The following is a 51,144-nucleotide window of genomic DNA, read 5'->3' on the forward strand; positions in this document are numbered from 1 at the left end:
AATATTATGGGCAACAACAAGTTCTTTGGCTCGGAGACGGTATTGTAGGAGATGATACGGATGGCCATATTGACGATATTACCCGTTTTGTTAACGAAGACACCGTATTGACTGTTGTAGAAGAAAATCAGGAAGATGAAAATTATGCCATTCTACAGGATAACCTCAAAACATTGAAAAATCTGAGACTATTGGATGGACGCCCTTTACAAATCATTGAACTACCTATGCCTCACCCCGTGGTCTACGACGAGACGAGACTTCCGGCATCTTATGCAAACTTCTATATCGCTAATGAGGTAGTAGTCGTTCCGACTTTTGCAGACAAAAATGATCAAAAAGCATTGGACATTATTCAACGCTGTTTCCCCGACAGAAAAGTTGTCGGGATCAATTCAATAGATATAATATGGGGATTAGGGAGTTTCCATTGCTTAAGCCAACAAGAACCGTTCATATAAACCTGAGGATTACTCACATCCAGTTATCAACCATTAAAAAGAAAATAAATGAGATTAATTAAAAAGGCATCAATAGCCTTATTTTCCATACTAAGTGTATGTAATTTTGCAAAAGCTCAGGAACGAGATGATCGTGCCACTATTTTAAATTTTAAAGGTATTCAATACACTTCTAAAGACTCACTGTTCTACACAAACTTTAGATTCCGTATGCAAAACCGTGTGGGGTTTTCAAATACGTTAGACGGAGCAGATAACGGAAAATTTGATGCGCGCATACGCCGCCTCAGAATGCGAATGGACGGCTATATCTATACCCCAAAGATTTCCTATTCCGTACAACTTGCCTTCACACGAGGAGATCAGGATTTCGATGACACGGGTATCCCGAATATTGTACGTGATGCTGTATTATTCTACAATTTCTCTAATGATTTCTACATATCTTTCGGTCAAAACAAACTGCCCGGCAATCGCCAACGGGTCAATTCCTCCGGACAGTTGCAGTTCGCTGACCGATCACTTGTAAACAGCAATTTTACCGTAGACCGAGATTTTGGTTTGAGTTTCAATTTAAGCAAGAAAATAGGCAATATGCCCATTAATGCCAAAGCTGCCATTTCAACGGGAGAAGGACGACCGGTAAATACAACAGACAAAGGTCTCGCTTACACGGGAAGAATCGAATTTCTGCCATTTGGAAAATTCAAAAATGACGGAGATTATTCTGAAGGAGACATCGAACGTGAAGAAACACCTAAACTATCAATCGGCACAGGATACAGCTATAATGACAACACCGTACGTGAGGGCGGACAGACCGGACGATTCGTTAAAAATCCTTTTACATTAAAGACAGCGTTTGCAGATGCTATTTTCAAATATCAGGGTTTTGCTTATCAAGCAGAATACATGCAACGTGACGTTGATAACCCACTTAACATAATTGATAACGATAAAGCAGAAGAAACCTGTGCGTATAAAGGCTGGGGGCTCAATCAACAGAGCTCATATCTATTAAACCATGGTTATGAAATCGCAGGACGGTACACCTATGTGAGACCTCATTCCGACATTGCCAACTTCAAAGATCAGATCGAAGTTCTTGAAATAGGTTTAACAAAATATATGAAAGCACACAGGCTCAAATTTCAGTTGAATACAAGCTATACCGTGAAAGACGGTATTTACAACAACAGCAACAACAAAAGTGCATGGGGAGCCATGTTCCAGGTAGAGCTGGGAATCTAAAAAGAATAATGGCTTGAAAATATTTTCAAGCCATTATTCTTTTTAGATCAATCCTCAAATTATTTTACCTTCCGTTATGGAATTCCGCTCTTTGCTGCATCATTTGGCAAAGTTTCCGTAATTTTAAAGTTATTTAATATTCATACCTTAATGAAATACTATATCATAGCAGGCGAAACATCAGGTGATTTACATGGTTCCAATCTGATAGAAGCATTGAAGATAGAAGATCCTTCGGCAGAATTCAAAATTGTCGGAGGTGACCTGATGGAAGCTGCGACAGGGCATAAACCTCTGATACACACTTCAAAAATGGCATTTATGGGATTTGTAGAGGTACTCAAGAACTTAAAAACCATTTCCCAAAACCTAAAGACCGTAAAACAGGATATCCTGGAATACGGTCCAGACACAGTGATATTGATTGATTTTCCAGGATTTAATTTAAAAATCGCCTCTTTTGCGAAAAAGAATAACCTTAAAGTTTGTTATTATATTTCTCCTAAAATATGGGCATGGAATCAGGGCAGGGTACACAAGATCAAAAAGGTTGTAGACCACATGTTCTGTATACTTCCTTTTGAAGTTGATTTTTATAAGCGCTTTGGGGTAAAAGTTGATTACGTAGGAAATCCACTTTTAGACGCAATTTCCAGCTACTCCTTTCGCCCTAACTTTATCACAGACAATGGTTTGGGATCAGAACCAATTATAGCGCTGTTGCCCGGTAGCCGCAAGATGGAAATCGATCACATCTTGCCCGATATGGCAGAACTTTATTATGCGTTTCCGGGGCATCAGTTGGTAATTGCCGGCGCACCTAATTTCGATGAGTCCTACTATAGAAAATACACAAATGATTTACCAATTCCCATCGTTTTTAATCAAACCTACGACTTATTAAAGCATGCGCAAGCAGCAGTCGTAACGAGTGGCACAGCGACATTAGAGACAGGGATATTGAGTGTGCCACAAGTGGTCGTTTACAAAGCCAATGCCATTAGCATTATGATCGCACGCAAATTGATTAAAGTACGCTTTATTTCTTTAGTAAACCTGATCAACGATTTTTTATCCGTAAGAGAGCTTATACAACAGGACTGTAATCCTGAGGATATTCGAGATGAGCTTAAGGAATTGATTATGAATCCAGAGCATCGGGCAAGTGTATTGGAAAATTATGACCTCCTGGCTAAAAAACTTGGCACCCCCGGAGCCTCGAAAAAAACAGCTCAGCTAATTGTAACATATTTAAAGAATGATTAAACCATTCGACTTAATCGAAGTTAAACTAATAATAGATATGAAAAGAAAAATAATATTAGGCGTATTTGTGGCTATACTTGGCTTTCTTAGTGCTCAAGCTCAGGTGAATGAGCAGCATTTTGATAAACTAGTACTCAACAAAAAAGAAAAGAAAGTCTTTTCTGAACGCGATTCCTCGGCTGTTATTTATATTGACACCCTAATTATGAAGGATAATTCTTCTTTGCAATTCTTTGGTAAAAAAGATGTAAAACTTATCGTAAAACATGCGGAGATAGGAAATAAAGCACTAATCAGCGGTCAAGCAGGTCAAAATAATGCGTCTGACTTTGACATCACGATAAATTTTCAAAAATTAGGATCCCTGTATATAGTAGCTCGCGGCATAGATGCCTTCAATGGCACCAAAACATTCCCTAATGGTGATGCCGGAAATGTAAACATCAGCTACAATAAGGACGGGGTTTCTCCACAGACTGCAAATAAAAAAGATAAAAATTATCTGTTCGTTGATGTGACACCCGGTGGTCTTCACGTAACGCCTAACTTGGAAATAACAAATATCTATAGGCGTATCGCATCTTCGCCACCCGGTTTAATCGGGCTTCCACAAGGACAAATCTATTCAGGATCTCCGGGAAAGGAAGGAAAAGTAACGATTACGGGTAATTAAAACCTGTTATAATAAGACACAAAAGGTGCTAAGAAAAATCTCAGCACCTTTTTGTATCTTACTTAGATATATTACCTGTTCAATAAGCTTTGTTACTTCATTAAAAAACCACCACCTATCAAATCATTGCCTTCATAGAAAACAGCAGATTGACCTGGTGCAATCCCTTTTACATTATGGGGGAAATCAACCCGCATAATATTTCCTTGCTGAGTGAGAACAGATTGTGCCCCCGCATCTTTATAACGAATTTTTGTGATCGCATTCATTGGTTCTTCCAAAGAAGCGTATTTAATTAGATTAATATCCCGTACCAAGGCCTCTGCTTTCTCCAATTCGTGCTCCTCGCCTACCACTACTGAGTTGCTTTCCGGTAAAATTTCGATAACATACATAGGCTTGCCAAATGCGACACCTAATCCCTTACGCTGTCCTATCGTAAAATAGGGATAGCCTATATGCTGCCCTACTACTGTGCCATCAGAAAGAATAAAATTGCCCGGCCCTATCTCTTGATCCAATGAGGGTTTCTTGTGTCTTAAAAAAGCTCTATAATCGTTCTCAGGCACAAAACAAATCTCATAGCTCTCCGATTTATTCGCGAGCTCTTGTTGTCCCATTTCCAATGCCATCTGGCGAATTTCCTTTTTCGTAAAGTTTCCCAATGGAAACTGCGTCCGTGCTAAGTTTTCCTGAGAAACTCCCCACAATACATAGGATTGATCCTTATTCTCGTCACGTCCTTTGGAAATTACATACCGTCCGTTATCATGTATGCGAATATTCGCATAATGTCCGGTGGCTATAAATTCACAATCCAACTTGTCGGCTCGTTTCATCAGCGCAGACCATTTGATGTGTGTATTACACAATACACAAGGGTTAGGAGTACGTCCGGCGATATATTCGTCCACAAAATTATCGATTACAAAATCACCAAACTCGTCTCTTATATCTAAAATATAATGTGGAAATCCATAGCCTACAGCTAAAGCTCTTGCATCATTAATACTATCCAGACTACAGCACCCCGTCTCCTTTGAAGAACCACCCGAACTTGCATAATCCCAAGTTTTCATGGTAATTCCGATGACTTCATATCCCTGCTCATGTAACATCACGGCCGCCACAGAACTATCCACCCCTCCACTCATTGCGACCAATACTCTACCCTTTTTACTCATAACAATTCAATAAAGTGCAAAGATACCCTAAATTCGTGGATTCGAGTGTTTATTTGATGTAATTTTATCTTAATCAGAATCAAGGCATTGGGTTTTCTCCCGAAAATATTTACCTTAAAAGTTTTAGAATTAAAAAAAAGAAACTACATTTGCATCGCAACAACGGTAAAAAGTTAAGCAAAAAGGTGCCATAGCTCAGTTGGTAGAGCAAAGGACTGAAAATCCTTGTGTCGCTGGTTCGAATCCAGCTGGCACCACCAAAAAATCTGAAAGTAACAGATTCAAATCAAAAACTTGAGGTGCCATAGCTCAGTTGGTAGAGCAAAGGACTGAAAATCCTTGTGTCGCTGGTTCGAATCCAGCTGGCACCACGCTAAAACCGCTTTAAATAGTGTTACGAAGGTAGAAATTGTATTTTACTGACGCACTTTTTGAAGCGGTTTATTTTTTTCTCGAATTTTATGATAAAAGCATCTAAATTTTAGCCATATTCCGAACAACGATCTTTCCTTCAAAATAGCTTTTTAGCATGGCCCCGTCTCCATGTACAGTCCATATCTCTCTCGGATCAGACGCTTCAATACATTGAAGCAAATCGTTCCAATCCACATGATCTGAGATGTAAAGAGACAAATCGTTATTGTGTTGTAACCTTTTCCAACCGGAAGCAAAAACCCGTATAACATTCTTCGCCCGGAAGTAACTGTTAAAAGTCAATGGCGGCACCAAATATATCTTGTTTACACCGTCCTTCATCACTTTACGGTTATAGATCTCATATTTTAGTGGCACGAAACCGAAGGTATCGTAGATGCGATGAATCGGAGCAATGTTGTGATGTACATATATTACCTTTTCAGGGCAATACACGTTTAAGAGGTAAGTTAGCCTTTGCGCCTTACCGAGAGAATAACATCCCAACATCATGTTATGATTTGTCGTAGCCAGCTTAGAGATTTCTTCTACCTGATCCGGATGCGAAATATCTGGGTTAGCAAAAGTTGTTTCTGTTATGAGTACATCAGCCTTTACAAAAACGAGGGGTTCACATGTAGCATCGTCCTGCAGCTTATAATCTCCCGTGTATAGATATCTTGTCCCCTTGTACTCCATGAGTATTTGCGCCGAACCCAAAATATGGCCGGCAGGAAAAAAAGTAATCTTCACATCAGCCAAAAAGAAAGGTTCGTTATACGCGATCACCTTATAAGAGCCCGGGTCTTGCCTTGTAAAACGGTGCTGCATAAAGATTGTGGTGGTATTCGTCGCTAGAATACGGCGATGTCCGGGTCTAGCATGATCGCCATGCGCATGTGAAATTAATGCAGTATCCACAGGCATTAGAGGGTCAATGTAGAAATCACCATACACGCAGTAATAACCTTTTGCCGTTTCCACCAAAAAATCAGTAATAATTTCAGCCATTATTTTCCCAATAACTTATGGTGAATAGCCAATACCTGTGGCAACAAAGGGGTAATTTCATCATTAACGACAATAAAATCTGCATACCCTTTCTTCTCTTCTTCAGACATCTGCCTGCTCATCCTGTCCAATACCTCTTCCTCCGATACCTGATCTCTTTTAATCACTCTTTCTATACGAAGTTCCAACGGAGCTTCGACTAATATCGTATAATCCAGCGATTGATAAGAACCGCTTTCATAAAGCAGAGCAGCTTCTTTAAGGCTATACGCTCCCCTTTGTTTTTCCGCCCAATCCACAGCGTTTTGGATGACAACAGGGTGAACAATCCCATTTAATACCTGAAGCTTCTCAGGGTCTTTAAATACCTTATCAGCTAACCACTTTCGATTTAATGCACCATCTTCACAATAGGTTTCAGATCCAAAGGCATCCATCAAGCCCCGACGCACAATATCACTGTTAGTCATAATGTCTTTCGCTTCCTTATCTGCATCATAAAACGGCACTCCCATACTTTTGAAAATTTTGCTGACAAAACTCTTTCCAGTACCTATTCCTCCTGTTATTCCTATCTTTAACATGTTATTATTTTCTGACGAAAAAATCTACATTTTGCGGTTCAATCTTAATAATCTTACAAAAATCAGGAACCTGGGTCAATATCACGGGCAGACTCGTCACGCCATCCTCAACCCAACTTTCTAAATCAACAACTGCTTCAAAGTCCCTGGCAGACCATTTGTTATAATCTTTTAATGACACCAAGGTAGTGATAGTGACCTTACTTGGAACAGTTCGTACAGATGTAAATTTCCTGGCATTTTCAATCTTTAAAGGTATCTCGATCACCTTTTCCGTAAGTTCTCCTACCGGAATCACGATTTCTGCTATCGTAGGATAAATTGTGATATTCGTACGTTGATTGCGATTGATATTAGCTACCGTTCGTACATCCGTTTGGATCTGTATCCCTCGAATCGTATCCGTCTCCAAAAATTCAATATTAGCCACATCCTCCAGAGGGCCTGTAATCGTGACATATTCCGGATTTGCTTTGGTCTCACCTGTGATACCGTACTGTTTTCGAAAGGTGATATTATAAGGCACTTTTACAGGTACTTTTCGCTGAGTTTGCTTCGAAAAATCGAAGTAAAGCGTATCCGGGGAAACGTGAGTTACTTGCTTATTTGCCGGAAATTGCCGATTGATAAATCCCAATTGATTGCTGAATACGATAAAGTTTCGATTCTTCAGATTACTGAGATCCACCTGAAGATTAGAACTGTCCGGATTAAATTTACTGAACAACATATCCCAACCACTCATTTTCACACGCACCTTAACCGTATCTGACTGCAGCGGATGAAAAGCTCTTTTTTCCGGAATATTAACATATTCTATACCGGTCTTCAACGTAACGGTGTATTTATTAGAAACAGCAATTAAGGTCCACGCAATAAACGAAATAATAATACAACGTACAAATATCGAAATCTTCCGACGCTGGTTCTTATTAAATCTTCTCCGCTTCATTACACAAAGTTAATAAATAGTCTGAGATCAATCTTAAAAAGTAGGAGGATAATAAAAATGAAGGATTTTCTTTTACAATTTTGTTAATACCACTCTCATTACCTTTCCGCCACTAGCCGTGGCAGGGCTCCTTCTTTCTCCTTGACGAGAAAGAAGCAAAGAGTCAAGGCTGATACCGTATTTGTCGTTCCGGCTATGCGATGATGCAGTGCGCAGCTCTTAGGCCTCCACCGCTCCGTCCCAAAGCAAAGGCTGAGACCTGCTTGGAAAGTACAAACTCGAACCTTTCTGCATGGCATCATCTGCTGCCTACTCGTCCAAATCCGCTAAGGCCGTTTTTTTTTATTCAGCTGAGGAATAAAGTAATATCTAAGAATAAAGCACTATCCTTACATGCCCGACAAATGTCGCCTTAGCGAGTCGACAATTGCAGGAATGGTGAACCGTCGTGTCGAGCCGGTACAGCGACGACTTTTGCTTCTTTTGAGAGAAAAGAAGGAGGCCGCCCGCCGATGAGGGCAAGAAAAAATTGATTAAGAAAATCCTTCCTTAAACATCACCAAAAACCATTTATTCGACCCACAGCCTGCTATAAAACAATAAAGCCATTCAGAGAACTGAACGGCTTTAAAATTATACCTTTTAAAAATGAATTACGCTTTTTTTGCGCCCTCTCCGTTTGCTAAGCGAGATGCCTCTAAAGAGATTGCAGATTTGTCAAAACGCATTTTCACACCTGAACCTACATCTACCAAAAAAGTAGTATCACTTACTTCAACGATTCTGCCGTGAATACCTGCCGTAGTTACGATCTTTGAATTCACACCTAACTCTTCAATATACTTTTTGTGATCCTTTTGTTTCTTCATTTGCGGTCTGATCATGAAGAAATAAAATACCACGACGATTAAAATCATTGGGAAGAAGCTCATTATACTACTTCCACCTGCTGCTTGTAATAAAACTGTTAACATTATTTTCTTTTTTTAATTGATTACTTATTTATTTTCTACTGTACCCTTAATTTGAATAGTAGTTACCCTATTGATTGCATTGGAACTCACCGTAACTATTTTTTGTTGGGTCCCGACTTGTCCTTGACTATTAAAGCTCACTTTGATCTCACCTTCTTTGCCAGGTAATATCGGATCTTTCGTATAATCCGGAGTTGTACATCCACAGGAAGCGCTTACGGCAGAAAGGATAACAGGTTCTTCACCTGTATTTTTAAATTTAAAAATATGATTCACCACTTCGCCTTCTTTAACAGTACCGAAATCAAAAACATCTGCTTCAAATTCGACCTTCCCTGTACCTGACAACGGCTCTGTATTCTCCGTAGGTGTATTCACTCCGGTCGGATCTACCTTACTTGCTTCCGCTGTTTTTGGTTGATTGTTACAAGCTGCAAAAAAAACGATTGAAGCCAAACCTATACCCAATTGTTTAAATTTCATCTCTGTGTATTATATTTATTATTGACATGAGCCCCTGATTATTATTAAACACAGGGATACATCTATACTTAATCTTTTAATCCTCGACCGACTTTACGGATACGGCCCTGCTTAGTCAAATCCGCTAAAATTTTATCAAGTATACCATTTATAAATGTATTACTTCTTAGCGTACTGAAAGATTTAGATAACTCAATATACTCATTTATCGTCACTTTCACAGGGATGCTTGGAAAATTCAACAGTTCACTAATAGCCATACGCATTAATAAAGTATCCATCAACGCGATACGATCTGCTTCCCAATTTTTCGTTTTGTCCGATATGAGCTGTTGATACTCCGGTGTATAACGAATAGTTGTCTTCAATAATTCTTCGATAAACTCACTATCTTCATCCCAATTAGGCGTCAAATCCGCCAATTTATTTTGTGATGGATTTTCCGAACTAAAGTTTTTGAATGTCTTAGCAACCATCGCTTGAAGAACTTCTTTGTCTACTGACCAATTGATGAATTTTTCTTCGAAAACCTGTTCGATTTCGACCGTTTTAAGGATGATCTTTTTAAAGATATACTTAATGATATCCTTCTCTCCTCCAATACTGCGATCATCTCCTGATAGATACTCCAAATAAGCTTCTGAATCTTTTAACTGGGCAAATACCGAACGCACAATCTCCGGATCAAACTCCCAAGACACCTTATATTTTTTGACAAGCTCCAGATATTCTCTATTCTGACGGAGCGACTCAATAAAAGTGTTCGTATTTAATTTGGTGGTAAGGATTTTATCCTTTTCTGTCGGCAAAAATTTTGCAGCACGGCTTTCTGCATCCAATACTACATATTCAGCCACTTCATCCAATAGATTTAGTGTCCAAATGTACATCTCATTTACCTCTTCCACACTTTTAAAAAGTGCCTTTTGAAAATCTTTAACTTGTTTATCTTCAGACAAGCTGTACGCATAAAGCGTCTGCATTACTTTAACCCTAAGGTGTCTTCTATTAAGCATATTTATTTAAAGAACGATTGTTTTAATATATAAGAACGATTTTGTATTTACTATCTTTTTAATTTCCCGATATCCTTAATACGCTTTTCCGCAATTTGCTGAGCAGCTTCAAACGTCGTGATCCCCTCTTCACGGGACTTTTGTATTACATGTCGGGTAGCACTATAAATGTTTCTAATCAAAGACTCGGTACGCTCAACACCATATCCTTCCAGTTCGGAAAAACAGCTAATCAATGCGCCTGAATTAATCAAGAAATCTGGAGCGTAGAGAATATTATGATCCTTTAATGCCTGAATAGTAGCTTCCTCATCTTTTAATTGATTATTTGCCGAGCCAGCTATAATTTTACAACGCATCTTCGGAATTGTTTCTGGATTGACAGTCCCGCCCAGCGCACATGGAGCATACACATCTACATCTAATTCATAACTTGTCGAATACTGAATAGGCTCAGCTTTATACTTAGCCGCAATTTTCATTTTACGCTCTTCGGTCATATCCGACACATAAACCCGCGCATTTTCTGCACGCAACATGGCCACCAATTGCTCACCTACACTTCCGACACCTTGCACCGCTACCTTGCGTCCCGCCAATGAATCATCACCATAAAGTTCTTTGATGGCAGCTTTGATACCATAAAAAACACCTTTCGCAGCGAAAACCGTTGTGTCCCCTCCTCCATTAAGAGCGGTAGGTAAACCCGCAACGTAATTAGTTTCTGCGTGAATATATTCCAGATCTTTTTGAGAAGTACCAACATCTATAGAAGCAATAAAACTTCCATTTAGACCTTCTATAAATTTTCCAAAACGACGCATCAATACTTCCGTTTTATCTGTTCTATTGTTACCGATAATAATAGCACAGCCACCTCCTAAATTTAATCCGGCTAAAGAAGCTTTGTAGGTAATCGCCTGCGACAGGCGCAGTGCGTCCTCAATAGCTTCCTCTTCTGAAGTATACGGCAACATCCGCACTCCACCTATAGCAGGCCCCAATGTGGTATCGTGAATAGCTACAATAGCTTTCAATCCAATATCCGGATCATTGCAAAAGAAAAGATTTTGGTGTCCTAAAGGACGCATTAATTCAAAAACAGAAGTATTTTGCATATCTAATAACAACAATTATGGTCGCTTTATGACTTTGCAAAAATACAAATAAAATCCTTCTCCATTGTAATTATTCGAACATAAAATATCCATGAATATTCCCTACCTGCAATAAGCAAGGATATCAACACTTAGTGTGTGCTCCATACAATTTATATGCACACTCGCACAAACTTAAGCGAAGCATTCTTGGGCACAAAAGGCAAACATTCCCATGAAAAAACAATTGCTTTTATATACAACGCAATTTATCTAAGTTTGTAGTCTTAAAGCATAAATGAAAGAACTCGCATACCTTAATAAATACTTTTACAAGTATCGCTGGCATTTGGTTCCTGGCGTTATATTCGTCATTATTTCCAATTATTTCGGCATTCTACCCGCAAAAGTAATACGAGAAGCGTTCGATTTAGTCAAAGAAAATATCGACTTATACAGACTGTACAATGGCTTTGAAAGACAAGATATCATTTACAATATCTTTGGAAGCAGTTTACTTTTCTTCGGAGCGGTAGTACTTTTGCTCTCTTTAGTTCGTGGAATTTTTCTTTTCTTAATGCGTCAAACGATTATCTTAACCTCAAGGCGTATAGAGTACGATTTGAAAAATGAGATTTATGCACACTATCAAGATTTAGATTTTTCTTTTTTCAGAAAAAACAATACCGGAGATTTAATGAATAGAGCTACAGAAGACGTGAACCAAGTGAGAAATTACCTCGGTCCGGCTATTATGTACGCCATTAACACCATTGTACTTTCCATCATGATCATCTACGCCATGTACGATGTCAATCCTACCTTAGCCACCTACGCATTATTACCCATCCCTATTATCTCTTTTATTATTTTATTTATAAATCGCATCATAAACAAAAGGAGTACGCGTATTCAGGCTCAACTTTCCAAATTATCTTCTTTCGTACAAGAAACATTTTCAGGTATCCGCGTGATAAAGACCTATAATCGCGAAGCAGATAAAATGGATGAATTTGCAAAAGAGAGTAACATATACCGCAACACATCCCTGGACTTAGTACGCATACAAGCTATTTTCTTTCCCTTGATTATCTTTTTAGTGGGATTTAGTACAATTATCACCGTGTATATCGGAGGTATTGAAGTAAATAAGGGAACCATTACAGCCGGCAACATTGCCGAATTTATCATGTATGTAAATCAGCTCACATTCCCTGCTATGGCCTTGGCGTGGGTTACTTCTCTTATTCAACGAGCAGCCGCATCTCAAAAGCGAATAAATGAATTCTTAAAAACACAGCCCGAAATAAAAAACGGCATAACCAACCGTACATTACAGGGGGATATCGTTATAGAGAACCTGTCCTTTACCTACCCTGAAACAGGGATAAAGGCCATAGACAACCTGAGTGTACATATTCCTGCCGGAAAAACCCTAGCCGTAATTGGTAAAACAGGCTCTGGCAAATCGACTTTAGCTAATTTATTGCTTCGCATGTACGATGCAGATCAGGGAACAATCAAATACGATAATACAGCTATTGAACAATACAACTTTAAAAACCTGCGTCAACAAGTGGGATTCGTACCGCAACAGGTATTCCTGTTTTCCGATACTATTGCGAATAATATTGCTTTCGGATTGGACGAATGTGAAGATGAACGCATAGAACAAGCAGCGAAAGATGCTGCTGTTTATGAAAATATCATAGCATTTGATAATGGATTCCAAACACATATCGGAGAAAGAGGTATCACCTTATCAGGAGGTCAAAAACAACGTGTTTCTATCGCCCGGGCCCTAGCTAAGGATCCAGAAATATTGATATTTGACGATTGCCTATCTGCCGTAGATACCAAAACCGAAGAAGAAATACTTCACAATCTCGGTCGTATCATGAAGGGAAAAACTTCTATTTTCATTGCACACCGCGTTTCCACGATAAAAAATGCAGATCATATTATCGTACTTGACAATGGCAGGATTGTTGAGGAAGGCGATCACAACGAGTTATTAGCATTAGCAGGTGTATATGCTGAACTTCATGAAATGCAGCTGCTGCAAAGTGCAGATTAAAACCAAGCCTGTTCATCTTCCTGAGAGCAACCGGGATCCCCACCCAAAAGTCACAACTTCTTGTTTGACCGATAAATAATTCTTATCTTCCTTCCTTCATAAGTTAACTTTTATTGCACCCCGTATGAGGACTATACTTCTCCTTTTAGGAATATTATTCTGTCATTTTTCTTTTGGACAGTTTGTCGAGCTTGACCCAATTAGACACAGTGATTTTTCAATCGATTACGCCCAGCTCGATAGCAATGCGCGTGCTGTAGTCATATCAGAACTAGGAAAAACAACGATAGACCTCGTAGAGGCAGAGCGGTCTATTCGTGTCCTGCACCGCTATGCAATCCGAATTAAAATAAATAAAAAAGAAGGATACGACAAGGCTAATATCTCCCTTCCCCTTTATAAATATGGCAGCGACTTCGAGACGATAGAAAACATAAAAGCCAAAACGTATAATCTAACAGAAAATAAAATTAGCATTTCGGAGCTGAAGAGTAAAGATATCTATACAGAAAATAAAACACCATTCCTCAGACTAAGCAAATTCACCTTGCCTGATGTACGCGAAGGATCAGTCATTGATATTGAATACACGATTACCTCACCCAACATTTTCAATTATAGAAGCTGGGAATTCCAATCCGATATCCCAAAACTTAAAAGCACCTATATCGCGATGATTCCGGGACTATACAAATACAATGTGACCCTTCGGGGAGCCCTGAAATTGGAAGACATAAAGTCCAAGGTAATACGGGAATGTTTCCGGGTTGGAGGAGCAAAATCCGATTGCTCTGAACTAACTTACTCCATGAAAAACATCCCCGCCTTTGAAGAAGAGGACTATATGCTATCTCCGCAAAACTACATTTCTGCCATCAATTTTGAAATGGAAGAGGCTCAACATTTGAACGGTTCGAAACAAACCTATACAAAAAAATGGAGCGATGTAGACCGCGAATTGATGACCGAGAAGAATTTTGGCGGCCAGATAAAAAAGACCAAATTTTTTCTTGGAACCCTTCCTGACTCCATACTATCACAAACAGACCTGCATTTAAAAGCAAAACTGATTTATTCCCATATACAAAACAGGATAAAATGGAATAATGTATACGGAAGATACAGCCAGTTTGGCGTAGAAGAAAGTTATGAAAAAAGATCCGGCAATGCGGCCGATGTAAATCTGGCGCTCATAGCCGCGCTAAATGCGGCAAATCTAGAAGCCTATCCTATACTCGTTTCCACCCGTGAAAACAGCCTGCCCAATCCACTACACCCTGTTTTATCCGACTTCAACTATGTCATTGCGGGCATCAAAATCGGTAATGAAACGATACTAGCCGATGCCAGTGAAAATTTATTAATGTTTGGCGAGTTACCTATACGCTGTATAAATGAAAGAGGGCGTATCATTTATTCCCGAAAATCATCCGAATGGATTCCTCTGGAAAACAAAACGAAATCCTCGACCGCTTATTCTTTCAGTGGGAAATTAGATCTTTCGGGGAAATTAATTGGCAGCCTGACCATCACCTACGATGGGTTGGATGCACTTCATAAAAGAAAAGAAATATTAAGGTACCCTTCCTTTGAGGAGTACGAAGAAAAATTAGATGAACGATTGACAAATATGTCTTTAGCAAATATAGATATACAGAATCTGGAAAATCCTGATCTTCTATTATCCGAGCAGTTTGATGTGGTAGTCGATATCTGGAACTCCAATATTCGGCCTAATACGGTCTTTAACCTCAACCCTGTCTTCATCAACCGCATCACTCGGAATCCGTTTAATTTAGATGAACGGACATACCCCGTAGACCTCGGATCAAAACGGGAAGAGCGACACCATTTCAGCATCACCCTCCCTGAAGGAATCACTGTTCAATCCAGTCCGAAAGCAACTAACCTTACCCTTCCCGATGGTGTGGCACGATACGTTTACAAAAACAGTATAGATGATAATGTGTTGGTCGTACAGCAGAGTCTTTCCATGAATAAAGCCATCTACGACACAGATGAATATTTCTTTTTAAAGGAGCTGTTTTCGCGAGCAATCCAACACTTGAAAGTTGACTATATTTTAAAATACAGTAATGAATAACCAGCCCATCTTAACCTTTTTTTTATTTCTATCTATCCAGTTTAATCTTCTTGGGCAGGAGTATGCTATGGAGAAGATACCCCCTGCATTAAAAAGTCGTGCCACAGCAATAGTACGGCATGAATCCATCAACATGGATATGAGGAATGAGAACAACATCGTAGAGTCCGTAACCCGCGCCATCACCATCTTAAATAAAGCTGGCGAATCCCGTGCCGAATTACGTCTATTTTATGACAAAAGCAAATCCATCAAAGAAGTGAAAGGTGCCGTATACAATGAGTTTGGTATTCAAACGAATAAATTCAGCTTAAAAGATTTTAAAGATTACAGCGCGACGGGACAGGTGAGTATGTATGACGATATCTGCGTAAAACATTATAAACCTTCCACCCTGGCTTATCCATACACTATTGTCTACACCTATGAAATAAAACACAGTCAAAATCTTTTTATCCCGTATTGGAGGCCTAATTATTATTCCGATATGGCCGTCGAAAGAAGCAGTTACCAATTTCAATGTCAACCCCAGCAGGTCCTGCGTATCAAAGCGGAAAATATCCCTTCTGAAGCGAAAGTAGAAACAACAGATAAATCCAAAACCTATACCTGGACAGCAACTAATCTTTCTGCACGTAAAGATGAACCATTTTCACCCATAAAATATGCTGAAGAAATATGTGTAAAAATCGTGCCCGAAAATTTCAAATATTACAAAAAAGGGGGACAGGTGAATGATTGGAAACAATTTGGAAAATGGGTTTACGACGATCTGTTAAAAGACAAAAAAGATCTTCCTCAGGCTGCCAAAAACAACGTGCAGGATATCATCAAAGATATCGAATCGCCTAAAGCGAAAGCAAAGGCACTGTACGAATACATGCAAAACAAAACACGATACATCAGCATACAGGTAGGAATAGGTGGCTTAGAACCTTTTCCGGCATCCTATGTAGAACGATTAGGATACGGCGACTGTAAAGCTTTAGTAAATTATATGCAGGCTCTCCTCGACGAAGCAGATATCCCCTCCTATTACTGCATCGTGGAGGCGGGCAATGCCAAGAAAAGTCTGGATACCGAATTTGCAAATGTGGCAGATGGTAATCACATTATTCTTTGTATACCTTTTGAAGGCGACACAACATGGCTTGAATGTACAAGCCAAAAACAACCTTTCGGATTCTTAGGAGATTTTACCGATGACAGACTCGTACTGGCTTGTACCGAAGAAGGCGGAAAAGTCCTTCATACACCACAATACAATTGGGCGCAAAATCAACAAATCAGAAATGCAGTTCTCCATATCCAACCTGACGGAACGGTGACCGGGCGCGTCAAAACGACTTTTAGCGGCGCTCAGTTTCACAATCATTTTAACAATATTTTTAAAAATCCGGTAGACCAAAATAAAACGTTAAAAGAGTATTATGATGTGGATAATATATACTTCAATAAAGTAAATTATGAAATCAGCGACGCAGATGGTCCGGTTGTGGTCGAAGAACTGGACATCAACATTAAGAGTTATGTTGTAAAAAGCGGTAACAGCATCATTATACACCCGAATATTTTCAATATATCGCGGACCATTCCAGAATCTAGAAACCGTAAAAATCAACTTTATATCAATCGGGGATACACTGATGTCGATGAATTGATCTTTGAACTTTCTGAAGAAATCAAGGAAAAAATCATGCCTGTACACAAAGTTTTGGAAAGCCCAATGGGGGCATACCACCTGGCAATAAAACAAGAAGACAACCGGATTCATTTTTACAGAAAATTAGAAATCAAGGAAGGCCTTTATGCCTCAGAAGATTACCAAAAATATTTCGATTTCATGAAAGAGGTTTCGGCATCGGACAAAGGGAAATACAATCTCCCTCTTGCAGTAAACGAATAATAATTTACTTTAATAGGGCAATCAACTTGCATATAAAATTGAATTTATCTATACTTGCAGAATATAAGGGGGATTAGCTCAGTTGGCTAGAGCGTTTGGCTGGCAGCCAAAAGGCCATCGGTTCGAATCCGATATTCTCCACCCCGTTTAAACATACAAGAAGAGGGATCGCTTTTAGCAATCCCTCTTTTTTATACGCATTTACTATATAACAGTTTATGCCTGTCTTCTTCGTCGTTCTTTACTCGTAGGTTTGTTTTTACGATGACGGTTATCCGGTCTTCCTGTAGCAACAGCAGCAGGCTTGCCTTTTCCACCTTTGCCCGCTTTTACATTCACCGACGATTTAGCCACAAAACCAGGCGACATCGTAAGTCCTTCCATTTCCATAACCGGAAGTGCTATTCCGATCGTTTTTTCAATATCCTGTACATATGGTATTTCTTCTACATCACATAATGAAATGGCAAATCCTTCTGCCCCGGCTCTACCGCTCCGACCAATACGGTGCACATAAGATTCCGGCACATTCGGTATTTCATAATTGATTACATATTTCAATAAGTCAATATCAATTCCTCGCGCTGCAATATCCGTAGCCACCAATACCTTTATTTTTTTACTCTTAAAGTCTTCTAATGCACGTTGACGTTGATTTTGAGATTTATTACCATGAATAGCCGCTGAAGAAATCTCATATTTAAACAGAAACTTCACCAATTTGTCAGCGCCATGTTTCGTACGTGTAAATACCAAAACACTGTCTTGAACATCATTCTTTAACAACTGCAAAAGCGCTTTATTTTTATTTGCCTTCTCTACATAATATAGCGTTTGCTGAATAGTTTCGGCCGTTGTAGATTCTGGTGTCACTTCAACCTTCACCGGTTTGTGCAATATGCTATCAGCAAGACTCTGAATCGCTTTAGGCATTGTCGCCGAAAAGAACAAGGTTTGACGATTCTGCGGGATAACCTGCAATACCCTCTTCACATCATGAATAAAACCCATATCCAACATACGATCCGCTTCATCCAGGACGAAGATTTCAATCTGGTGAATAGATAATACTTTCTGGTTCATCAAATCCAGTAACCTTCCCGGTGTGGCTACTAAAATATCAACACCTGCTTTTATTTGATTCACTTGGGAGAATTGGTTTACCCCACCAAAGATAACAGCATGTTTCAATTTTAGGTTTTCACCATACTCTTGAAAAGATTCATCAATCTGAATTGCCAATTCCCGGGTTGGGGTTAGGATCAAGGCACGGATAGTACCTCTTTTTTGACCTTGCGGTTTTGTATTATTTAGTAGTTGGAGGATAGGGATGGCAAATGCTGCCGTTTTACCTGTTCCTGTCTGTGCACAGCCAAGTAAATCTTTTCCTTTTAGGACTTCCGGTATCGCTTGTGCCTGTATCGGCGTCGGTGTTTTATACCCTAATGTATCAAGTGCTGCAAGAATAGGCGCACTAACCTTTAAATCTTTGAAAGTTGTCATTCAATAATTTTAAGACAATAAACATATTGTCTAGTGAATATTTTACTTTCAAATCCGTGTGAAAGTAGCACGAAATAGAACTGAAGTCTATTCAAAAAAACAAAGCCGTTAAGCAAAAAACTTAACGGCTTTAATTCGTATTGTATCAATTCTTAGTTTTGTTCAACAGGAAGTACTGAAACATAAGATTTGTTGTTCGCTTTTTTACGAAAAACAACCGTACCTTCTACTAAAGCGTATAATGTATGATCTTTACCAATACCGACATTAGCATCAGGGTTGTGTTGCGTACCACGTTGACGAACAATGATGTTTCCGGCGATAGCTCTTTGACCACCGAAAATTTTGATACCTAACCTTTTACTGTGTGACTCACGGCCGTTCTTAGAACTACCCGCACCTTTTTTATGTGCCATTTCTTTATCTTAATTTATGACTTTCGTCAGATTAAAAATTCAATTATAAACTGATACCAGTAATCTGGATTTTAGAAAATTGTTGACGGTGACCGTTTTTCTTCTTGTAGCCTTTACGACGTTTTTTCTTAAAAACGATAACTTTATCACCTTTTAAATGAGACAAAATCGTAGCCGAAACTTTAGCACCTGAGATACTTGGCGTACCTACAGTAAATTTACCGCCATCTTCTGCTAACAATACGTTGTCAAATTCAATACTAGCGCCTTCTTCTCCTTGTAAACGGTGCACAAAAAGATACTGGTCTTTTGCAACCTTAAATTGCTGTCCTGCTATATTTACTATTGCGTACATTGTTATTTAATATATTTTGTTAATATTTAATGAACCGCAAAGATAGACGTTTCTTTTTAATCTTGCAAGTATATTTTAAACTCCTTTCTCTATATATTAGAAATAGGGGCGTTATGCACCAACAACGTAAAGGCAAATAAGTAAAAATAGAAATATCGAAAAAAGGGGCTTTAATTATCATCGAATTAAAACCCCTTTTTATGAAACACTAAACGAGCTGATTGAGGGCTATCTCGTAGGCTTTAGAAGAAATATTTGTCCGATCTGTCGAAAGGTTTCGAATATCCTGTAAAGCCTTTTGGATAACCTTTGACACATCCGAGAATAACGCATCATCACTAATTTCAACACTTGTCTGCATCAGATAAGCAAAAACTCTAGCCATGCCACAATTGGCAATGAAATCAGGAATTACCGCCACCTGTTGATCAGCATATTCCATTACCGGACCGTAAAAGATCTCTTTATCAGCAAAAGGCACATTGGCTCCACTAGCTATAAGTTCTAATCCATTATCAACTAGTTGCTGAACATTGTTCTTGGAGACTAACCGAGAAGCGGCCGCGGGCACAAAAATCTCGGCTCCAACACGCCATACCTCCTCCTGCATTTGTTCGAAAGACAACATATCTGAAGAAACAAGCTCATTACCATTGCGATTCAAAAACAATTGTGTAATTGTTTGTTCATCAAAGCCGTCTTTATTCATCAATCCGCCATTGCGATCTATTATCCCAACAATGCGTACACCTAATTTCGAAAGGTAAAAAGCAGCAGCAGCAGCAACATTTCCCCAGCCTTGGATTATCGCTCTCTTACCGTTACAACCTGTTGCATATAAGTCGTAGAAATGACGAATAGATTCGGCTACACCATACCCCGTAATCATATCAGCAACCTTATATTTACGCTTCAAATCCGGACTATACGCAGAGTCCTCCAACACTTTAGAAACACCATAGCGCAACTGACCTATTTGGTGAATCCGCTTACTCTCACGAACATTGAAATGCCCATTCAATACACCCTCCTGCGGATGCCACAGGCCATACCTTTCCGTCAGGGGGATCACATCGTGAATCTCATCCACATTCAAATCCCCTCCTGTTCCGTAATAGTTTTTAAGAAGCGGTGTTACCGCCTTAAACCATCGGTCCAGAACCTCCTTCTTTCTAGGGTCAGAAGGGTCAAAATTAATCCCAGACTTAGCTCCCCCTATAGCAGGCCCTGAAACCGTGAATTTCACTTCCATGGTTTTAGCAAGGGATTCTACCTCATTTCGGTCCAACCCCAGACGCATACGTGTCCCACCACCAGCGGCTCCACCACGCAACGAATTGATAACAATCCAACCTTCAGCTTCTGTCTCACTGTCTTTCCATTCAAATACAATCTCGGGTTTTTTATATTCAAAATCCCTAAGTAGTTCTTTCATAAATTAATTTAAAATTGCCTATAAATTACCTCTCTTTTCCTGTTCCCGTTCAATAGCTTCAAAAAGAGCTTTGAAATTACCTGCTCCAAAACTTTGTGCTCCCTTACGCTGAATAATCTCGTAAAACAGGGTCGGCCTATCTTCAACGGGTTTGGTAAAAATCTGAAGGAGATACCCTTCTTCATCCCTATCAACTAAGATCCCTAAATCCTGAATAATCTTGATTTCCTCATCAATCTCACCGACGCGATCGGGCAACATATCATAATAAGCTTCAGGTGGTGCACTCAAAAACTCAACACCACGGGCTTTCAATGCTTTGACAGTAGATACGATATCTTTCGTCGCCAAAGCAGCATGCTGCACGCCTTCTCCTTCATAAAACTCAAGGTACTCTTCAATCTGAGATTTTTTCTTTCCTTCGGCAGGCTCATTAATCGGAAATTTAACATAGCCATTTCCGTTGCTCATCACCTTACTCATTAACGCCGAATATTCAGTATTGATTTGCTTATCATCAAAAGACAGGATATTTACAAATCCCATTACATTTTGATACCATTCCACTGTTTCGTTCATTTTGTTCCAACCCACATTACCTACGCAATGATCTACATACAGCAATCCGGTTTCCGCTGGATTATAGTCACTGGCCCAAGCCTCGTATCCGGGCATAAAAATCCCGTTATAGTTTCTGCGCTCTACAAACATGTGTACTGTCTCGCCATAAGTATAAATACCGGCGGTCCACACTTCACCATTATTATCTTTCGTACATATAGGTTCTTGGTACACGCTGGCACCTCGCTTTGTTGTTTCTTCAAACGCTTTTCTAGCATCATCAACCCAAAGGGCCAATATCTTCACCCCATCACCGTGCTTCTTCACATGCTCCGAAACAGGATGGTCAGAACGCAAGGCTGTTGTCAATACCAATCTAATTTTGTTCTGTTTCAACACGTATGAAACACGATCTCTAACTCCTGTTTCCGGTCCTGCATAAGCTTCAGACTGAAAACCAAAAGCGGTCTTGTAATAATGTGCAGCCTGTTTAGCATTACCTACATAAAATTCAATGTAATCTGTACCGTTAATTGGCAGAAAATCCTGTGCTAACGCAATTTTCTCCGCAAAAGTATTTGCCATGATATTATATTATAGTTTATTTAATTAGTTACTTAACTCATCCATGATTTATAATAATCGGGATCTTCCAAAGCCAACGCCTCTTCCGTCAGCATAAGCGGTCTGAAAGGATCGATCATTACAGCAAGCTCGTCTGTTCTGGTCTGCCCTATACTCTTCTCGACAGTACCAGGATGCGGGCCATGTGGTATTCCTCCCGGATGCAACGTAATCTGTCCCTTCTCTATCGAATTGCGGCTCATAAAATCACCGTCTACATAATAAAGAAGCTCATCGGAATCAACATTACTATGATTGTAGGGAGCAGGAACCGCCAAAGGATGGTAATCGTACAACCGGGGACAGAAACTACATAACACAAAAGCATCGGTTTCAAATGTTTGATGTACCGGTGGAGGTTGATGTAACATACCTGTTATCGGCATAAAGTCGTGAATCGAAAAAGCCCAGGGATAATGATAACCATCCCAACCGATAAAGTCAAAAGGATGACTACCGTAAATATAAGGGTATATCAATCCTTGTTTTTTGATCTTCACCTCAAACTCACCCAGTTGATCATGGGTCTCAAGATTTTCAGGCACCCGTATATCCCTTTCGTAAAAAGGAGCATGTTCCATCAATTGCCCGAACTCGTTACGATAGCGCTTTGGTGTACGCACAGGCGAAAAGGATTCCACGATAAGCAAACGATTATCCGTATCCTCAAAATGAATCTGATAGATTGTACCACGAGGTATGACCAGGTAATCGCCATAAGAAAAGGGGATTTGACCATAGCCTGTTTTAAGGACTCCCTTTCCTTCATGAATAAAAATAATTTCGTCAGCCTGACTATTTTTATAAAAATAATCCTCCATAGATTGCCGAGGGGCTGCTAACGAGATATGCAAATCCTGATTAACAAGCACCGGTTTTCGGCTGTCTAGATAATCGTCTGCCGGGGCTAAAGAAAACCCCTTTAGGCTAGTATGTTTAAGATGTCTTTCCCGCGCAATCTTGGGCGAAACGTCATAAGGATCACGTATCTGCCTTACCAAGGTCGGAGGATGGCAGTGATACACTAAGGAGTAGACACTCGAAAATCCGTGCGTGGACACTAATTCTTCAGCGTATAAATCGCCGTTTTCTTTCTTAAATACAGTATGTCGCTGTGTGGGAACTTGCCCGAGTTTATGATAAAATGTCATAATTCTCTGGTTTAAAACAGTTAAAAAAAATAGATATGAAAATACTCAAATGGTATATTACGAGCTACAAAAGTTGTTGTCTTAGTACTGAGCAAATACAATATCCGCTATCATCGCTTTAATAAAAGCAATCAATCCTATGGATAACTTCGAATTATGTAAGCCAAGATCGTACATAGTTGGGTTTATAATGCCATAAAGATAAAAATGATTTCCAATATTCTAACAACATGTATTAAAAAAAATGCAATTTTATATATATTTGCAGCGTAAATCTATAATTGAACCCGCATTAACACCCGTCTTTTTATGAGAATTGTAACATGCCTTTATCACGACACAGAACACTTAGCCCTGCTGGTTGAAGACAAAATATACCTTTGTTCTGAATTGAGCACACAACTTCCAACCAAAATGCAGACCTTTCTTCAAGGCGGTAATCAAAACATGGTCAACCTGAAGCAGATTGAAATAAAAATAAAGGAAGAAAAAATCAAAACAAATTGTATACACGTCTCAGAAGTAAAACTATTGGCCCCGGTCCCCCATCCTTCTTCGTGTAGAGATGCGTACGCATTTAGACAGCACGTATCGACTTCAAGACGCAATCGTGGCTTAGAAATGATACCCGAGTTTGATCAATTTCCGGTTTTTTACTTCACCAACCACCAAGCTATATATGGCCCCGGTGATATTCCCTGCATGCCATTACACATGGGACAGTTAGACTTCGAACTTGAGGTTGCCATAGTCATAAATAAGAGAGGGAAAAATATAAAAGCCTCCGAAGCGGACGAATATATAGCAGGCTATATGATTATGAATGATATAAGTGCCCGAAAGCTGCAAATGGAAGAGATGAAACTAAATCTAGGCCCTGCCAAAGGAAAAGATTTTGCAACGGTAATTGGCCCTTGGCTCGTAACGAAGGACGAGTTGCAGATTTATAAGACTAATCCCCCAGAAGGCCATATTGGCGACTGTTATAACTTAGAGATGACCTGCAAAGTCAATGACAAACAAGTGTCCTTAGGTAATCTTGCTGACATGGACTGGACATTTGCTGAAATTATCGAACGGGCATCCTACGGTGTAGAACTCTTCCCTGGTGATGTAATAGGCTCTGGAACAGTAGGAACTGGTTGTTTTTTGGAACTCAACGGTACAGGAAGATTGCAAAACCCTACACATATAGACCAATGGTTAGTAGACGGCGACAATATCGCTTTAGAAGTAACTGGCTTGGGTAGACTCGATAACAGAATTATCCTACTTCCTGACTAATTTTGTAAAATTTATTGAGCATTAAGACTATAACATTAGCACATTTAAAACACAAAATATGAATACAACCATAAGCTTTGATCCAAAAAAAGATCAAGCTATATTTGACAACCTGATTAAATACGCTATCGCACCAAGGCCTATATGCTTTGCCAGTACCATAGATAAAGACGGACAGGTCAATCTCAGTCCTTTCAGTTACTTTAACTTAATGTCCCATCAACCCCCGGTCTGCATTTTCTCTCCCTTGCGGCGCATGCGTGACGGTTCTACCAAACACACCTTAGAAAATATTTTAGAAGTCGAGGAGGTAGTCATTAACATTGTTAACTACGATATAGTGCAACAGCAATCCTTAGCTAGTACAGAATATGCCAATGGGGTCAACGAGTTTGAAAAAGCAGGTCTTACCCCTATACCATCTGTTTACATCAAGCCCCCTCGGGTAGCCGAATCACCAATTCAACTGGAATGTCGTGTGCAGCGGGTTATTCCCTTAAGTGGTCTACCTGGAGCAGGTAATCTTGTACTTGCTGAAGTACTTTGTATGCACGTACAAGAACACCTGCTAAATGAGAATAATGCTATTCAACAACACGAATTAGACCTTGTAGCCCGATTGGGCGGAGATTGGTATTGTAGGATCACAAAAGAGAATCTTTTCATAGTTCCCAAGCCATTACGCAATTTAGGAATAGGCGTGGATAACCTACCTGAATCTATTCGCCTATCCAAAATTCTTACAGGAAATCATCTCGGCCTTCTGGCAAACGTAGAAGCCATACCGCCATTGGACCATAATATGACTTTAGACATCGCTTTTGATACCGAAGAAAACATGCACGTATACGTGGCACAATTGCTTGATCAAGGCGAAATACAAAAAGCATGGCAAGTGTTACTCAAAACGATATAATAAGATAGAAAATAATTGAATTTAAGTTCGTATTCTGCGTATTTAAGTGATTAAAAAAGATCAATAATTACCCGAATACTCATAAAGGCCATTAACAATACGATTGTCACACCGATAACCGTAAGTGGAAGTGGCTGCTTATATTCTCCGACTATAGCTGATGTATAGGAAGCAATGAGCATCACGCTCAAGGAAATTGGCAAAATGATACCATTGATCGCCCCAGCAATAATCAACAGGTTGACAGGCTTACCTACCACAACGAATATCGTGGTCGAAATCAAGATAAATGCAATAATAATCCAGTTTTCATTTTTTGCAATCTTAGTACTGAATGACTTGATAAACGAGATTGAAGTATATGCAGATCCAATAATAGAAGTGACCGCAGCGGCAAACATCACGAGACCGAACAAGCGATACCCGAAGTTGCCGGCAGCAAATTGAAAAACCGAAGCTGTCGGATTGCTTTCGTCTATTAGTAAACCTCGGCTGATGATCCCCAGGGAGGCTAAAAACAGACAAATTCGGACCAAAGAAGCCACAGAAATCCCCATCACCGCACTCCTGTTGACTTTGGGCAATGCCGCTCTTCCTTTGATACCGGCGTCAATCAGTCTATGGCCACCGGCAAATGTAATATAGCCACCTACCGTACCGCCCACTAACGTAATGATAGCCACAAAATCGATTTTCAACGGAACTACAGTCCTTAACACAGCTTCGCCGACCGGAGGTGCCGAAACGATGGTAATATAGATAATCGCAAGGATCATGATACCGCCCATTATTTGGGTAAACCGATCCATAGCTTTACCTACCTGTCGATTCACAAATACGGTAACAGCTACCAATGCCGCCAGTACGGCCCCGATGGTGACATCCATACCGAATAGTGCTTCAAGACCTAATCCTGCTCCGGCAACATTCCCGATATTAAATGCCAATCCTCCCAAAATAATAAGCAGCGAGATAAAACCGCCAAGTCCCGGAAGAACCATATTGGCTATATCTTGAGCTCGCCTTTCTGAAACCGTAATAATACGCCAGATATTCAACTGTACACCTATATCGATGAGAATAGAAACCAAGATGACAAAGCCGAAACTAGCTCCTAATGAATTGGTAAAAACTGTGGTCTGTGTCAAGAAACCGGGACCTACAGCTGAAATAGCCATTAATAATGCTGCCCCAATAAGCGCCGAAGTAGTCTTATTTTTCATTGTATAGCTATATTTTGTTCTTTTAATGCCTGATGAATTTTTATCGCAAAGTGAATCGCCTCCGAATTGTCCCCGTGAAGACAGATGGTATCCGCTTGGATCTCGACCTCAGTCCCTTGCAGTGAGGTCACCCTTCCCTTCTTTAGCATCTGAATCACTTGATCGATGGCCTGTTGATCCTGCTGAATAAGCGCGTCCTCATCAAACCTGGGTGTCAATGTTCCATCCTGCTGATAGGTACGATCAGCAAAAACCTCACTATACACCATTAACCCTCTATTTTTACCTGCTGTAATTAATTCACTGCCCGAAAGCCCGTAAAGTATCAATGCAGGGTCCGTATCGTAAATGGCCTGCGCAATAGCCTCCGCCAGATCACGCTCTCTTGCAGCCATATTATAGAGCGCACCATGTGGTTTTACGTGATGCAGAGTCGCTTGCTGAACTTTAGCACATGAGGCCAAAGCTCCAATCTGATAGACCACCAACTCATATACTTCCCTCGGAGACAAGTGCATCTCGCGTCGGCCAAAACCTACTGTATCCTGAAATCCAGGATGTGCCCCGATGTTTACATGATACTTTAAAGCCATCTGTATAGTCTTCATCATCGTCCCGGGATCTCCTGCATGAAACCCACAGGCAATGTTGGCCGACGAAATATAGGGTAAGATCGCTTTGTCATCGCCCATTATCCAGGAACCAAAACTCTCGCCCATGTCGCAGTTCAGATCTACAGTAAGTCTATTATTCATACTTTAATGCTATTGTCCTTTTCAGTTGATTTAATTGTGTATTTTTATTTTTGAGTAGTCCGTGTGCTTCCGTCAACGCAATCAGTTCAAATGTAATTTGATCCTGCGGTGTCTTTTGAGCCAACAACGGCAAGTCAACCGTAGCGACCTGCCCTATCACCGGATACCCTCCCGTAGTCGGATGATCTGCCATAAGTATAATAGCATTGCCCTGAGGTGGCACCTGAATAGTTCCAAAGGAGACCGCTGTCGATAGCTGCTCCCGTTGATCTTTTATCCGGAGCGGTCCTTCTGATTCCAATCGGTACCCCATCCGGTCCGATTCATTGCTAAGGGTAAATGTATTGAACAAAAAGTTTAAAAGACTTGGGCTATCAAACTGTGCAAAATGAGGCCCTTCTGTAACCCGAATACTCCGCTCCGAAAGGTCCGGGTAGATCGAGGTATCTATACACCATCGAAATTCCCGCTTTGACCCGACATAAGGCCTGCAAAATTTGATTTCGTCCTGCTTTTTCAGCGCACGTCCCTTCCAACCGCCTATCCTCCCTTTCAAATAGGTAGACTTGCTACCTAGCACCTCCGGCACATCCAGACCACGATAAAAACAAATGTAACTCCGACAGCCTGATTTAGGCTTACCGAATGAAAGAACCGATCCTGCCGCTATGAAAACGGGCTTCCACATCGCTACAGACATATTATCTACAGAAGGAGACAAATCAGCTCCTGTTATACAAACCAATTGACCCTCGTCAAAATATAGCGTTGGCCCGAGACTTGTACATTCTATACCGGCTTCGTCTTCATTGTTGCCCAGTATGCTATTCCCTAGCCGAAGGGCCAAAGTATCTATTGCCCCGCTGACCGCTATCCCGTATTTTCGGAATCCAGACCTACCCAAGTCCTGTATGGTAGTCAATAGACCTGTCTTGATTACCCTAACCCCCATTTTCTATTTTTCTGATATGTAAAAACTCATCATACCCGATCGGTTCAAAACGTACGCGATCACCAACTCCAAGAAACGAAGGCTTATCCCGGTTCATGTTGAACAGTTGCAGGGGTGTCTGCCCGATAATCTGCCAACCACCCGGAGTTTCCATTGGATAAACGCCTGTCTGTTCACCGGCAATACCCACTGATCCGGCCTCTATTTTGAGACGGGGCACCTCCTTACGTGGAGCAGCAATACGTTTGTCCATTCCACCAAGATAAGGAAATCCCGGTGCAAAGCCAATCATATATACCAGATACTCACTTTCACTGTGTATACGGATCACCTGCTCTTGGCTCAATCCTGTATAGCGTGCCACATCGGCCAAATCAGGCCCATTATAGAAAACAGGGATTATTTTTTCCAAAGATTGCTGTTCTAAACAGGAAGGTATATTTTCTAGCAGATGTTGAATCACGATTAGCACCGCCTCATACCCAATAGTCAAAGGATCGTAATAAATGGTGATCGTTGTATAGGCCGGAACGTATTCAATAATACCAAGCGTATTCATATTATCCATACAAGCTGCAACATTTCGGATTCGATTATTGACCTCTTTCGAAATAACATCGCCAAAACATAAGACAACCGCATGATCGCCCAAAGGATAATATTTTATGGAATCTGACAAGTTCATGCCTATGCTTTATGATACGATAAAGTCGTCCGTGTAGCAACAATTCATAATTTCTCTTTTATAATCCTTACAAACCTAAATAAACGTATTATGATTAAATAGATCAATACCCGAATCTTACGACCCGACACGTTCTCATCAGGTTAAAAAAAAGAGTCATCCAAGTTAATACAAGTTGTTTTCCATAAAACCCAGATGACAACGTTATTTCCATTAAGAATAGATGACGATTCTTTGCGATGGTATAACGGTCAATGAGAAAGAACAGGAAATCCTTTTTTTTGATCCAGCAGAAATCGCTGCAAGCGCGAACAAATCTTAGCTTAAAGGTTTAAACCTTTCTTTCCTACTATCCAAAACTGTACACCTCCCTCTATTTAATCCCGCATATAATGCAAAGAAACCCTAGAATTTGCTAAATCTCCTCCAAAAGGTGGATTTGTCTTCCGAATGGAAACATCTACACGAGAGACAAAGTTATATTTCTTGAGTACCAGGTCAAGGATATCTTCGGCAGCAGACTCCAATAGCTTCCTTTTTGGAGACATCACCTCTACCAGTACCTGATACAATTCTTCATAATTGACCGTATTTTTCAAATCTTCGGTATCCGGATTTTCGAAAGGAAAACACACTTCTATATCGATATAAAATTCATTACCCAACAACTGCTCTTCTTCATAAAAGCCAATAGGAGAAAAAAAACGAACTTCAGTAAGTGCTACCTTTTGTATAACCATGATCTAATATACGAAAATTCTGACAACACCATACAAGAAATCACTTATGCTCAGAAAATTTGCTAACACACGAATCTTACCAATTGTCTTTATTCTAGTCCTTGCACATACATCCATAATTAAAACCACACGAAATGGTTCAAGTGAACCTGTCAATAACTAATTAATTCGTATTGTTTGGTAATGATAGATGTGTCAGCTATATTTTCTGTGGTATCTGTGTCCGAGATAGTTGATTGTCCCTCCTCTTGCCCCCAGCCTTGTACCACAACGCCCAGAGCAATTACTGCTGTTAAGATTAGCTTTTTCATAATTTATCAGTTTAAAATGGGTCGAATAATTCTTTTAGAAAACTATAATAATAAGCTCCACCTATTTACGAGCTATATGTGTACATTGTGTAGCTTCTTTTATTTCCCTAATAATTTCTATTGTTTTCATAAACGATTAATTTTTGATATTGTTTTTCTGGTTATCGATATAGTTGCCGATAGAAGCAAAATTTTCTAAGTTTATAAAAAAAACAATTCTATGCGCACTAAATCTTATTTTCTGACATTTATCCTAACGGGGTTATTTTTATGTAGCAACGGACAGACCAAATACCAACCCCAAGACACCGAATTCTATACCCCTAAAATCAGAACCGTTAGCACCTCCGGCAATCAGGCACCGAGTGATGCGATTGTACTTTTCGATGGCTCAGACCTTTCCTGGTGGTGCAGCGTAATCGACAGCACAAAAAAAGCCTATTGGCAAATCGAAAATGGAATTCTACAAGTGAAACCAGGAACGGGAAACATTCGTACGAAAGAGAACTTTGAAGATTTCCAACTGTATATCGAGTGGAAAAGTCCCGAGGTAATCAAGGGCGAAGGACAAGGTCGAGGAAACAGTGGTATTTTTCTACAAGGCCACTACGAAATTCAAATTTTAGACAATTATAACAACCCAACCTACGTAAACGGACAAGCAGGCTCACTCTACAAACAGCAGCCCCCTTTGGTCACCGCCGTAAAAAAACCAGGAGAATGGCACAGTTACAACATCCTCTACACGGCACCACGCTATAACAGTGACGGGATTCGGATTCGAAAAGGCAGCGTCACCGTAATCCATAATGATGTTGTCGTACATTACAACACAGAGATCGCCGGAACGACAGAATACATTGGAATGCCTCAGGTGGTCGTTCATGGTGCCGGCCCCATCGTTTTACAAGATCATGGAGACTTGATACAGTTTCGGAATATCTGGCTACGGAAACTATAAAAAGCGGAATAATTCTTAATTTTGCTCAAATTCTAAAAAAATACATGAAATATCCATTATCGCAAAATATACAAATAAAATAATCCGGATATTCTATATGGCAATTAAAAAACAGATTATATACATGATGAATAAATTCCTTGTCTTATTTCTATTAGGCTCTACATGTGCCTACGGTCAGCGAAACTTCACGATAGATGAAACTGTTTATGGTCCGGGAAAATTTGCCCCAAAGACATTAACAGCACAGAAATGGATGTACACAGAAGATGCGTTCACACATCTTGATAGTACCTATCAAAACTTAGTTATTCGCACTGCAAAAAGCAATTGGGTACCACAGAATCTGATTACCTTAGATCAACTCCAGTCTGCTATCACTTCGGTTCTACCAAATGAAAAAATCGAATTGAAATATATTCCGCTTAACCATTCCTGGACAGGAGACCATATATTGTCTTTTCCCGTTCAGAGCGCCCGCCACTCGTATGTAATCGATTACAATACCAAATCCCAAAAAGCTACCCTAAAAAGCAGCACCCCTTCAGGCGTATCCAATACAGAGTATGGAAATGACGGTAGTCGAATTGCATACCTCGTAGGTAACAATATCGAAATCATAGATCCAAATGGACAAAAGATACAGGTAACAAAAGACACCATAGATGGCATTGTTAATGGTAGTGACTACACACATAGACAAGAGTTTGGTATTAATAAGGGTATGTGGTGGAGTCCTGACAACAAAAAGCTATTGTACTACCGAAAAGATGAAACAATGGTCTCCAAATATCCGCTTCCACAATGGGGCTCACGAGTAGCGTCCATAAAAGACATTCGCTATCCGATGGCCGGGATGAAAAGTGAAGAAGTAAGCCTTGTCATTTTCGATACAGATAAGCACGAATACATTACCCTGCAGACCGGAGAACCCAATGAACAATATTTGACTATCGCCACCTGGGACCCAACAGGTCAATTCATCTATGTTGGCGTATTAAATCGCGGCCAGGATCACTTAAAACTCAATCAATACAACGCCAATACCGGTGCCTTTGTAAAAACATTATTTGAAGAAAAATCTTCCACTTGGGTGGAACCTCAGCATCCGCTTACGTTTCTTCCACAAAATAACACACAGTTTCTCTATCAAACTGATAAAGACGGTTACAATCAATTATACCTCTACAATACAGACGGAACATTAATCAGACACTTGGGGCATCAAGATATTATCGTCACCGATCTAAAGGGATTTGACGCCAAAAACCAAAAAGCTTATTATATAGGGGCATCGAAGAACGGGTTGGAAAGACATCTATTTGTCGTGGAGTTGAAATCAGGTAAAACTACCCAATTGACGACATCAAATGGTATACATCAGGCGTCAGTCAGTTCGAGTGGTAACTATATTTTAGATCAGTACAGCAATTTAAATACGCCAAATATCATTCAGATTATTCATACCAAAGATAGAAAGGAGATGCCAATTATTAAGGCTGATAATCCATTTGTCGGAAAAATAAACCTACCTCATATTGAGTTCAAGGAGTTCATCTCCCCAGATGGCAAAACCCCTTTAAATGCAAGGATAACTTATCCCCAAAATTTTGATAAGACAAAAAAATACCCTGTCATGGTCTACCTGTACGGTGGCTCGCACGCACAATTAGTTACGGACAGGTGGCTTGGTGGTGTAGGATATTTTGACCTCTACATGGCGCAGAATGGTTATTTAGTATTCACATTAGACAATAGAGGATCGGATGCCAGAGGAAGAGATTTTACCCGTATTACGCACCGCAACCTGGGTGGAGCCGAGATGGAAGACCAACTAAAAGGTATCGAATACCTAAAATCACTTCCTTATGTCGATACGGATAACATGGGGATATTCGGATGGAGCTACGGCGGCTATATGGCAACTTCTTTTATGACCAAACACAATGAAACCTTTAAGGCTGCTGTCGCTGGTGGCCCGGTTATCGACTGGAAATATTATGAAGTGATGTATGGGGAGCGCTACATGGATACGCCGCAGGAAAACCCGGAGGGTTACACCAAGACATCACTATTAAATAAGGTAGATCGATTAAAGGGCAGTCTTTTAATTATCCATGGCGCACAAGATCCTGTTGTCGTACAACAGCATAGCATGGGCTTTATTGAAAAATGTATCAAAGCAGGCAAACAAGTGGATTACTTCCTCTACCCTAGCCATGAACACAATGTAGGAGGTAAAGACCGTATACACCTGTATGAAAAAATAGCGAAGTATTTTGATTTACATCTTAAATAGGAAAAGCGAGCTTTATTGCTCGCTTTTCCTATTCTATAACCTCAACTATTTATTATTTTCGGTCTTTATACGCTTCAATACCAGATTGTAGAAAAGCAGCATATTCATCAATTTTATAATTAGCACCACTTGAAGGCACAAGGAGCTCACCATCATTATCCACTAAGGCGTATAATGGTTGAGAATTACTTCCGAATTTGGTGATCTGAAAGTCTGTATTCTTTTTACCTACCGTGTTTATTTTCTTTCCTGACTGCGGAGACACATACTGTTCCGATTCCGGAAGCTTTAAATCATGCTCATCCACATATAATTCTACCAGAATAAATTCCTGATTAATCAAATTTCTTATTTTCTGATCAGACCACACATCTGCCTCCATCTTGCGACAATTAACACAAGTCCATCCCGTAAAATCTATCATCAAAGGTTTGTTTTGCGCTTTGGCAGCTGCTAAAGCTTCCTCATAATCGTAGTACGGATCAAATCCTTTAATCGTTGCCCTACTATGAAAATGTGCATAATGCATACGACCACTTGCGTCTGTGCTATGCGTACCACCTGCACTATGCACCGTTGAAATATCAAAATCCTGAGTACCTATAGGTGGCAAGAAAGCGGCTATAGACTTTAAAGGAGCTCCCCACATACCCGGTACCATATATACAACAAATGAAAAAACAATAATGGTTAGTATAGTCCGGGGAACCGACAAATAATTTAGCGGACTATCATGTGAAAATTTGATTTTACCAATAAGGTACAATCCCATCAATCCAAAGATAACAATCCACAGTGAGAGGAACACTTCCCGATCCAATAGCTGCCAATTGTAGGCCAAGTCAACATTAGACAAAAATTTTAAAGCCAGCGCAAGTTCCAAAAATCCTAACACGACTTTCACACTATTGAGCCATCCACCAGACTTAGGCAACGATTTCATCATGGAAGGAAACATAGCAAATAATACGAAAGGCACGGCCAATGCTAACGAAAAACCGAACATACCAACTGCCGGACCCAATCGTTCACCTTTGGTAGCTGCCTCTACAAGCAACGTACCGATTATCGGTCCTGTACAAGAGAATGAAACCACGGCTAGACTCGCGGACATAAAGAACAGTCCTACTAACCCACCTTTATCCGAATTCGCATCAATTTTATTTACAAAAGAACTGGGCAACGTAATTTCAAATGCGCCCAAAAAGGATGCTGCGAAAACAACCAGCAACAAAAAGAAAAGAAAATTGAAAATACCATTCGTAGAAAGCGCATTTAACGCATCTGCACCAAAGGCCATGGTAATCAACATTCCTAAAGCAACATAAATAACGATAATAAATACACCATATAATAAGGCCTGTGAAACAGCTCTCCCTCTGCTACCCGACTTTTTAGTAAAAAAGCTTACCGTCAACGGCACCATTGGAAAAATACAGGGCATCAAGAATGCCGCAAATCCACCGATTAATCCTGCGATAAATATCGCCCACAACGATTGTTTTTCTGCCTGCTCAACCGGTATGCTAACGGCAGCAGCACTTTCGCTTTCCTTTGGCTCTGCTATATCAGCCCCATCTGAGAAAATTATGTCGTCAGAAACATCAATCAATGCTTCCATTTCCTGAGCACCCTGTGAAAATTCAATATCGTCAAACGAAACCAAACTATCCTCTTGTGCGAAACCTGTTCCCTGAAACAGGAAACTCATCGTTAATAAAATTTGAAAAAATATCTTCATCATAATATGTTTTGGATTGATTTTTTTATTTTCAAAAAAGAGGTACCGGCCATACTCCTGACCGGATACCCCTAACACAAACAACACCTAAAAGTTTTCAATTTTTAGGTTGAAACAACCGTTAAATATTATCGCACACCGATCAATGGTTTTTCCAAACGACTGATTGGCAAATATTCTGTAAACGAAAGATCAGTAGATAAATACCCCGGTTTGATCGGCTCTTCACGAACGAGATCAGTACTCAAATATTTTTTGTTATCATCACAAAGTAATGTCACGACTACCGCTTCATCACCGAGCTCTTCTTTTAGTTTAATCGCACCGATAATATTGGCTCCAGAAGAAATTCCTACAGCCAATCCTAATTCCTTAGCTAGTTTTTGAGCCATAATAATCGCATCCCCATCGCACGCTTTGATTACTTGATCCACCTCATCTAGCTTTACAATAGCCGGAATAAATTCATCTGAAATACCTTGAATACGGTGAGATCCCACTTTATATCCTGTGGTCAATGTTGGACTTTCCGCCGGTTCAAGCGGATGTATTCTAACACTCGGATTACTATTCCGAAGCTGTCTACCCACACCCATCACCGTACCACCTGTACCTACTCCTGCCACAAAAGCATCTGCTACCAATCCGACCGAAGCAAGTTGATTCACGATCTCTTTTCCTGTGGTCAACTCGTGCGCCTCCACATTGAATTCATTCTCGAACTGTCTCGGTAAAAATACGCCACCTTTTGCAGCCAACTCCTCGCTTAGCTTAATGCTTCCAAGGAAACCGCCCTCTTCTTTACTCACCAACTGTATATCGGCACCCATACTTTTTATGATATCGATACGTTCCTTACTCAACCAGTTAGGCATAATGATTTTCACCTGATGTCCAAGCGCCTTGCCTATCGCTGAAAAAGAAATCCCCGTATTACCACTTGTTGCTTCCACAATCATATCCTTTGGATTGATCTGGCAATTCATATATGCCTTATAAAGAATATACAAGGCCATACGATCCTTTATACTTCCTGTCAGATTATAGTTTTCACACTTCACATAGATCTTTCCGGCTTTACCCTTATAGAGGTATTGCAACTCTAACATAGGCGTATTGCCCACCAAACACCACAAGTGTTTAAATCTACTATCCAATTCAGGAGAAAGACATTTACTCATTATTTCTTCTCTCATTTTTATTTTTATTTTGAATCATTGACACACTCCCATCTCTACCATCATATCGTTAACAAAATTGCAGTTAAACAAGATAATATTCAATATGAAAATCAATTTTCGATAATTTTTACGGAATAAACACAATAATTTAATAAATTATTCATAAAAAATATATAATTTAGTAGAGTACCAAGAAAAAATACACTTATGCAATTAGATGATACAGACGTAAAGCTACTTCGGTTACTTCAACAAGATGCGACACTGAGCAACAAAGAGTTATCTTTCAAATTACACAAATCAATAGCCGCTATTCATGAGCGGGTAAAAAAACTTAAAGTTCAAGGTTATATAAAAAGGGTTGTAGCAATCGTAGATAGACATAAGATAGGAATTGGTCTTATTTCTTTTTCTCAGGTCTTTCTTAAAGCACATACTGCTGAAGTACTGAACGAGTTTGAACGTGATGTTGCAAAGTTCCCCGAAGTAATGGAATGCTATCAGATGGCAGGATCCTATGATTTTATGCTACGTATAGCCACGAAAGACATGGATGCATACCACATGTTCCTGCGGCATAAATTAGCAGTATTACCTCAAGTAAATACCGTACAAACCTATTTCGTACTTTCTGAAACTAAAAGTGAAACAGCGTATTCTATATAACTAAACAGAAAAATATACCAAAGTTTCGCAAGTGGCTCCCGAAAGGGCCACTTGCGAAACAACTTGTTATTTACTTATTTACAAATTCGACATTCCTTCAAAAGAAACCTTCTCATCAATAAGTCCCGGAATCACAACCTCTATGACACAAGGTTCACATTTCTTGCCCCCACATATAGGTGTAAATACGACTTTATAAATTCCCGGAGTTACAAATTGATATTGGAACGTCTTACCCATACCATTAACAATCATACCGGTCGTTCCATACACTTCCCATTGATAAGAGACGGCACAATTTTCCGGCTCGCAGATATAATCAGGAGCCAAAAAGGAATAGCTGCCCTTCTTCAACTTGACCGACTTGCCACATGCCACAACTTGTCCCGTATTGATTGTCCTCGCCTTTTGCGCGAGTTCCAGATACCCCTCAAACTGATCGTTTGGTGTACCGGACAAGAGTGTACTGACGCGTACATCATGACTCTTCCAATAACCACAGTCGCAGCTCGCAGTACAACATATAATCCGGAACCTCCGGGTCCGTACAATACAGTCACTCTTCGGATCTTTGATGACTAAGTACCATATACGATTATTATCACATGGAAAATCAGCCGGAATAGTGTATATGAAGGTATTTGTTCCACCGACTTCCGATGCCAACACCTGATAGGTCGTATTGGTCTGTGCATCCACTAGATAGATATCTACCAACCCTGAAGGCGTAGAGCCCGACCAGGTCAACTGTATATTATCTCCCGGACAGAAAACCTCTTTGTCCGTCATCTGCGTAATAACCAAATCACAAGGTTTTACCGGATCACCGGTATAGCAGATAGTCTTTTCACACACGTTACAGTTCACATCCTTAACACGCACTTTGAGACAGAAGGTAAAAGTCACCTCACAGCAAGATATATCCAGTACATTAGGTCCGCTGACTTCCACTGCGACCTGTCCGTTGATTATGGAAGGATTTCCTAATCCCCAGATCAGGCTACCAGCAGGTCCATTGCCTTGCAGGGTCAATCCACCAACCTGGGTCGTACCCGATGAGAGCATCCCAAAGATACCCATATCGATGGGTTTACAATCTTCCTGATTGTAGCTCACATGGAAGTCTAACATGGTGATATCAAGCTCTTGAATAGGTACTGCGCCACCCGATATCTGCACATAATATGTACCGTTATGCGCTATTAATTGCGCCGTAAATCCAGGAATATCACAACATTCAAGGCTATTCACACAGGCGGCCGGCTCATCTTCACTACCATAATTGGCACTCAGCTCTACACCACTGGTACTCATAAGAGCTGTCGCAGTCACCCCTACATTACAACAATTTCCACCTTGTATTTTACGCACAGGAATGGTGATCGTAAAAGTCTCTCCAGGCGCCAGAGCTGCCGATGGCGCAACATTAACCTGTATATTACCTGTACTGGTGCTCGGCACAGTGGCTCCTGCGGCATTCTCTACAGACACGGCTCCCGCACGCTCTACACAGGAGGGCAGCGCATCCGAAATACTGATCGTATGCAATGGTACGCTACCGTTATTCGTCACCTCAATAATATAATTAAACATCTGGCCATTCTCGACAATATCTTGATCTGCCTGTTTTTTAACACTAAGTACACCCACTTGATCTACTGCATAATTCACTGCCGATGAGAGACTGGAGCCATTGTATGTAATATTCGCCAGATTGGTTTTCGACCCATGCATTTGCGGTAAAATCTTCGCATCAAAATAGATTCGCAAGAAGTTGCCCATACCGATTTGACAGATCCCCGGCATATTCGTAATAGTGAATGTAGGATTTTGTAAATCGGAGGTATTGGCGGTCACCGGAAACGGAACACTGGGCTGCAAATGCCCTGCAGGGGGCATACAGCTATTGATATAGCCTGTGTTTCCATTCGTATAATATTCATATTGTATCGATGAAGGTATGATCTGTAGATTCTGCCCCATTGCAGCCAACGCATCAGACACCACCGTACTCAGATCGCCGGCACCCGAGTTCCAGATCGTTACAACAAACTGAATGGTATTCCCAATCTGGTACAGGGGTGGGGTTAACGCGTTCGGCGGATTTATAATACATTTCCTTATCGCCGGGATAGGCCGAGGCTCTTCCACAACGAATTGTGTATTTGCTGTTTGATTCTGTATAGCTGTATCCAATTGTGGACAATCGATACCGGGACAGGCTGTTGAAGAAGAACCACCTCCGGAACTACCGGATCCGCTACCTATTGCCTGGTAACTAACCTGTGCGGTATTGATTATCGTACTGCCCACCGGTGTCGTACTGTCTATAGTAAATGTAATCCATATATACACGGTCTGTCCCGGATTGAGCTGGGTACTACCCCCACTAAATGTATAGAATCCCGCTACATTGGTAACGGTCCATCCTCCCGGTACAGTAGGCGTACCTACCAGGGTAATACCTGGTATATTCAGATTATCGGTCACCGTGATATCCGTCCACGGAACATTCCCATTGTTAGTCAACACAATCAGATAGCGTCCTTGGCAACCTGGTGTCAGGTTGGTGCCAGCGCCATTGTACACCTGTTTGGTAAAAGAGAGACTAGCATTAGGACTACTCATAGCAGACGAGGTCGCCGTAGCCGTACCATCCATATTACCACAACCATTTCCAAGTTGAAATTGATAATCTACATTATTGGTAATGGTCGCCCCCTCTGATACACAATTATTCAAGTAAACATCATAGACATAACCTCCATTACCCGCTGAATGAATTGGACCAACATTAAAAAAGGCACCGGAAACAACTGGTGTAGGAGCATCCTCCGTCATAGTACCTTGAATCGAATATGTCCCCAATCCTATACCATTCGGGTTGTTATGTTGCAAATATATACGCCAATGCGATATACCACACACGAGATTCCCGCTCACAAACACTTTCTGCACACTCCAGTAATTTGCAGCCCTGGCCTTTACCTTTACGGTACTGTTACAGATATATTCCTGCCCCCCACATTCCACTTTGACCGTGACCTGAAAGCTTCCTTCCACACCATCACAGGTCACATAGCCCGGAAACTTAAAGAACAGGTTAAAATTTTGACCATCGTTACCAGCCAGCGGAGTCGTATTTTGATAGGTCTGCGGTGCTGTCATCGTAAACGGTATCGCTCCGGACACCTGAAACTGGAGATTGCTTGAGGTATTGACCGTCACTGTCTTGACACAGCTGGCCGACATCGTCCCCGGCAAGGTTATATTCAAGGGTATATTATCTCCTGTAAGGGCTTCCGCAGGGACACTGATCGTCATCACACCGTACGAGCCTATGTTGCAGCTTGCTGTCTGAGGCGCAGTGTTCAGAACAATCTGCCCCCTACTAACAACGGATAAGACCATAAACAACAGCAATAGGCTATAGCTTTTTATTTCAATTAAAGTTTTCATAATGCTATAGATTAATTGGTAAACTGAAAACACTCGGTAAACACACAGGACTTGCAATTGGCCTCATCGTAATAAACGATTATTTTAAAACAAACCTCATAGTCCATCTTACAACAGTCCGCATCAAATCCCGCTGCCGGCCCCGGCAACCCTACCACTAAATCGACAGGAATATTACCTGTAAGTGCCGAATTGGAAATATACTTAACCACTTTCGAAGCATTCGGATTGCTACTTGGATTTCCTGCCGCATTATAGAAATTCAGGCTGGTAGATCCATTGATCGAAGACCCCGGACGCAACAGCATACCCGCTTCTTCTAAGCTTGTAATACCACCTGAACATGCAGTAGGAGACGCTGTGTACTGATAAGAAAGCACCGATATCTCTATAGCATAAATAGGCTGATTAACCTGAATCCCCCCTTGGAAAGAAAAAGCGTACGGTGCTGTCTGCACAGGGTTAATCTGCATGTTATCAACGGTCAAGATCATATCCTTACAATCTTCGCAGATACATTCCGGAAGACTATCTATCACCGTACTCACGCCTGGCTGACAAAGAATAGGCCCCGGATCCAAATCATCTCCCTGCAAACCGATACCAATAGCCGTTACGCTCGATGGCACGACTACCTCGAAGCAATATTGCACCGTAGAGCTTGAAGCACCAATCTGTGGCACCAATGTAGGCTGCGGAGGTACCAATGTAAATGTGAGCGGGTTGTAACTTTGGTCAAAAACCATCAATCCTGCACCAGATTGCAGATACGTCAGATCGCCAGAGGTACTGGCATAAACCGAATTGAAACAGATCTTATATTTCCTGTTTTCGCCCTCATATCCTAAGCAACTTATATTTTCATCTTGAATAGAAAACTGTATATCACAATTACTAATCATAAAAAATTGAGGTGTAGAGACTATACCTGTCGTAAGCTCGGTCACTTGCCAACGATAGCGTCCTTCAGGAAGCGCTGCTCCTTTGGTCAGTTCCGCTACAGGGAGTGTTGTTTTTGCGGATCTGGCTTGATACGTCCGTTGAGCCGCTTGCCGCGCATCCAGCAATACGACTTCAAGACTGTACCGTGCTGCAGGCAATGGAGCTCCTATCAAACGCCAGGTAAATTCTTGCAGATCCTTAGATAAACGAAATTGACGATTGTTGACAGGTGATACCGCCTGTAATGACCTATGCTCTTTCACTTCCACCTGCTCTTCTTTTCGTGGAAACACAGGGATTGACGGAGTACGATCAACCTTATGATCTCTGCCGGTTGATGTTGATTTACCTTTACCCAACTGTAATGCTAAACCGATCTGCGCTCCTAAGGCTTTCCAGCTCCCTCGTCCACTGTTGGAAGTATACCCGGCTTCGACAAATTGTCCCCACTCTTTAAAGGAGTTTCCTTCAGCATCTACCGTTTGAATGTGCTGTTCCGAAAAGCCGAATTTGGATAGTACATAATTCCCTTCAGCCCAAAGCTTCAATCTTTCCCCAACAGGATAGGATACCCGAAACCTTGGCATGACTTGAAAAGATTTACTATCTACCTTATCGCGGCTATATATCCGCTTTTTTAACGTACGTTCTCCGACATCGATATACTGATCGAAAGCGATAGGAGCCTGGTTAAGCATAGCCATACCGCCCTCTACCGCAACACTCAACTGTAGTTTTTCACCGAGGTAAAAATCTGCCCTGGGCCCTGCACCAAACCTAATTATACGCTGGGATGATGTTAGGCTTGAGTCTGACCCGACGTAAGCGGAACTAATACCCGGTAACGTATAGGGCGATATTAACGAGGAAGAATACTGTTTCGATGAAAAAAATCCGGCTCCTATGTCTACTCCAAAAGAAAAGGAAGATCTGGATAAGAACGGAATATAAGCACCTAAATTCCCCCCTTTGCCTGTGGCAAAATAAGTATCTTTAGATACACTGACCAGCCCTCCCCCTAGATAGAGCTCTGGTCGTTGCTGAGCTACACCTGTCCGAAAGGACCAAAGATGCACTATACAGCACAAAATGACTAAATATGTTTTCATAATTTGTTTATATTTTGATAATACAGATATATAACAACATTTTTACAAAAATGTTCCTAACCTTAAAGAATTATTAAAAAACTTAAAAATCAAACACTCCTTTCCGGATAAAAATCTTAGTCCGGAGCGTACCACTACGCCCCATCTGTTCAATAGCACTCATTACAATTGCACCAAGTTTACTCCTTTTGTGTATCTAAGAAACACGTTAGTATATTGGTTATTAGCATGAATACAATTCTTATGCTCATGGTTTACAATTTTGCTTTTATAAATAATGCAGTGTGCATGTAACAACCGAAATGTACACACATATAAAACAAATTTCTTATACTTGTATATATAGAATAGCATAACCTTTATTATGAATCGATGCAACTTATTTTTTATACTTTACTTCGTTAACCCAATACATTACAACTATAAGTTGGATCTATATTTAATAATGACATGAAAAAATACGCAATTTACCTTTTGTCCTGTGCCCTTTTCGCAACAGGATGTCAGTCCGGAAGCAAGAAATCAGATCAAGACTTAGCCGATCAAATTCTTTCAGACACCACTTTTACCATAGTAGATAGCCTTGCTCGTGCAGTCATAAAAGAAGGCTTCAATGCAGGCAGTGGCTACTCCCAAATATGGGCAAGAGACCTCAATACGTTTATTGAAACCGCATTAGACGAACGGTCCAAAGAAGAGGTTAAGGGTGCGATCCTTTTATTTTTTGCGCTACAGCAAAAAAATGACGAAATGATAGATGGCTATGTCCTGAAAGAAGATTTCACCTGGAATGACGATACTCCATATTATTCAGATGCGGCTCCTGGTCACGTGGGCTTCAAAAATACCGTAGAGACTGACCAAGAAACCTCATTAATCCAACTCGTCGGTAAATATGTCAACAAAACAGGCGACATCGCGTTGCTCAATGAAGAGGTAGCTGGTGTCACTGTGTACACGCGCATGGAAAAAATGATCGATTACCTGCTTCGGGAACGATATAACGAGAAGTTTGGTCTACTATGGGGTGCCATGACCGCAGACTGGGGCGATGTACAGCCTAACGATGACTTTGGCTGCGATTGGAATGATACCTTATCCCACGAGGCGATAGACGTGTATGACAATGCGATGTTTATGATTGCCATGGATTACATGCAGCAGATGACCACGGATAAAGACAAGCTGGAGCGTTGGAAGACCTTAAAACAAGATATACACGCGAATGTGAGAAAGCATTTATGGGATACAAAAAATCAGAAATTCATTCCTCACGTCTATCCGGGTGATTCACCTATCCCCGATGGATTTGACGAGAACAGCATCCACTATCATGGCGGTACAGCCGTCGCTATAGAAGCCGGACTGTTGTCTAAAGAAGAGATAGCTGCCGTCAATAAACAAATGGTGGAGAATGTAACGCTATCCGGCATGCCTAGTATTGGGTTGACACTATATCCTGCTTATCCTGAAGGCCTTTTCAGGGGTGGGATGTCTGCCCCCTATATCTATCAGAACGGAGGCGACTGGACTTGGTTTGGTGGCCGAATGATCCAACAGTTGATTGCTCATGGATTTGTTAAAGAGGCCTACGATGAAGTCAGACCCATGATTAACCGTGTCGTCAAAAATCAAGGGTTCTATGAATGGTACGGAAAAGGTGATGTACCTAGTGGATCGGGAAAATTCAAAGGATCTGCAGGTGTGCTTAGTAAAGCTATTGACCAATTCAGAGTGTGGGCCGTTTCTACTCAGAAAGGATCTTAAATTAAATACCAAAGGGGTACAGAGAATGAGTCAAACTGCAATAAATGACAACAAAATAAATGATTCATATAATTGATTTAAAATTATTTACACGCTATTCGGTGAGTAAATATAAATCTAAAAAAGACTCACCGTTTAACTCACATTTACATTGATATTGATTGGGGGATTCTGATATGAAAAAAAACAAAAAACCCGCAAATCCATAGAATTTGCGGGTTTTTGACCTTACTTAGTGTAAGTGTTGTCGGGGTGGCAGGATTGGCTCAGCCCCTCGATTCCCCAACACGACCCTGAAGCCTCCTGCGGATCGAACCCCGGTTCTCATCCCGCCACAAACAAAAAAAGCCCGACTTTCGTCGAGCTTTTTTGTCGGGGTGGCAGGATTTTCCACCACACCTCTAATGCGTTGATTATATTATTGTTAGCAAGTTATCTATCAAGAGAGGTAACCGAATAGGTCTCCTTTAATATGTCCTACTTTGTAGGCTTTTGAGTTCTCTTGACAGAACCTTTTCCAATCAGTCAATGTACTTTGTTATCATAAAGATACGAAAGTCCTTTGATAACAACAATCCTTTTTTTCATAGAATTTGGTCGCCAAATCAATTCCGTAAACAGCCAAAGCGAGAACAACCACGGACAAGAGCGGTGGGGTTTCGCAAGCCACAAATGAGCGAGGGGAGATCAAGTCGGTTACCAACTCTCTTTACACTTTGCTTATGCTTAAATGATGCAATCGTGATGCTATTATGATGCGATTGGTGCAATTCAAAAGAATAGACTATTAGCCATTGGAAATCTTGGCTTCATTCTGACTTTAATCTCATGGTTTTATGTTCCATTCTATTGTTTTCAATCTGTCCGATACTGCTGTCAAAGTTTTTAGTATGTCCTTTTCGGGTGGAAGTTCCCCAAAAACTAATTCGCTGAAACTTTTTGTGTAAGCATCTTTGATTTTATTCCAAGTGTCTGTTGTATCAGAAAAAATAATTGCTGTCGTTGGGTGATTGGCTAACCATTCGTTGTTGTTTTTGAAACTTGTAATGTCATCATTTGCTACTCGCAAAAGCATTGTTTTAAATTCGTCTGATTGAAAGAAAGATTTCAGATTTTCATCTTTCAGCATCAAATGAATGTCGTAAGTATGACGGATTTTGTTTCTTAAATCGGTAATGGGTTCTTGTGTTTGAGAAAAACGCACCAAGCTCATAATTTTTTCGCACAACGTTCTTTTCGGGTTCAGCACCAATACCTCAAATGGATTAATTCCGTAGTCGTCAATGAGTGTTTGTTGGTTGTTCTGCAACATCATTTCGTAAATGAACGAACTTACACTTGCGGTTGTGTATGGTTCAAAATTTCCTAACCAAGTAGATTCCACAATGATAATATCCCGCACTTGCCCGAAATGTCCCGTGAAAGTACGAGGGTAATTGTGTGCTGTTTTGCGTATCATTCCGACTTTATTGGTAATTCCGTCAATGTCTATTTCGGGAAGTACGTCTGAAACGTATTTGGAAATCTTTTTGATTTTTGTTTTCAGTTGGTTTCCCGTTTCGCTTTCATTTCTCAACACGACCAAATCAATATCTTCCGAAAACCGTTGTATCATTCCGAAGCATTTTGATAACGCTGTACCTCCTTTAAAAACGGTTTCTTTGCCAATGTCATTTTTAAAAATATTGAACAAAGCGAACGTTACCCAATAATCTTTTTCTATATAAATTTCCTTTATGCTTAATTGCTGTGATGTAGCAATAACAGCATCTTGAAAAAGTTCTTTATTTTCGTGTAGCTTCATTTTATATTCCAATTTTCTGCGGTTGCTAATTGTTTTTCGCTAATGCCGTATTCGTATTCCGAAAGCGGGTTTAAACTTTTTTTCAATGCTGTCAAATCGCTTTCAGTTTTTATGTTTTCCAATAATGCACCGAGAAAACTCCGTACTCGTGGTGGATAAGCCAAACCGCACTTTATCAAAAGTTTTGTTTCTGTGGGATTGAGTTCTTTCAGTTTTGTTAAAAGTATTTTGATTGCAGAACTTTTATCCAAGTCAGGAATTTTTTTGAAATCCTTTAACGCGTCCAATAACTCCAACAAGTAAAAATTTTTATCGGTTACGTCCACATAACTTTTTACAGGGCTTGCTTTTACGTTGCCATTTGAAACGGTAATCCGTTTATCCCGACTTGCAATTTTTATGCTATTGGGAATTTGTGTTGTCAAACCCAAACGGTTGTATAGCGAAGTTCCTGTGATGTAGGCAATACGTTTGCCTTTTTCAAACAGATAAGGTTTTAAAATTTCTTCTTCGTTGGGTTTCAGTTCGCCAAAAACAGTTTTCTTGGGCTTGTAAAACACACCTGTCGAAACTCTTTTGATAATCCCTTTGGCAATCAGTCGTTCAATGGCTTTGGCTGTCGCAGAAAACTCCTGTGGTTCAATATCCAATTGCTCGTATTTGAACGTAGTTCCGTCAGCCAACTTACTGATTTGTTTCTGTATGTTTTGTGTAACTCCCATTGCTCTGCAAAGGTAGTGAATATCATTTACTCGTCAAGTAAACGAAACAAAATACTTGACATTTAAGTAGATGATGTTAAAGCAAAGTGTATGACTTGTGGTATTCAACCGCAGGCAGGTATAGTCTGCTGTTCTGGCATATTGAATGTTGTTTAAGATTATTCCAAAAATAGCTATATTTCGCTTTATTGGCTAATGTTGCACATATAATGCTATTTATTCTTGTCCTTCACTAACACAGGCATCTATATGATGAAGTATCAATACGGCATTGACCTGAAATCCACGCCTGTGGTTATTGTCATGATAGTATTGTCGGTCATTATCTCATTGGGAACAGGTGCTCTATACGAGAAAAACAGGCAATTGAATGATAGAAAATCATACGAGATGCGCTACCGTATGATGGAATTAGACTTGCCAAATATTACATCGTACATCGACAGCACATACACTCTAGATCCCAACAAATTCCAGAAATTAGTGATTAAACGAGAGGAGGAAAACAGACTACTACACACCATTGAACTAAAAAGAAGAGAGATAAAAGAGTTGGACTAAAAACATTATATTTGTGCGCAGACAAAGATTATGGAAAGCTATGGAGCAGAGATCAGTTTTTTTCTGAATATTTACATCTAAAAACACCATAATGATCAGCACCTTAATATTGCTAATAAAATGGAAGAAAAAAGAATTTCTTATACTGGAAATATTCAGCAACTCAAGACATATCTGAATTTTGATAAACTGCATTTAACTGTCGCAACAAACGTAAATGGAGAGAAAACTAATTTTCTCAGACATTGGGATTCTGAAAGGAGAATTTCTGTTATTATTGGTAAAGAATTATGTGACGAAATTTCAATAAATTCAGAGCTGTTGCTTAAGACGAATTCTGAAATAAAAATTGGAGAAAACGGAACATATGAATCTATCTCCATTACTCGAGCTGAAGTGACTAATAATATACCGCCTGATAATAAATCACAAGAACAGGTAAATTCTTTCGAAATTTTACTAAAACGCTACATTGAATTGAAAGTAATTGATCGAAACAATGAAGCATTACAAAATGAGTATCAAAAACTGCATACATATTTTTTTCAAACGTATATGTCAGTAAGAATACATCCTGATATCGATATCGGAGGCCCATATGATTTTGATGAATGGATAAATCAGGAGTACCAACGACTTATAGAATTAGAAAAAATAGAGTCCTACCTTGATGACATATCTGATAATATTTCTATTAATCCTGTTGCAGTGAAAAGCGAAATTGACATTCATATGGAGTATTTTGACAATTTAGGATTTCATAATCAGAACGTATATAACTGGAGAACAGCTATACTTAAAAATTTGGAAGAAAATAATATTGATATGTCAGAATTCTATTTTTCAACTTTTAACAAGAATAATAAAGATCTCCTGCAGCATATATCACTAAGGGCTGAAACTTTTCAATTTTTAGACGAAAGAGGCTTAATTAATAGAGGTTTCTGTCCTATCACTGGAGAAACTATAAACAATACCTATAATTTTAACATTTTTAATAGGACAGTATTCCTTTCTGAAAAAGGCGTGGAAGTTTGCGAAAATATTGATAGAAAAAAATGGAAAAATGATAAAATTGATTATGATAGCTTTCAAGCATCCAAGAGAAATACAAAAAAACAAGCTCCTGTAATCTTTTTAGTACTATTTAGTATATCCCTAGTAACATCCTGGAAAATGATTGCTCCAGATGGTTTCTTTTCATTTATTGGATTCGTTTTAGTTTCAATTATCTTTTTCACAATTTTCTGGAAAATTTTTATATTCTTATTCGCTCGTTATCAGAAAACAAAATAGATTCACAACCAAATTGATAATCTAATAATAAAAGTTAAAATGCATAATACACTACTTAAATAAAATATAAAAAATGATAGGAGCTTTAATAACAGGACTTTTAGGAGGCTTAATTTTTGTTCTATTTGGCAAACTCTCAAATAAAGCTGAACATAGTATAAGAAAGAAAAGGTTTGATAAAAATATCTTAAAATCGCAATCGAATATTTCCAATGGAAAAATTCAAAAAGAAGATCTTACGGCTTTAATAGCTTTTTATGGCAATAAAAATGATCTAAAAGAAGGAGAGAAATATATAACTCTGGCACAAGAACACTTTCCAGAAGACAGAACTTTAAATGAAGCAATTTTCATGTTTTATAAAAACATAGGAGATTTTAATGCTGCTTTTCATAAGATTGAAGAATTAATTAAGCAAACTCCTGAGAACGCTGATATCCTTTTTTACAAAGGTTTATGTCACTATAAATTAGGTGATCATGAATTAGCTGAGGAATATCGACTTAAAGCAGGTAAAAAAGAAAAATTTTATTTAAAAACAAATTATTCATCAGATAATATCTAATGAATAGCAATCACTTATTGAATACTAAAAAAGGGGTTATAATAGAAGGTAGTTGGTTTTCATGGCTAAAAATTATATTATTCTATTCAACAATAATATTTATTTTCTTTCACGATTCAATAATTCCGAAATTTACTCCTGTTTCTACCTTAGCTCATAAGATACATGAAAACTCTAGATATAAATTCAATGGAGCAAGATGTATTGATGGCTGGATAAGTAAATCGCAAGGTGAAGGAACTTGCTCTTATCATAGTGGTGTTAATTACTATTTTTACGAAGGGGAATATGCTAAAGATTTAGATGAATGCTATGAAGAGGCGAAAAAACTTTCATGGCTCAAATGATTAGGTTTATATTATTTTACAAACAATCATTAAACTACCAAAATGACAAAAAAAGATTTCGTTGTTAATTGCATTCAGCACATGGATATAGAATCACTTGATTTGGTATTTAATGCTAACCAAATTTTGCAAGAAACAACTAAGGAAATTTTCTTAAAAAAGCTTAATACAGTTTTTGCTATATTTAAGAAAAGCGGAGACACCGAATTAATCCCTTATATAGGCTATTGTAATGCTTATGGTTGCACTAAAGAGCAAGGCGAAGGATATTCATTTGAAGGCAATAAATCTAAAAAACACTTTAGTATTTTACTTTTTGAATCAAAAGATGGAGAGGTGTTTATTGAAAACTGTCATGATTTTGAACTTTCAGATAATACCATCGAAATTAAAGAAATCATAAAATTTTATATCTATGAAGATGAAAAAATAGATTTTATTGCAGATCCCAAATATTCAGCAACACATACGATTTGTTCTGGAGCTTTGATACAATTACAAAAGCATTACACAAATACCATTATTGATAAGACAATTTATACAGCTTGGTTAGACAAGTTCAAACTTACCCATTTATCATTAAATACTTACGCATATACCCATTCTTACGTATTTGAAAGATTTGACAATCTATATTTGGGCTTAAAAGAGCTAGCTAATTACCTTGAAAATGACAACTCTGCTAAAAATGCACTTCACGAGTTCGAAGAGATTGATATACATAATGAAGAAGACTTATTGAAGTGGTTGGTCAAATATGAAAAAACAGCTGATAATTTAGTTCTATTTTTAGAAATACATGGAGATATTAATCCCTATAAACTTGAAGAATCCTCCTATTTCGAAATCGAGTTTTTAAAAATAGATGTAACTGATTTTAAAAACATCATTCGTTTCAAAATATTAGTTGATGAATACTATTGGGAAATGCTTGATAGATACAAAACATATGATAATAATGAAGAATCAAGCAATCAGAGAGACCTTGAAATAACAGAAAATTCAACTTCTTTGTCCTATCATTTGAATAAAAGGGGATTTCAACTTTAGAACAAATTACAAATTATCTTAAGTTACTTCAACTTTACAACAATCAAAATCTTTCCTATAATCGTCCGAAATATGTCCGAAAATAAAAAAAGCCCGACTTTCGTCGAGCTTTTTTGTCGGGGTGGCAGGATTGGCTCAGCCCCTCGATTCCCCAACACGACCCTGAAGCCTCCTGCGGATCGAACGTATGCGCCCGATGAACTACATATTTGATTGCTCGATACTTTTCTTATAGTTCTGCGGATAGAGATCCTTTAATTTTTTATGGTTGATCGACATGATATTTTGTAGGGTATGTTTTAGCCACTGA

The 51,144-nt window shown here is 39.6% G+C and carries 44 protein-coding genes and 3 tRNA genes (1 of these 47 cut by a window edge); 21 read left to right on the forward strand and 26 right to left on the reverse strand.

Translation table 11 applies throughout. From position 1 onward, the window contains the following. The 4 genes from E4F24_RS13060 to E4F24_RS13075 all read left to right on the forward strand — a co-directional run. Nucleotides 1–461: the final stretch of an agmatine deiminase family protein gene (locus E4F24_RS13060; protein WP_140939524.1), read on the forward strand. The gene continues 586 nt to the left of window position 1, outside the view; the window shows 461 of its 1,047 coding nt (coding positions 587–1,047); the start codon falls outside the window, past its left edge; its stop codon occupies nt 459–461. 48 nt (nt 462–509) lie between these two features. After that, nucleotides 510–1,712, forward strand: coding sequence for a porin (locus E4F24_RS13065; protein WP_140939526.1), 1,203 nt, complete (start codon nt 510–512; stop codon nt 1,710–1,712). Between the two features lie 150 nt (nt 1,713–1,862). Continuing rightward, on the forward strand, nt 1,863–2,978 hold the full coding sequence (gene lpxB, locus E4F24_RS13070) for a lipid-A-disaccharide synthase (RefSeq protein ID WP_140939528.1): 1,116 nt from the start codon (nt 1,863–1,865) through the stop codon (nt 2,976–2,978). A gap of 37 nt (nt 2,979–3,015) precedes the next feature. Beyond that, nucleotides 3,016–3,651 (forward strand): hypothetical protein, encoded by a 636-nt coding sequence (locus E4F24_RS13075; RefSeq protein WP_140939531.1) that lies wholly within the window; start codon nt 3,016–3,018, stop codon nt 3,649–3,651. 92 nt (nt 3,652–3,743) lie between these two features. Here the strand turns inward: E4F24_RS13075 and mnmA are convergent, their stop codons facing one another. Then, complete coding sequence (mnmA, locus tag E4F24_RS13080) at nt 3,744–4,835, reverse strand: tRNA 2-thiouridine(34) synthase MnmA (protein ID WP_140939533.1); 1,092 nt, start codon at nt 4,833–4,835, stop codon at nt 3,744–3,746. A gap of 184 nt (nt 4,836–5,019) precedes the next feature. Here mnmA and E4F24_RS13085 point away from each other — a divergent pair. Together E4F24_RS13085 and E4F24_RS13090 are read left to right on the forward strand one after the other, a co-directional pair. Then, nucleotides 5,020–5,095: transfer RNA gene (locus tag E4F24_RS13085), tRNA-Phe, on the forward strand. 38 nt (nt 5,096–5,133) lie between these two features. Beyond that, a tRNA-Phe gene (locus tag E4F24_RS13090) sits at nt 5,134–5,206 on the forward strand. A 103-nt stretch (nt 5,207–5,309) separates the two neighbouring features. Here E4F24_RS13090 and E4F24_RS13095 read toward each other — a convergent pair. The 7 genes from E4F24_RS13095 to E4F24_RS13125 all read right to left on the reverse strand — a co-directional run bounded on the left by E4F24_RS13095 (nt 5,310) and on the right by E4F24_RS13125 (nt 11,387). Continuing rightward, nucleotides 5,310–6,260 carry an MBL fold metallo-hydrolase gene (locus E4F24_RS13095; RefSeq protein ID WP_140939535.1) on the reverse strand — a complete coding sequence of 317 codons (951 nt, stop codon included), beginning with the start codon at nt 6,258–6,260 and terminating at the stop codon, nt 5,310–5,312. Then, on the reverse strand, nt 6,260–6,844 hold the full coding sequence (coaE, locus tag E4F24_RS13100) for a dephospho-CoA kinase (RefSeq protein ID WP_140939537.1): 585 nt from the start codon (nt 6,842–6,844) through the stop codon (nt 6,260–6,262). The genes E4F24_RS13095 and coaE overlap by 1 nt, the downstream gene beginning before the upstream one ends. 4 nt (nt 6,845–6,848) lie before the next feature. Further along, nucleotides 6,849–7,796: a hypothetical protein gene (locus tag E4F24_RS13105; protein ID WP_140939539.1), complete on the reverse strand. Its 948-nt coding sequence runs from the start codon at nt 7,794–7,796 to the stop codon at nt 6,849–6,851. Between the two features lie 653 nt (nt 7,797–8,449). After that, a complete protein-coding gene (gene yajC / locus E4F24_RS13110; protein ID WP_140939541.1) occupies nt 8,450–8,770 on the reverse strand; it encodes a preprotein translocase subunit YajC in 321 nt (106 codons plus the stop codon). 24 nt (nt 8,771–8,794) lie between these two features. After that, nucleotides 8,795–9,253 carry a DUF1573 domain-containing protein gene (locus E4F24_RS13115; protein WP_140939543.1) on the reverse strand — a complete coding sequence of 153 codons (459 nt, stop codon included), beginning with the start codon at nt 9,251–9,253 and terminating at the stop codon, nt 8,795–8,797. 68 nt (nt 9,254–9,321) lie between these two features. Next, complete coding sequence (gene nusB, locus E4F24_RS13120) at nt 9,322–10,269, reverse strand: transcription antitermination factor NusB (RefSeq protein WP_181182490.1); 948 nt, start codon at nt 10,267–10,269, stop codon at nt 9,322–9,324. Between the two features lie 50 nt (nt 10,270–10,319). Continuing rightward, the gene (locus E4F24_RS13125) at nt 10,320–11,387 is read right to left on the reverse strand and encodes a Leu/Phe/Val dehydrogenase (RefSeq protein ID WP_140939545.1); all 1,068 of its coding nucleotides are present in this window, start codon (nt 11,385–11,387) and stop codon (nt 10,320–10,322) included. A gap of 277 nt (nt 11,388–11,664) precedes the next feature. Between E4F24_RS13125 and E4F24_RS13130 the strand changes: the two genes are divergently transcribed. From E4F24_RS13130 to E4F24_RS13145, 4 genes are all read left to right on the forward strand, one after another. Further along, nucleotides 11,665–13,443 (forward strand): ABC transporter ATP-binding protein, encoded by a 1,779-nt coding sequence (locus E4F24_RS13130; protein WP_140939547.1) that lies wholly within the window; start codon nt 11,665–11,667, stop codon nt 13,441–13,443. 124 nt (nt 13,444–13,567) lie between these two features. Beyond that, complete coding sequence (locus E4F24_RS13135; RefSeq protein WP_140939549.1) at nt 13,568–15,547, forward strand: DUF3857 domain-containing protein; 1,980 nt, start codon at nt 13,568–13,570, stop codon at nt 15,545–15,547. Continuing rightward, nucleotides 15,540–17,453 carry a DUF3857 domain-containing protein gene (locus E4F24_RS13140; RefSeq protein WP_140939551.1) on the forward strand — a complete coding sequence of 638 codons (1,914 nt, stop codon included), beginning with the start codon at nt 15,540–15,542 and terminating at the stop codon, nt 17,451–17,453. The genes E4F24_RS13135 and E4F24_RS13140 overlap by 8 nt, the downstream gene beginning before the upstream one ends. 67 nt (nt 17,454–17,520) lie before the next feature. Then, nucleotides 17,521–17,594 (forward strand) — tRNA-Ala (locus E4F24_RS13145). A gap of 75 nt (nt 17,595–17,669) precedes the next feature. Here E4F24_RS13145 and E4F24_RS13150 read toward each other — a convergent pair. From E4F24_RS13150 to E4F24_RS13175, 6 genes are all read right to left on the reverse strand, one after another. Next, complete coding sequence (locus tag E4F24_RS13150) at nt 17,670–18,956, reverse strand: DEAD/DEAH box helicase (protein ID WP_140939553.1); 1,287 nt, start codon at nt 18,954–18,956, stop codon at nt 17,670–17,672. Nucleotides 18,957–19,108: 152 nt separating this feature from the next. Continuing rightward, entirely contained in the window at nt 19,109–19,372 is a 264-nt protein-coding gene (gene rpmA, locus E4F24_RS13155; RefSeq protein WP_136820188.1) for a 50S ribosomal protein L27, read from the reverse strand. Between the two features lie 43 nt (nt 19,373–19,415). Next, nucleotides 19,416–19,727: a 50S ribosomal protein L21 gene (rplU, locus tag E4F24_RS13160; protein ID WP_136820187.1), complete on the reverse strand. Its 312-nt coding sequence runs from the start codon at nt 19,725–19,727 to the stop codon at nt 19,416–19,418. Between the two features lie 208 nt (nt 19,728–19,935). Then, nucleotides 19,936–21,162: a Glu/Leu/Phe/Val dehydrogenase dimerization domain-containing protein gene (locus E4F24_RS13165; protein WP_140939555.1), complete on the reverse strand. Its 1,227-nt coding sequence runs from the start codon at nt 21,160–21,162 to the stop codon at nt 19,936–19,938. Between the two features lie 18 nt (nt 21,163–21,180). Further along, nucleotides 21,181–22,308 carry a 4-hydroxyphenylpyruvate dioxygenase gene (gene hppD, locus E4F24_RS13170; RefSeq protein WP_140939557.1) on the reverse strand — a complete coding sequence of 376 codons (1,128 nt, stop codon included), beginning with the start codon at nt 22,306–22,308 and terminating at the stop codon, nt 21,181–21,183. 32 nt (nt 22,309–22,340) lie between these two features. Then, complete coding sequence (locus E4F24_RS13175) at nt 22,341–23,498, reverse strand: homogentisate 1,2-dioxygenase (protein WP_140939559.1); 1,158 nt, start codon at nt 23,496–23,498, stop codon at nt 22,341–22,343. Between the two features lie 309 nt (nt 23,499–23,807). On the opposite strand from E4F24_RS13175, the gene E4F24_RS13180 reads away from it, so the two are divergent. Both E4F24_RS13180 and E4F24_RS13185 read left to right on the forward strand, forming a co-directional pair. Then, the gene (locus tag E4F24_RS13180) at nt 23,808–24,782 is read left to right on the forward strand and encodes a fumarylacetoacetate hydrolase family protein (protein ID WP_140939562.1); all 975 of its coding nucleotides are present in this window, start codon (nt 23,808–23,810) and stop codon (nt 24,780–24,782) included. Nucleotides 24,783–24,840: 58 nt separating this feature from the next. After that, the gene (locus E4F24_RS13185; RefSeq protein WP_140939564.1) at nt 24,841–25,698 is read left to right on the forward strand and encodes a flavin reductase family protein; all 858 of its coding nucleotides are present in this window, start codon (nt 24,841–24,843) and stop codon (nt 25,696–25,698) included. A 50-nt stretch (nt 25,699–25,748) separates the two neighbouring features. Here E4F24_RS13185 and E4F24_RS13190 read toward each other — a convergent pair whose 3' ends face one another. The 6 genes from E4F24_RS13190 to E4F24_RS13855 form a co-directional block, all read right to left on the reverse strand. Next, nucleotides 25,749–26,921 carry an NRAMP family divalent metal transporter gene (locus E4F24_RS13190; protein ID WP_140939566.1) on the reverse strand — a complete coding sequence of 391 codons (1,173 nt, stop codon included), beginning with the start codon at nt 26,919–26,921 and terminating at the stop codon, nt 25,749–25,751. Beyond that, a complete protein-coding gene (locus E4F24_RS13195; protein WP_140939568.1) occupies nt 26,918–27,676 on the reverse strand; it encodes a LamB/YcsF family protein in 759 nt (252 codons plus the stop codon). Before E4F24_RS13195 ends, E4F24_RS13190 begins: the two co-directional genes overlap by 4 nt. After that, nucleotides 27,669–28,628 (reverse strand): 5-oxoprolinase subunit C family protein, encoded by a 960-nt coding sequence (locus E4F24_RS13200; protein WP_140939570.1) that lies wholly within the window; start codon nt 28,626–28,628, stop codon nt 27,669–27,671. The genes E4F24_RS13195 and E4F24_RS13200 overlap by 8 nt, the downstream gene beginning before the upstream one ends. After that, nucleotides 28,618–29,313: a 5-oxoprolinase subunit PxpB gene (pxpB, locus tag E4F24_RS13205; protein ID WP_216629185.1), complete on the reverse strand. Its 696-nt coding sequence runs from the start codon at nt 29,311–29,313 to the stop codon at nt 28,618–28,620. The genes E4F24_RS13200 and pxpB overlap by 11 nt, the downstream gene beginning before the upstream one ends. Nucleotides 29,314–29,690: 377 nt before the next feature. After that, the gene (gene folB / locus E4F24_RS13210) at nt 29,691–30,053 is read right to left on the reverse strand and encodes a dihydroneopterin aldolase (protein WP_140939572.1); all 363 of its coding nucleotides are present in this window, start codon (nt 30,051–30,053) and stop codon (nt 29,691–29,693) included. Nucleotides 30,054–30,205: 152 nt separating this feature from the next. Beyond that, nucleotides 30,206–30,364 carry a hypothetical protein gene (locus E4F24_RS13855; protein ID WP_181182491.1) on the reverse strand — a complete coding sequence of 53 codons (159 nt, stop codon included), beginning with the start codon at nt 30,362–30,364 and terminating at the stop codon, nt 30,206–30,208. Nucleotides 30,365–30,584: 220 nt separating this feature from the next. Here E4F24_RS13855 and E4F24_RS13215 point away from each other — a divergent pair, with 220 nt between their 5' ends. Together E4F24_RS13215 and E4F24_RS13220 are read left to right on the forward strand one after the other, a co-directional pair. Beyond that, on the forward strand, nt 30,585–31,325 hold the full coding sequence (locus tag E4F24_RS13215) for a 3-keto-disaccharide hydrolase (RefSeq protein WP_140939574.1): 741 nt from the start codon (nt 30,585–30,587) through the stop codon (nt 31,323–31,325). A gap of 97 nt (nt 31,326–31,422) precedes the next feature. Continuing rightward, a complete protein-coding gene (locus tag E4F24_RS13220) occupies nt 31,423–33,624 on the forward strand; it encodes a S9 family peptidase (RefSeq protein ID WP_235891227.1) in 2,202 nt (733 codons plus the stop codon). A 52-nt stretch (nt 33,625–33,676) separates the two neighbouring features. On the opposite strand, the gene E4F24_RS13225 is transcribed toward E4F24_RS13220, so the two are convergent. Together E4F24_RS13225 and E4F24_RS13230 are read right to left on the reverse strand one after the other, a co-directional pair. Then, nucleotides 33,677–35,365, reverse strand: coding sequence for a protein-disulfide reductase DsbD family protein (locus E4F24_RS13225; protein ID WP_235891230.1), 1,689 nt, complete (start codon nt 35,363–35,365; stop codon nt 33,677–33,679). 128 nt (nt 35,366–35,493) lie between these two features. Then, a complete protein-coding gene (locus E4F24_RS13230) occupies nt 35,494–36,561 on the reverse strand; it encodes a PLP-dependent cysteine synthase family protein (protein ID WP_140939578.1) in 1,068 nt (355 codons plus the stop codon). A 192-nt stretch (nt 36,562–36,753) separates the two neighbouring features. On the opposite strand from E4F24_RS13230, the gene E4F24_RS13235 reads away from it, so the two are divergent. After that, nucleotides 36,754–37,212 carry an Lrp/AsnC family transcriptional regulator gene (locus tag E4F24_RS13235; RefSeq protein ID WP_140939580.1) on the forward strand — a complete coding sequence of 153 codons (459 nt, stop codon included), beginning with the start codon at nt 36,754–36,756 and terminating at the stop codon, nt 37,210–37,212. A 78-nt stretch (nt 37,213–37,290) separates the two neighbouring features. Here E4F24_RS13235 and E4F24_RS13240 read toward each other — a convergent pair whose 3' ends face one another. Together E4F24_RS13240 and E4F24_RS13245 are read right to left on the reverse strand one after the other, a co-directional pair. After that, on the reverse strand, nt 37,291–40,671 hold the full coding sequence (locus tag E4F24_RS13240) for a DUF11 domain-containing protein (protein ID WP_140939582.1): 3,381 nt from the start codon (nt 40,669–40,671) through the stop codon (nt 37,291–37,293). An 11-nt stretch (nt 40,672–40,682) separates the two neighbouring features. After that, nucleotides 40,683–42,722 (reverse strand): hypothetical protein, encoded by a 2,040-nt coding sequence (locus E4F24_RS13245; RefSeq protein WP_140939584.1) that lies wholly within the window; start codon nt 42,720–42,722, stop codon nt 40,683–40,685. A 450-nt stretch (nt 42,723–43,172) separates the two neighbouring features. On the opposite strand from E4F24_RS13245, the gene E4F24_RS13250 reads away from it, so the two are divergent. Then, nucleotides 43,173–44,489, forward strand: a complete 1,317-nt coding sequence (locus tag E4F24_RS13250) for an alpha-L-rhamnosidase-related protein (protein WP_140939586.1) — start codon at nt 43,173–43,175, stop codon at nt 44,487–44,489. Between the two features lie 826 nt (nt 44,490–45,315). On the opposite strand, the gene E4F24_RS13255 is transcribed toward E4F24_RS13250, so the two are convergent. Together E4F24_RS13255 and E4F24_RS13260 are read right to left on the reverse strand one after the other, a co-directional pair. Further along, entirely contained in the window at nt 45,316–46,293 is a 978-nt protein-coding gene (locus E4F24_RS13255) for a nucleotidyl transferase AbiEii/AbiGii toxin family protein (RefSeq protein WP_140939588.1), read from the reverse strand. After that, complete coding sequence (locus E4F24_RS13260) at nt 46,290–47,015, reverse strand: DUF6088 family protein (protein WP_140939589.1); 726 nt, start codon at nt 47,013–47,015, stop codon at nt 46,290–46,292. The genes E4F24_RS13255 and E4F24_RS13260 overlap by 4 nt, the downstream gene beginning before the upstream one ends. Nucleotides 47,016–47,264: 249 nt before the next feature. Between E4F24_RS13260 and E4F24_RS13265 the strand changes: the two genes are divergently transcribed. From E4F24_RS13265 to E4F24_RS13285, 5 genes are all read left to right on the forward strand, one after another. Then, complete coding sequence (locus tag E4F24_RS13265) at nt 47,265–47,576, forward strand: hypothetical protein (RefSeq protein WP_235891228.1); 312 nt, start codon at nt 47,265–47,267, stop codon at nt 47,574–47,576. A gap of 120 nt (nt 47,577–47,696) precedes the next feature. Further along, a complete protein-coding gene (locus E4F24_RS13270; protein WP_140939590.1) occupies nt 47,697–48,872 on the forward strand; it encodes a hypothetical protein in 1,176 nt (391 codons plus the stop codon). Between the two features lie 73 nt (nt 48,873–48,945). After that, nucleotides 48,946–49,437 carry a tetratricopeptide repeat protein gene (locus E4F24_RS13275; protein ID WP_140939591.1) on the forward strand — a complete coding sequence of 164 codons (492 nt, stop codon included), beginning with the start codon at nt 48,946–48,948 and terminating at the stop codon, nt 49,435–49,437. After that, nucleotides 49,437–49,784: a hypothetical protein gene (locus E4F24_RS13280; RefSeq protein WP_140939592.1), complete on the forward strand. Its 348-nt coding sequence runs from the start codon at nt 49,437–49,439 to the stop codon at nt 49,782–49,784. The genes E4F24_RS13275 and E4F24_RS13280 overlap by 1 nt, the downstream gene beginning before the upstream one ends. A 42-nt stretch (nt 49,785–49,826) precedes the next feature. Further along, nucleotides 49,827–50,834 (forward strand): hypothetical protein, encoded by a 1,008-nt coding sequence (locus tag E4F24_RS13285; protein WP_181182492.1) that lies wholly within the window; start codon nt 49,827–49,829, stop codon nt 50,832–50,834. The last annotated feature ends 310 nt before the right edge of the window (nt 50,835–51,144 follow it).

This window comes from Sphingobacterium lumbrici (assembly GCF_006476045.1).
Lineage (GTDB): Bacteria > Bacteroidota > Bacteroidia > Sphingobacteriales > Sphingobacteriaceae > Sphingobacterium > Sphingobacterium lumbrici.

What these genes read in the sequence shown, in the direction of transcription:
- E4F24_RS13240 (WP_140939582.1), bottom strand. Translation starts at nt 40,671, where the DNA reads ATGAAAACTTTAATTGAAATAAAAAGCTATAGCCTATTGCTGTTGTTT.
- rplU (WP_136820187.1), bottom strand. Translation starts at nt 19,727, where the DNA reads ATGTACGCAATAGTAAATATAGCAGGACAGCAATTTAAGGTTGCAAAA.
- hppD (WP_140939557.1), bottom strand. Translation starts at nt 22,308, where the DNA reads ATGGCAAATACTTTTGCGGAGAAAATTGCGTTAGCACAGGATTTTCTG.
- mnmA (WP_140939533.1), bottom strand. Translation starts at nt 4,835, where the DNA reads ATGAGTAAAAAGGGTAGAGTATTGGTCGCAATGAGTGGAGGGGTGGAT.
- E4F24_RS13250 (WP_140939586.1), top strand. Translation starts at nt 43,173, where the DNA reads ATGAAAAAATACGCAATTTACCTTTTGTCCTGTGCCCTTTTCGCAACA.
- E4F24_RS13150 (WP_140939553.1), bottom strand. Translation starts at nt 18,956, where the DNA reads ATGACAACTTTCAAAGATTTAAAGGTTAGTGCGCCTATTCTTGCAGCA.
- E4F24_RS13285 (WP_181182492.1), top strand. Translation starts at nt 49,827, where the DNA reads ATGACAAAAAAAGATTTCGTTGTTAATTGCATTCAGCACATGGATATA.
- E4F24_RS13065 (WP_140939526.1), top strand. Translation starts at nt 510, where the DNA reads ATGAGATTAATTAAAAAGGCATCAATAGCCTTATTTTCCATACTAAGT.
- E4F24_RS13165 (WP_140939555.1), bottom strand. Translation starts at nt 21,162, where the DNA reads ATGAAAGAACTACTTAGGGATTTTGAATATAAAAAACCCGAGATTGTA.
- rpmA (WP_136820188.1), bottom strand. Translation starts at nt 19,372, where the DNA reads ATGGCACATAAAAAAGGTGCGGGTAGTTCTAAGAACGGCCGTGAGTCA.
- E4F24_RS13280 (WP_140939592.1), top strand. Translation starts at nt 49,437, where the DNA reads ATGAATAGCAATCACTTATTGAATACTAAAAAAGGGGTTATAATAGAA.
- E4F24_RS13130 (WP_140939547.1), top strand. Translation starts at nt 11,665, where the DNA reads ATGAAAGAACTCGCATACCTTAATAAATACTTTTACAAGTATCGCTGG.
- E4F24_RS13275 (WP_140939591.1), top strand. Translation starts at nt 48,946, where the DNA reads ATGATAGGAGCTTTAATAACAGGACTTTTAGGAGGCTTAATTTTTGTT.
- E4F24_RS13195 (WP_140939568.1), bottom strand. Translation starts at nt 27,676, where the DNA reads ATGAATAATAGACTTACTGTAGATCTGAACTGCGACATGGGCGAGAGT.
- folB (WP_140939572.1), bottom strand. Translation starts at nt 30,053, where the DNA reads ATGGTTATACAAAAGGTAGCACTTACTGAAGTTCGTTTTTTTTCTCCT.
- E4F24_RS13175 (WP_140939559.1), bottom strand. Translation starts at nt 23,498, where the DNA reads ATGACATTTTATCATAAACTCGGGCAAGTTCCCACACAGCGACATACT.
- E4F24_RS13260 (WP_140939589.1), bottom strand. Translation starts at nt 47,015, where the DNA reads ATGGGAGTTACACAAAACATACAGAAACAAATCAGTAAGTTGGCTGAC.
- E4F24_RS13185 (WP_140939564.1), top strand. Translation starts at nt 24,841, where the DNA reads ATGAATACAACCATAAGCTTTGATCCAAAAAAAGATCAAGCTATATTT.
- lpxB (WP_140939528.1), top strand. Translation starts at nt 1,863, where the DNA reads ATGAAATACTATATCATAGCAGGCGAAACATCAGGTGATTTACATGGT.
- E4F24_RS13125 (WP_140939545.1), bottom strand. Translation starts at nt 11,387, where the DNA reads ATGCAAAATACTTCTGTTTTTGAATTAATGCGTCCTTTAGGACACCAA.
- pxpB (WP_216629185.1), bottom strand. Translation starts at nt 29,313, where the DNA reads ATGAACTTGTCAGATTCCATAAAATATTATCCTTTGGGCGATCATGCG.
- E4F24_RS13220 (WP_235891227.1), top strand. Translation starts at nt 31,423, where the DNA reads ATGGCAATTAAAAAACAGATTATATACATGATGAATAAATTCCTTGTC.
- E4F24_RS13215 (WP_140939574.1), top strand. Translation starts at nt 30,585, where the DNA reads ATGCGCACTAAATCTTATTTTCTGACATTTATCCTAACGGGGTTATTT.
- E4F24_RS13115 (WP_140939543.1), bottom strand. Translation starts at nt 9,253, where the DNA reads ATGAAATTTAAACAATTGGGTATAGGTTTGGCTTCAATCGTTTTTTTT.
- E4F24_RS13265 (WP_235891228.1), top strand. Translation starts at nt 47,265, where the DNA reads ATGATGAAGTATCAATACGGCATTGACCTGAAATCCACGCCTGTGGTT.
- E4F24_RS13255 (WP_140939588.1), bottom strand. Translation starts at nt 46,293, where the DNA reads ATGAAGCTACACGAAAATAAAGAACTTTTTCAAGATGCTGTTATTGCT.
- yajC (WP_140939541.1), bottom strand. Translation starts at nt 8,770, where the DNA reads ATGTTAACAGTTTTATTACAAGCAGCAGGTGGAAGTAGTATAATGAGC.
- E4F24_RS13190 (WP_140939566.1), bottom strand. Translation starts at nt 26,921, where the DNA reads ATGAAAAATAAGACTACTTCGGCGCTTATTGGGGCAGCATTATTAATG.
- E4F24_RS13230 (WP_140939578.1), bottom strand. Translation starts at nt 36,561, where the DNA reads ATGAGAGAAGAAATAATGAGTAAATGTCTTTCTCCTGAATTGGATAGT.
- E4F24_RS13855 (WP_181182491.1), bottom strand. Translation starts at nt 30,364, where the DNA reads ATGAAAAAGCTAATCTTAACAGCAGTAATTGCTCTGGGCGTTGTGGTA.
- coaE (WP_140939537.1), bottom strand. Translation starts at nt 6,844, where the DNA reads ATGTTAAAGATAGGAATAACAGGAGGAATAGGTACTGGAAAGAGTTTT.
- E4F24_RS13270 (WP_140939590.1), top strand. Translation starts at nt 47,697, where the DNA reads ATGGAAGAAAAAAGAATTTCTTATACTGGAAATATTCAGCAACTCAAG.
- E4F24_RS13135 (WP_140939549.1), top strand. Translation starts at nt 13,568, where the DNA reads ATGAGGACTATACTTCTCCTTTTAGGAATATTATTCTGTCATTTTTCT.
- E4F24_RS13180 (WP_140939562.1), top strand. Translation starts at nt 23,808, where the DNA reads ATGAGAATTGTAACATGCCTTTATCACGACACAGAACACTTAGCCCTG.
- E4F24_RS13235 (WP_140939580.1), top strand. Translation starts at nt 36,754, where the DNA reads ATGCAATTAGATGATACAGACGTAAAGCTACTTCGGTTACTTCAACAA.
- E4F24_RS13105 (WP_140939539.1), bottom strand. Translation starts at nt 7,796, where the DNA reads ATGAAGCGGAGAAGATTTAATAAGAACCAGCGTCGGAAGATTTCGATA.
- E4F24_RS13245 (WP_140939584.1), bottom strand. Translation starts at nt 42,722, where the DNA reads ATGAAAACATATTTAGTCATTTTGTGCTGTATAGTGCATCTTTGGTCC.
- nusB (WP_181182490.1), bottom strand. Translation starts at nt 10,269, where the DNA reads ATGCTTAATAGAAGACACCTTAGGGTTAAAGTAATGCAGACGCTTTAT.
- E4F24_RS13225 (WP_235891230.1), bottom strand. Translation starts at nt 35,365, where the DNA reads ATGAAGATATTTTTTCAAATTTTATTAACGATGAGTTTCCTGTTTCAG.
- E4F24_RS13200 (WP_140939570.1), bottom strand. Translation starts at nt 28,628, where the DNA reads ATGGGGGTTAGGGTAATCAAGACAGGTCTATTGACTACCATACAGGAC.
- E4F24_RS13140 (WP_140939551.1), top strand. Translation starts at nt 15,540, where the DNA reads ATGAATAACCAGCCCATCTTAACCTTTTTTTTATTTCTATCTATCCAG.
- E4F24_RS13075 (WP_140939531.1), top strand. Translation starts at nt 3,016, where the DNA reads ATGAAAAGAAAAATAATATTAGGCGTATTTGTGGCTATACTTGGCTTT.
- E4F24_RS13095 (WP_140939535.1), bottom strand. Translation starts at nt 6,260, where the DNA reads ATGGCTGAAATTATTACTGATTTTTTGGTGGAAACGGCAAAAGGTTAT.